Genomic DNA, 57,671 nt, shown 5'->3' with positions numbered 1-57,671 from the left:
AAGGTGCCATATCTACTGAAAGAGGCAAATCTGTTTCAGTATTGATCTGAATCATTACATTTTCTCCTTCTTTCAATAAATCTGGAGCGTCTAATACATTTCGGTTTAAAGTAATTTGTTCGAAAGATTCAGCATTCATAAAGTGAAACTCATTTCCTTCTGGATATAAAAACTGAAAAGTATGCGTTTCTACACGTACTACATCAATTTTGTGTCCTGCAGAAAAGGTATTATCTAATACTTTTCCGTTGGTTACTGACTTTAATTTTGTTCTTACAAAAGCTGGACCTTTCCCGGGTTTTACGTGAAGAAATTCGATAATTTTATAAATATCGTGGTTGTGCTTAATACAAAGTCCGTTTTTAATATCTGAAGTTGATGCCATTATTTTTTCTGTTTTAATTTAAATATTTTTCACTTAACTGTTTGTTTCTGGTTTTGTAAAAATGAAATAGAAAACAAACCGTTTTTTTTACCTTTTAATAATTTCCTGAATATCCTTTCATAATTCCTCTTGAAGAATTACGAATAAAATCAATAATTTCATCACGCTCAGGTGTAGCTTCCATTTCGGCTTCAATAATGCCTAATGCCTGAGTAGTATTGTAATTTTTTTGATATAAAATTCTATAAATATCTTGAATTTCTTTGATTTTTTCGGTAGAAAATCCTCTTCTTCTCAATCCCACGGAATTGATTCCAACATACGAAAGAGGTTCTTTTGCTGCTTTTGTAAAAGGAGGCACATCCTTTCTGACCAATGATCCACCTGAAACCATGGCATGATCACCAATATGAATGAATTGATGTATTGCTGCTAAACCGCCTATTACGGCATAATTACCAACTACAACATGCCCTGCTAATGCTACTCCATTCACTATAATAGCATTGTCGCCAATATGACAATCGTGAGCGATGTGAGCCGTAGCCATTACTAGACAATTTTTACCTAAAATTGTTTGTCCTGACGCCACCGTTCCTCGGTTGATTGTTACGCATTCTCTGATAGTACAATTGTCACCAATGATTGCTAATGAATCTTCACCACCAAATTTTAAATCTTGTGGAACGGCAGATATTACAGCTCCTGGAAAAATATTACAATTTTTACCAATTCGAGCGCCTTCCATAATAGTTACGTTTGAACCAATCCAGGTTCCATCACCAATTACTACATTATTATGAATGGTTGTAAAAGGTTCAATTACTACATTTTTGGCGATTTTGGCACCTGGATGTACATATGCTAAAGGTTGATTCATTGTTTTTGTTTAATCGTTTACTTACGGCAGTAATTAATCATATTTATGATGGAATTATGCCACAAAAAAATTATTGTTTTCTTGCAATTTGAGCCATCAACTCTGCTTCGGCCACTAGCCTTCCGTTAGCGTAGGCATTGGCTTGCATGTGACAAATTCCTCTACGAATAGGAGTAATCAAATCACATTTAAAAATTAATGTATCGCCAGGTAACACTTTATGTTTGAATTTTACTTTATCTATTTTCATGAAAAAAGTCAAGTAATTTTCTGGATCTGGTACAGTACTTAAAACTAAAATCCCTCCTGTTTGTGCCATGGCTTCTACAATTAAAACTCCTGGCATCACTGGAGCATCTGGAAAATGCCCCACGAAGAAATTTTCATTCATGGTTACATTCTTCATTCCTACCACATGAACGTCTGACATTTCAATGATACGGTCTACCAATAAAAATGGTGGTCTGTGTGGCAATACTGACATGATTTTATGAATATCCATCAACGGTTCTTGATTCAAATCATAAACAGGAACATAATTACGCTGTTCGATTTTGATCAATTTAGCCATTTTCTTAGCAAATTGTGTATTCACAAAATGCCCTGGTTTATTAGCAATTACTTTCCCTTGAATTTTGGTGCCAATTAAAGCTAAATCACCTACCACATCCAAAAGCTTATGTCTAGCAGCCTCGTTAGGATAATGCAACGTTAAATTATCTAAGATTCCGTTTGGTGTTACCGCGATAGAATCTTTTCCGAAAGCAACTTTTAAATTTTCCATAGTACTAGCTGATATTTCTTTATCCACATAGACTATTGCATTATTTAAGTCGCCCCCTTTTATTAGTCCGTTGTCCAACAACGATTCTAATTCGTGTAAGAAACTAAAAGTTCTTGAAGAGCTAATTTCGCTTTTAAATTCAGAAATGCCTTTCATAGTAGCATTTTGAGTACCTAAAATTTTAGTTCCAAAATCAACCATTGCTGTCACACAATATTGATCACTTGGCATTACTAATATTTCACTGCCAGTGGTTTCATCTGTAAAAGAAATGATTTCTTTAACCACGTAAACATTACGTTTGGCATTCTGTTCTTCAATACCAGCTTGCTCAATAGCTTCAACAAAAAACTTAGAAGAACCATCCATTATTGGTAGTTCAGAGGCGCTTAATTCGATAATAACATTATCGAGATCACAACCTTCCAAAGCAGCCAAAACATGCTCAGGTGTTTGAATTTTAACACCTAGTTTTTCTAAATTTGTTCCCCTTTGGGTGTTTACAACATAATTAGCATCTGCTTCAATAATTGGATGACCTTCAAGATCAATTCTAACAAATGTAAATCCATTGTTTACTGGGGCAGGTTTAAAAGTCATGGTAACTTCTCTTCCTGTATGCAATCCAACACCGGTTAATGAAACTTCCGTTTTGATGGTTTTCTGTTTAACCATTATTTCCATTTTTTTGATTTATTATTTTTTTTAGTTCTTCAATTTCAGCTACCAATTGTGGTAATTTTTTAAAATAAATATACGATTTATTAAAATCATTATAAGCAAAAGCGGGGGTTCCCTGAATTACCTCTTCATTTTTTATACTTCTAGTCACACCGGATTGCGCTTGAATTTTTACATTATCCCCTATAGATAAATGCCCTACAATTCCAACTTGTCCACCTAACATTCCGTTTTTACCCACTTTAGACGATCCTGCTATACCAGTTTGCGCAGCTATAACAGTGTTCTCACCTATTTCTACATTGTGTGCAATTTGAATCTGATTGTCTAGTTTTACTCCTCTACGAATAATGGTAGATCCTAAAGTTGCACGATCGATAGTGGTGTTTGCTCCTATTTCAACTTGGTCTTCTAAAACAACGTTGCCTATTTGTGGGATTTTATCAAAAGTGCCGTCTGGTTTGGGTGCAAATCCAAAGCCATCTGAACCTAAAACAACACCCGAATGCAGGACACAATCATTTCCAATTACGGTTTCGGAATAAATATTAACACCGGCAAAAATAGTGACATTATTTCCAATGACAACATTGTCACCAATAAAACTATTGGGATAAATTTTTACATTATCCCCAATACTAACGTTTTGGCCTAGGTAACTAAAACTACCTAAATATAAATTCTTGCCATAGGTTACATTCTCCGAAATAACGGAAGGTTGTTCTATTCCTGATTTATTATTTTTGACCTCATTGTAAAACTCTAATAGTTTAGTAAAAGCTGCATAGGCGTCTTTTACTTTGATCAATGTGGTTGTAATTTCTGATTCAGGCTCAAAAGTTTCATTAACTATCGTAATGGAAGCCTTTGTAGTGTAGATATAATTTAAATATTTTGGATTGGATAAAAAAGTTAATGATCCCTCGGTTCCTTCTTCAATTTTCGATAATTGATAGACCCATGCATTAGGATTACCTACCACTTCACCTTCTAAAATAGCTGCTATTTGTTCTGCTGTAAATTTCATCTTATTGAATTGTATTTTTCATAGGAATAAGATGGAACTCTCTATAAAATGTTCTGCTTACACTTAAAAATAAATTATGATCTCGTTTCATCCCGACAAAAGTATAAAAAATAGGTTTTATTTGTTCAAAATTATAAAAGTTGTTTTGGAAAGCAGATATAATACTTGGTTACAAACTTAGATACTGATTTAAAATTAAGTTGATCCGAAGCATCGACAATATCTTCTATCGTTTTGTCTTTCATTAAAATTCTGATGGGTTCCGCATCTTTACTGTAGGCTTGATTTTTAATTTTTCCCCTAAAAATGAAGTAATTAGTTTCTTGTAATGAAATGCCATGTTCTTGTGCAAAACGTTCTTTGAGCGGTTGTAAACTCTCGGTCGTTATTTTATCACCGCTCAGTTTTATCTTCAATAAATCTCGGTTGATAATCATTTTACTTAAGGAAGATAAAATAAAATCTGGGTGATCTTGCCACGATTTTAGGGCGCTTATGATGTCAAAATCGTCTAATTTTGAAAACAAAGCCAAGGTTTCTGAATCAAAAGTAGCGAGCGTAACCTTGTTTTTTATGAAAAAAGTCAACGGACTACTAGCCGGTAACTCCTCGCCTTTTAAGCTCAATTCTTTGGCGCGCTTTAATATTTTGGTCAAAACGGACTCCGCTACCAAACTCGTTTTGTGCAAATAGACTTGCCAATACATTAATCGTCTTGACATTAAGAATTTTTCAACAGAATAAATGCCTTTTTCTTCGATCACCAAAACATCGTCTACAACGTTCATCATTTGTATAATACGCTCTGAATTGACATTTCCCTCCGATACTCCCGAATAAAAACTATCTCTTTTGAGGTAATCCATTCGGTCCATGTCCAATTGACTTGAGATCAGTTGCAACATAAAAGTTCTTGGGTATTCTCCTTTAAATACTTGAATCGCTAAACTCAAAGCACCGTTAAATTCCTCGTTCAAAGCTTCCATAAACAACAACGAAATCTCTTCATGATGCACATCCTCCACGATACTACTTTCCATGGCGTGTGAAAAAGGACCATGCCCAATATCATGCAATAAAATAGCGATATAGAGAGCGTTTTCTTCCTCAACTGAAATAGTTGTGCCTTTAAATCGAATGGATTCTACAGCCTTTTGCATAATGTGCATACAGCCCAGCGCATGATGAAATCGGGTGTGGTTGGCACCAGGATAGACTAAGTAAGAAAGACCCATCTGTGAAATTCGACGCAAACGCTGAAAATAAGGATGCTGAATTAAATCGTAAATCAGAGCGTTGGGAATGGTAATAAACCCATAAATGGGATCATTGAATATTTTAAGTTTATTGATTTGACTCACTTCTATTCGTTTAAAAAAGAGAGCAAATATAAGGATTTTAGATGGTATTGTCTTACGCTTGTTTTTTAGTCGTTTAAAATCATTTGAAAGGGAATTTTTCGTTTACCGAAGTAGTATTTTTCATAAAATAAATACTAAAAAAAAAGCAATTCCGTTTCTAACCTAATTTAATTAATTAAATTGGCTCAAATATTGCAACAGTAGAGCCAAACCAAACTTATGGATAAAATACAAATATTATGGGTAGATGACGAGATCGATTTACTCAAACCGCATATCCTTTTTTTAGAAAAGAAAAATTATAGTGTTACCACTTGTAACAACGGATTAGACGCTATTGCTATTTTTGAAGAGCAAAATTTTGATGTCGTATTTCTTGATGAAAATATGCCAGGTATGAGCGGATTGGAAACCCTTTCGGAGATGAAAGAGAAAAAATCGCATATTCCCATGATTATGATTACCAAAAGCGAAGAAGAATTCATCATGGAAGAAGCCATTGGTTCAAAAATCGCCGATTATTTAATCAAACCTGTTAATCCCAATCAAATTTTACTCAGTTTAAAGAAAAACTTAGACCATTCGCGCTTAATTTCTCAAAAAACGACTTTAGATTATCAAAAGGAGTTTAGGAAAATTACCCTCGAAATGAGTATGGTGCATTCTTTCGAAGATTGGATCGAATTGTACAAAAAGTTACTGTTCTGGGAATTGGAATTGGAAAATATCGATGATCAAAGCATGATCGAAATTTTGGAATCTCAAAAAGTAGAAGCCAATTCACAATTTGGAAAATTCATAGAACGTAATTACGAAGATTGGTTTCTGCCGCAAAAAGGAAAATTAGGAAAAGGGCAAATTGATGAAAGTCGTCCCACGCAATCGCATACTTTATTCAAACAATTGGTGGTACCCGAAATTCTTAAAAAAGATAAACCAGTACTGTTTATTGTAATTGATAATTTGCGATATGATCAATGGAAAGCATTTGAAAATGTGGTCGCTAACTATTATAAATTAGAAAAAGAAGTACCGTATTATTCCATCTTACCTACTGCAACGCAATACGCGCGTAATGCCATATTTTCGGGATTAACGCCACTTGAAATGGAACAAAAATTCCCCCAATACTGGAAAAATGATCCAGAAGAAGGTGGAAAAAATTTGTATGAAGCCGAATTTTTAACCGCTCAACTCAAACGTTTAGGGCTTAACATTAAAGAAGATTATTTTAAAATCACCAATCTCGCAGGGGGAAAAAAACTAGTAGATAACTTCAAGTCCTTAAAAAATAATGATTTAGTAACCATTGTTTATAATTTTGTCGACATGTTGTCACACGCTAAAACAGAAATGGATGTGGTCAAAGAATTAGCCGCCGATGACAAAGCCTATCGCTCTCTCACGCTAAGCTGGTTTAAGAATTCTCCCTTACTTGAAATCATTCAACAAGCACAGAAATTAGGCTTTAAATTAATTCTAACCACCGATCACGGCACTATTAATGTAAAAAATCCCTCAAAAGTTGTTGGTGACAAAAACACCAGTTTGAATTTACGCTATAAAACAGGCCGAAGCTTGACCTACGAACACAAAGATGTTTATGCTGTCAAAGATCCTAAAGTGATTGGTTTACCAGCTATTAACATGACCAGTTCTTATATTTTTGCCAAAAATGATTTGTTTTTAGCCTATGTAAACAATTACAACCATTATGTGAGTTATTACAAAAACACCTATCAACACGGAGGAATTTCGCTCGAAGAAATGATAATTCCCTTCTTAGTATTCAATCCTAAATAGGCTTTTAGTTACCTCTCGAAAACACTGCAAGTTTTTAGAGCTACTATTATTTCATAACACAAGAGAATCGACTTCTTATTTTTCTAGTAAGAGTCGGTTGAGTTGTGTGCCTTCGGTGGCATTTAATTCGGGTAATAGTTGCTCGAAATGCGCTCTGTAATCGGGCATTTTTAAAATTTTTCGGATAGTTTCTCTACCAAATTTTGAAAATTGCCACATGTGATGCGTCGTAGCGTTGACTAAATTTTTCAACACTTCAGGCGTAAGCATTCTAAATTCAAAGAGGGTTTCTAAGGCATTTTGTCGGGTTGTGGCTTCAAAATCAGGCGATGAAAAGCGAATCAATTCTTGTAGCAAATCTTGTGGATTAGGACTGTAATTCGGCGTATTTAAAGCCAATGCCAACCATAAAATGCGCAAGTTATAATCATTAAATCCAATCCAATGTTGGGTTTGATCCAAATACTTATAACGATCGTTCTCAAAAGAATTCCATAACGTAAACAAGGTAATTTCTCGCGTTTGATAGGAAGCATCCTCCAACAAAGTCTCGTAGTTCGTTTTAAAATCATCTGGAATTTGCGAAAAATGACTCGCTATTTTTTGACGAATCGATAGGTTCTGTGTGGAGAAAGCCACGGCAATTAATTCCTTAATGTCTTCGTATTTTTCTTTTCGTAATTGTGCGATGCTATTTTCTTTGACTGTAAAATACACATCAGATTGTAGCAATTCCAGAAAGAAAGCTTTTTTCTCAGATAACGATTTTGCTTTATATTGATCTAGTTGCAATTGTATTTTCATACTTTTATTTATACTCAATAACTCATTGGCTTCAAGAGTATTGAATTTGTAGCCTTCAAGCCATACTTTAGAAAACTGTTGCGTGTCAAAATCAGCTACTTTTCGAATTTCAGCTAAGAAATTTTCCGTATTTACCGTTTGGTATGCATAGCGGTTAAGGTAGTTTTTGATTGCTTTTTTAAAAGCCTTATCCCCTATTTTTTGGTGCAAATAAAACAAAGCCCAAGCTCCTTTTTCGTAAAACGTCAACGAACTGGCTTTGGCATGCAACACCGGAATAGTATCGGTACGGGAAGCAAACTTCAATTGCTGTGCTTTTTCATACAAATAACTATAAAAATAATCTTCACCATAGCTATCTTTTTCTGCAAGCAAGGCAAAATAAGTTGCAAATCCCTCCTGCAACCAATGGTGTTGGCTGCTCTCGGCTGTAATCAAATTACCAAACCATTGATGTGCCAATTCGTGTGCATTAACATTCGTATATTTTCGATCAAAAAAACCAATAGAATCTACCACATAACGGGTCATAAAGGTAGTAGCTGTGGTGTTTTCCATGCCTGCATACAAGAAATCTCGCACAGGCACCTGCTTGTAATTTCCCCAAGGATATGGAATGCCGATTTCTTTTTCTAAAAAATCAAACATCTTTTTGGAATAGCGATAGGTAGGTTCAAAACGAGCTACATCTTTAGCTTCAATATAAAATTCCAATGGGACACCTGAGGCTGATTTTTGGGTCTTTTTTTCGTAATTTCCAATCGCTAGCATTAATAAATACGAACTCATGGGGTGTTGCATGCGGTAGCGCCAAGTGGTTAGGGAATCTTGAGTGTTTTTTTCCTTTAAAGTGCCATTAGAAATCACTTGATACTTTTGATCCGCTACAATGTCTAAATGGAACACCATCTTTTCGTTCACATCGTCAAAACTTGGAAACCAATGACTGGTGTACTTTCCTTGTCCTTGGGTCCATATTTGTCCCGTTTGGGTGTTGGGATTACCCACAAAGTACAAGGCTTGCTTGGGTTGGGCTTCATAGGAAAAGCTAACGCTGTGTTTTCCTTTTGTAAAGGGAAAAATAAGTATCAATTGCTTGCCATTGGTAGTGAAGGGAATTTCTTTTCCATTACGCTTGACCTGAGTAAACTGCATATTTTGGGCATCCATTTTTACCGTATCAACAGCTGTTAGTACTTTAAAATCATAGCGAACGTTTCCTCTAATGGTTTTGGATTGGGCATCAATGGATAACGAACCGTAAGCGGTTTTAAAATCAACTTTTTGCGTTTGTTGGGCAAAAAGAAACGAACTTAACAAAAGAAAAAAATACTTCATGTGGTGTGATTAACTTGAGCATTGGAGATTCAAAGTTACAAACCTAGCGGGAATCAATGAGAGAAAATGTGTAAGTTTACCACCAAATTACCAAAATTGAAAACAAAAGCCCTATTCAACTGGAGCAGCGGTAAAGATTCTGCTCTTGCCTTATACAAAATACTTCAAAATCCAGCCTTCGAAATTGACTGTTTGTTGACCAGTGTCAATCAGAAACACCAGCGCGTGTCCATGCACGGTCTACGTGTTGAACTACTGGAACAACAAGCTCAAAGTATTGGTTTACCCCTACACATAGTACCTATTCCTGAAATGCCTACCATGCAAGCCTATGAAGAAGCCATGCAAAATGCTTTGCAACCGCTGCGCGCCAAAGGCATCACTCATGCGGTATTTGGTGATATTTTTTTAGAAGATTTGCGTTTGTATCGCGAAGAAAAATTGGCTTTGGCGGATTTAAAAGGGATTTTTCCGCTTTGGAAAATACCAACGAAAGATTTACTACAAGAATTCCTGCAACTTGGTTTTAAAACGATCGTGGTTTGTGTAAGCGAGCGCTATTTGGATCAAAGTTTTGTAGGACGTGTCATTGATCAAAAATTCATAGACGATTTACCTGAAAACGTAGATATTTGTGGCGAAAATGGCGAGTTTCACACTTTTACCTTTGACGGACCTTTGTTCACTAAGCCCATTTCGTTTGATATTGGAGAAGTCGTTTACCGTAAATACGAAAAACCCGCCACAAACGACACTTCAGGTACAGCTTGCGACACCAACACCGATGATCCTTATGACTTTGGCTTTTGGTACTGCGACTTACTCCCAAACTAAACCACTATAGTCTAAAAGTCCATAGATTTGGTTTGGCAGACTGAAAGTCTACAAAGTTGGAATATAATTTAACCGCAAATTCGCAAATTATTATAATTATTACTCTTTTAAAATCTGCGAATCTGCGGTATAAAAATTTTTGAAACTAAAGCGTGATGTACTGAAAGTGCATAGTTTTAAAACACGACATCAAATTTTAAGCAGTACTTAATTGGTCAGTTGCTCTCAAATACAATACCATTTTATCCATTGGAAATTTAGCAACAAAAAACAAAAACGTTAATTAAAAGTTAACAAAATTGTGATTTTATTTTTTATTTTAAGATAATATTAGTAATTTCACGGCAATTACCTCATTTCCAATACAATATAAAGCTATAAGTATAAATTTTCTATTTCAGTACAGCAATCATTACTATAAATTATTGCAAACAAAACACTTATGAATTACAAAAAAATAATCCTAACAGCAATTCTGACAGTACTTGTTATTTATGTAGTGTCCTCAGTTGTACTCTTGCTTTCCAGCGGAGGCCCTAGCGATTATTGGCAAGCTTTTAACCCCATCTACCAACACGAAACTTGGATGTTTGTTTTTAGTTGGTCCCTTGGCGATTGGGGCTTTTTGGTGATGACTATTTTATGGTTCCTACTCTACTCTTCTATATTTCTTATTGTAGATAAACCGTTTTTTGAGAAGTATCTTTAAAGGAAGCAATTAGTAGCTTATGCTTGTAAAGTTTCTATCAAAAAGAGTTTGATGATTTTGTAGCATTTACCGCTAAAACAAACCTAATTAACATATTGAAATAACGCTATCGATTATTCTTTTTTGGGAGCAGCCCGCCTAAGGATCGAAAGAACGTTCCCTCCCGTGATTCGTTCTATCTTTGTAGCCGAACCCCGGCCACAAAGGATGCCACTACTCCCGGGGCTAGCCAGAACGAATAAGGTTTCGAATAACATTAAATAAATAACGCTTCTCTGGGAATGGAGAAGCGTTTTTGTTTAAAACCAAACTCTGTATTATACTTTGTGACGATACGGTATTATACAATATAATTAGAAGCTCACTGTATATTTTATTTCATAGTAGTTTATAGCTAATTTACTATTCGTTTAACTCAAATTATTTCGTATTTTTGAGGTATGGGCAATAAAATTCAATTAGTGCAAGATTTCATAATTGACAAATTAACAGATTCAATTTTGAATACAATCTCTGGAGACAGTTTTCAAACTGAAGTTAGCAGATTGACCACAACTGATTTAAAAAATGTAACCAAAAAGAATGGATGGAATTTTGATTGGAAATTAGAATTCAAAGATTTACAAAAAGAAGTTTACAAACTAACTATTGTAAATAACGCATCAATTTTACAAGGTCTTCTAAGTATAACTATTGAAGAAGACCATATTTATATGAATTTACTTGAAAGTTCTCCTTTTAATATTGGTAAAGATAAACTGTACGAGGGTGTTGCAGGAAATCTAGTAGCTTATGCTTGTAAAGTTTCTTTCCAAAAAGGATTTGATGGTTTTGTAGCATTTACCGCCAAAACAAACCTAATTAAACATTACGAAGAAAATTTAGGTGCTTATCATTTTAAAAATCAAAGAATGATTATTGAAACCGAAGCAGCAAAAAAATTAGTAAAAAAATATTTTAAATCGTAAAAACATGAATATCATAAAAGAACCCAAAGGTGTGGATTTTATCATTCAAAGCCCACCTTTAACCGATCTTGAGAGAAAAGAAATTAGTGATTTTATTGCTAGTAGAAAAGCTAAAAAAGTAGTTACTAAAAAAAATGTAAAAGAAAAAACTACAGTTAAAAAATAGATACTGAGAACATCCGCTTTGACTATTGTGAAGTTATAGTTCACAAAAAAACAAAACAAACAACGCTTCTCTGGGAATGGAGAAGCGTTATTTGTTTATTTTAAATTATAACTTATTCTATTCAGAATAATGAATAGCAAAATAATTTTTCATGGCCTTTTCCATAATGATACTATCCAATTCGAGTAACTCCTTTTTAATGTCCCAAACTTCAATCAAAGCTTCATCGTTTGCATCAATAACTTCACCCTCCAATTTTCTCATAAGAATATCACTCAATAAAATAGCCTCACAAGAATAATAATTTGGGTAATAGGCTTCGATGAAAGGCCAGTTAATGTTTGAAAGATAGTTCATGACGATATTTATTTAATTAATAATATATTAAGTAATGACTTATAAAATTAAATCAATAATTTATCACTTTTCAAAATTTGAATCAAAAAGATTATCTAATTTTAAAAAAAATACATGATGATAAATGTAACTTGTGCAATCATAAAGATAAACAACAAAATACTAGTCACTCAAAGAAGTGGAAAAATGAAATTGCCTTTAAAATGGGAGTTCCCAGGTGGAAAATTAGAAGAAGGTGAAAATGAAATTGAGTGCGTAAAAAGAGAAATCAAAGAAGAAATCAATATTGAAATTGAAGTTGTAAGACAATTATCAAATAGTATTTATAATTATGGAACTTTCACCATTAATTTGATACCATTTTTATCAAAATATGTGTCGGGAGAGATTATCTTAACTGAACATAAAGATTATAAACTACTTGATAAATCAGAACTTTTGCATTTAGATTGGGCTGAAGCTGATTTACCGATTGTTGAAGAATTTCTAAAACTGGAACTATGAACCAAGGATTGTATGAAGAATTAGTTACTAAACTGATTAACTATAAATTAAACGAATTAAATAAAGACACTTTTCAGGTAAAGAAAACTTCAATTGACAAAGCAGAAGCTGCTCAATTATTATCACAACATATCGGCAAAACCATAAAGCAAGCTTTTAATTTAATCAAAGGTGATGACATACTTGAAACTCAAATTGAGATCGCCAATAAAATCATTTTATTTTTAAAAGATGAATTAAAGAAGGAAGAGTTTGAGGATGATTTGATAGAAACGGAAGGAAAAATATTGAAAGCTGTATTTACCAAAGTGGATAGCCACTTTACTGATTTAGATTTACATCTAAAAGAAATTACACCTTACACAAGATTAATTCATAGTGAACTATTTACAGGTGGCAATTCAGGCACAACTTTAGAAAGTGAATTAAGAAAAGAAATTTTATCATCGGATGAAATTGATTTACTAGTTTCATTCATAAAATGGAAAGGCATTAGAATTCTTGAAAGAGAACTAAAAGAATTTACTGAAAGAGGTGGCAAATTGAGAGTAATCACAACTACTTACATTGGAGCAACGGACGCAAAAGCAGTGGAGTTTTTGTCATCATTAAAAAATACAGAAGTCAAAGTATCCTATAACACTGGTAATGAAAGATTACATGCGAAAGCGTATTTGTTTCAAAGAAAAACGGGTTTCCATACAGGCTACATTGGATCATCCAACTTTTCTCGTTCGGCATTAACTGATGGATTAGAATGGAATTTAAAAGTGACTACCAAAGAAGTTGGTCATATCATTGACAAGTTCAAGAAAACATTCGAAGCCTATTGGCAAAATGCTGAATTTGAATTATATGATAAAAATATTCATTCCGTAAAATTAGTTGAAGCTTTAAAACAAGGGAAATTTTCAAAAGAATATACTTTTACAACTTCTTATTTTGATATTAAACCTTTCCCCTATCAAAGTGAAATACTTGAAAAATTAGAAGTGGAAAGGTCAGTACACAATAGATACAGAAATCTTTTAGTGGCTGCAACAGGGACAGGAAAAACAGTTATTTCTGCTTTCGATTATAAAAATTTCAGAAATAATAATGAATCTTCAAAATTACTTTTTGTCGCACATAGAAAAGAAATTTTGCAGCAAGCAAAAGCTACTTTTCAAGGCGTTTTAAAAGATAACAATTTCGGTGATTTATGGGTTGACGGATTAGAACCCTATTCAAATGAATATGTTTTTGCTTCGGTTCAAACGTTGAATAATAGACTTAAAGACATCAAACTTTCACCTGATTATTATGATTTTATCATAGTTGATGAAGTACATCATATTTCAGCCGCAACCTATCGCCCTATAATTAATTACTTCAAGCCGAAAGTGCTGCTGGGACTAACAGCTACTCCTGAAAGAATGGACGGTGAAGATATTTTGGAAGATTTTTGCAATCGTATTGCTGCTGAAACTAGGCTACCAGAAGCACTAAACAAAAAATTATTATGTCCATTTCAATATTTTGGAATAACAGATAGTATTGACTTAACAAACGTGAAATGGGAAAAAGGAAAGTATGTTGCCAGTGAGTTGACAAGCTTATACACAAAAAACGATGTGAGAGTTGGACAAATAATTTCAAATCTTGAAAAATACACAAACGACCTAAATGATGTCAGAGCTATTGGATTTTGTGTTACTCAAGAGCATGCTCTTTTTATGACAGAAAAGTTCAATTTAGCGGGAATAAAAGCTGAATGTTTAACGAGTAAAAATTCAAATGAAAGAGAAAGAATTAGAGCACAATTCAAGAAAAAAGAATTCAATTACTTATTTGTAGTTGATATTTTCAATGAAGGTGTTGATATTCCAGAAATTGATACTGTTTTGTTTTTAAGGCCAACAGAAAGTTTAACTGTTTTTCTTCAACAATTAGGACGTGGTTTGCGTTTAGCAGAAGGAAAAGATTGTTTGACTGTTTTAGATTTCGTAGGTAACTCAAGACCTGAATATGATTTTGAAAGTAAATTTAGAGCTCTAATCGGCAAAACAACGACATCTGTTCAGAAGGAAATAGAAGATGATTTCCCTCATTTACCTTTAGGATGTTCAGTTATTTTAGAAAAGAAAGCAAAAGAAACTATTTTAGAAAATATCAAAAGAGCAACATCTTTAAATGTAAATCAGTTGATAGCAAAGATTAGAAATTTCAAACATCAAACCACCTTGCCATTAACATTAGAAAATTTCATTAGTTTAAATCATTTGTCAATCGAAACAATTTACAAAAAAGACAGTTGGTCAAGATTATGTCAAAAAGCAGGAGTGATTGATGATTTTGAACCAATTAATGAAAAGCAAATTTATTCAGCCATTGGTAAAAAGTGGTTATCTACAAATTCCACAAGTTATTTCAATTTCATTTTACAAATAGCAAAACAAGGTTTTAATATTAGAATAAATGATTTTAACGAGAATGAAAAAACAATGTTATTGATGTTACATTATGACGTTTGGCAAAGTGCCGCAGGATTTGATTCTTTAGAAAAAAGTATAATTCAAATTGGAAAAAATAAAATACTTGTAAATGAAATTGTTGAAGTTTTAGAAATACTAATTGATAAAATTGGTTTTAAAGAAATTGATATTAAACTTCCTTATGAACAGCCGTTAAAGTTGCACGCTCGTTATACCAGAGATCAAATTTTGGTAGCATTCAGAATGTCAACTTTTGAAAAAAGATCTTCAAACGCAATTGGTGTTGGTGTTGCTGAAAACAAAGAGATAAATACAGAAATTCTTTTTATAGATCTAATTAAATCTGAAGAAGATTACTCCCCAACAACACTTTACGACGATTATGCTATTAGTGAAAGTTTATTTCATTGGCAATCTCAAAATCAAACAAGAAATGATAGCGGAAAAGGATTAACTTATATTAATCACGAAAAATTGGGGAAAATGATACTCTTATTTGTTCGAGAGAAATCTACAAACGAGTTTAAAAACACAAATGGATATGTTTTTGTTGGTAAAGGAATTTTTAAAGAATACGAAGGTTCAAAACCAATGAGTATCAAATGGGAATTAAATGAACCCATGCCAAATTATTTATGGAAAGAATCAGCTAAAATGTCTGTAGGCTAGACTTTTTTAAACTTTTCATCATTGAAGAATGTTCCTAAATCGGTTCCAAGCGCCAGCACTATTTTTTCTAAAATCTCTACAGAAACATTTCGTTTCCCTTTTTCGATGTCTGAAATATAATTTCTATCCACATCCGAAATGTTGGCTAAATACTCAATAGTCAAGTGTCTTTCTTCTCTGATAATCTTGACTTTATCTCCTATTTTTTGTTTTAAATCCATGTCGCTAAAAATACTTTTATGCCTACAATTGTACTGCATACTATTGTAGGCTTATTTTTCTAGTTGTTAACAAATAAAAAATTGCTAATTTGGAATACTGTATGCCTTTCCAAATCGTCAACTTGCAATTTCCCACTAAAAAAAGTACTTTTATGATAAAATAAGTCCATTTGAAACCCTATTTACAAAAAAGCATCGCCATTATACGCCGAATTCTTCCTGGAATTATGGGCGTATTCTTGCTTTTGCTTCTATTGATTCATTTACCTTTTGTGCAACGATTCGCCAAAAATCAGGCCGTTGCCTATTTGCAAAATAAAATCAAAACGACTGTCCAAATCGATACCCTTTCGTTTGGATTGTTCCAACCCATTCGTGTGAAAGGCCTCTTTTTGGCCGACCAAAAAAAAGATACTTTAATTGCAGGTCGTGAACTCAACGTGGACATCAATTGGCTGGATTTGGCTAGTAATCAACTAACGTTCAGTAGTATTGCATTAGATGGCGTCACGATTAAAGTGGACCAAAATAACCGCGGAAAATTCAATTTCGACTATATCCTTAAGGCTTTTGAAAGTACCGATCCACCTAAGGAAACTTCCTCCAATGCTATGGCGATCGTCTTGCAAAAAATCAAGTTGAATCAAGTGCGTTTGGTCTATCAACAGGCCAAAGATCCTTTGCAAACCAATATAAAAATCAAGCATTTTGATACGCAATTCCAAACCTTCGATTTGGAAAATCAAATAGTGGCTATTCCAAAAATCAATCTTGTGGGTCTGACGGCTACTATTAGCCAAACGCTAACTACTTCACTACAAAAAATTGCGCCAAACGCGATTGTTTTACCTCCAAATCGTCCGTGGAAAGTATCGGTAGGTGAAATTGATTTGAAAAAAGTGCATGTAGACTATGCCGAGAGCAGCCAAAAAATGAAAGGACAGGTTTCCTTTAGACGTTGGTACACCAAACTAGAACTGTTGGATTTGGCTAATGAATTAGTGGTGATCAACAAAACCCAATTCGAGAATTTGCGAGGCGCAGTATCTTTAGGAAAAACTACTTCAATAGCTGCTCCCTCTACAGAAACTCCACAAACAAAACCCAATGCGTGGGAGGTAAAAATCAAACAAACGGAAGTGGCACAACTGTTTTTTCAGTGGGACAATCACAATGTCAATCCTATTACAAAAGGTTTAGATTTTAATCATTTGCAATTAAAAAACAGCCATTTCAAAGCCAAGAATTTCCATTACACTTCACAATCTATTGCCGCCAACATTGTAGCTTTTGCAGGAAAAGAACAAAGTGGTTTGCAAATCGACTCCTTGCATACCGATTTTTTCTACGGTCCTAGAAACAGCTATTTGAAAAAATTATATCTCAAAACTCCTCAAACGGTAGTGCGCAATGAGGTGCTTATTGGGTATCCTTCTATTGCTCAAGTGGCTAAAAATCCAAAAGAAATAAGTATTAAAGCCAACATTAGCAATAGCAAATTAGGTTTTAAAGATGTATTGCTACTGGCGCCACAATTGGCAAAAACCAACCCATTTGATAGTAATCCAAATGACATTTTGATCCTAAACAGTGTCGTTTCGGGCAAATTAAATTGCCTCGAAATTCCAAATCTCGAACTCAGCGGCATCGGAAAAACAAAACTAAAAGCTAGTGGACGCATCCTTGGACTGCCCGATATGGACAAAGCACAATTTGATATTGCTTTGCAAAATTTTGAATCCACTGCCAAAGATATTGCGGTTTTCGCTCCAAAAGGAAGTCTTCCAAAAAACGTGACTTTACCTTCAAAGCTCAGTGCCAAAGGAAGTTTTAAAGGAACGATGCATTCGTTTTTAACCGATTTGGCCCTACAAAGTAGTTTTGGATCCGCCAAAGTAAAGGCTTCCTTCGATCAAAGTATAAAAAATCAACCCAAATATAACGCACAAGTCGAATGGATTCGTTTTGACTTAGGGCGACTGCTACAGCAAAAAGAGCTAGGTAAAATTTCAGCTAAAACCAAGATCATAGGAACGGGATTCGATCCAAAAACAGCGAAAATTAAGGCCTCTGGAACTATTTCTAATGTGATGTATAACCAATACAGCTATCAAAATTTTGGTTTTTCCGCTACCGCCAACAACGGATTTTATACTACACATGCCACAATCAATGATGCCAACTTGAGCGCCAAAATTGACGCCAATGGAGATTGGAAAGATAAATTTCCAAAAGGAACCGTAAAACTCAATTTGGATATTGCCGATTTAGAAAAACTACACCTCCATGCCGGCCCCTTAAAGTTAAAAGGAGAAATGGATGCCTCCATACTTGCCGCCGATTTGAATTTTTTAACAGGTACAGTCACTGCACATCATTTGGTGGTGACCAACGAAAAAGGCAGTTTTCCGATAGATTCTATTGCTATACAAACCGCAGCCAATGCCGAAAAAACGACTTTAACGCTTGACACTGGTTTCCTTCAAGCCTCAATCGAGGGCGGTTTTCAATGGACTGCTATTGGTGGAGCACTTGAGCGTTCCCTCCGCTCCTACTTTAGCACCCAACCTATCAAAACCATCAAACCTGGGCCTGCTCAGCAATTTTCTTTCCACCTCGCCACCAAGGAAAGTCCGATTTTTGGACAATTGGTACCAAATCTAAAAGAAATGGCGCCTGTTACAATTAGTGGAAATTACCAATCGGTTTCTGATTCCTTAGCCTTACAAATACAGGTTCCAAAATTAGCACTCGGCGATCAAGTAATTACCAATGCTACTTTCGACTTAAATACTGCCAATAAAGCGTTGCACTATCAACTACAAATTGCTGCAATCACCAATCCTCAAATGCAATTGCCCATGACGGTGTTCGCTGGAAAAGTGGCTAATAATCAAATCGATTATGCATTGCAAGTAAAAGATATAAATAACAAAGAGCGCTATAGCCTTGCTGGAGCTATGAATAGCGAAAAGGACGAACTTTTACTGCATTTTGTACCTAACAGCGTGCTTTTGAACTATGAAAACTGGGCGCTACCAGAAAACAATCTCATTCGATTATCGCCCAAAGGTCTTACGGTTTCTGATTTTGGATTGGAAAATAAAGACAGCAACATCCGCATCGCGTCACAATCCGAAGTTCCGAATGCACCACTCGAAATTGCTTTTGAAAACTTTAATATCAGCACGCTCACCAGCATGGTCGAGAAAGACGACTGGCAAATGAGCGGAAACGTAAATGGAGCAGTACTTCTTAAAAAAGGCATCACCCAACCTCTTTTTACTTCGGATATCAAAATTGAAGATTTTAGTTTTAAGAAAGATACCGTTGGAACTATTTCTATTCAAGTAAAAAATGAAAACGAAAACCTTTATCTAGCCGAAGTAACATTAACCGGACAAGACAATAAGGCAACGTTATTGGGAAATTATGAAAGTAAATCCGGTGATTACGGAGTTACACTAGCTTTAGACCAATTGAATATGAAAAGTATTCAAGGGTTTGCCATGGGACAGTTAACACAAAGCACTGGCTTTTTGTCGGGTAGTTTCGAAGCTTCCAAAAACAAGGACGCCAGTGTGATGAATGGAAAACTACAATTCAATCAGGTAGGTTTTAAGGTAAAACCACTCAATGCTACTTTTCATTCTCTTAATGATGCCATTACTTATGATGGACAAAACTTGATGCTAGATCATCTGACCATTAAAGATGAAAAAGGTAATAATTTGATAGTTGATGGTGCCATAAAAACCGAAGTTGGAAAAAATATGGCTTTTGATATTAGCATTGAAGCCGATAATTTCAAAGCCATCAATTCTAAAGCCACTGACAACGACTTGTTTTACGGTGAATTGTTTTTAAACAATCACATCACCATTCAAGGCGATACGAAAAACCCAAAAATAGCGGGAGTAATTCAGGTGAATAAAGAAACTAAATTCACCATAGTCGTACCACAATCAGATCCATCCATTTCCGATCGCGAAGGAATAGTCGAATTTATAGACCAAGATCATCCTACAGAAGCTAGTGCCTTAGCTAACGCAAAAGACTTGAATCAAAGTGAGATTATGGGATTCAATGCTTCCATGGATATTGTGATCGATAAAGAGGCAGAATTGACCTTGATTATGGATAAAACAACGGGCGATTATGTCAAAGCTAAAGGAAAAGCCAACTTAAGTGGTGGTATAGACGAATCGGGTAAAACAACCTTAACAGGTAAATATGAATTGGATGAAGGGGTATACGAATTGTCTTTTAGTGGTATCAAACGAAAATTTGACATCAAAAAAGGAAGCTATATTTTATGGAAAGGTGATCCAATGGATGCCGATGTGAATGTAACAGCCGTTTATAAAGTAAATACCGCTCCGATTGATTTGGTATTGAATGAAATTAGTAATTTCTCTGAAACCGAAAAAACGACTTTTAAAGAAAAAATTCCGTTTGAAACCGAATTGAAAATTACAGGCGAGATCCTTAAACCTGAGGTCGATTTTGACATCACGCTGCCTGATAACAATTCCGTTTCATCCAAAGTAATGAGTACGACCAAAGCCAAACTGGAACAATTGCGTCAAGAACCCAACGACATGAACAAACAGGTATTTGCCTTGTTGGTGTTGGGTAATTTTATCGGTGACAATCCGTTGTCGAGCGAGTCAGGTTTTTCGGCAGCATCGATGGCAAGAGGTAGCGCAAGTAAAATTTTGTCGAACCAATTGAACAATCTTGCTGGCGATTTGATCAAAGGAGTCGAATTGAATTTTGATGTTCAATCCACCGAAGATTATTCGTCAGGCAGTAAAGATGAAAGAACCGATTTGAACATAGGCATCTCCAAAAAATTATTCAAAGATCGGGTGAAAATAACTGTCGGTAGCAGTTTTGGATTGGAGGGCAATCAACAAGCCAATGAAAAAGCGACCAATATTGCTGGTGATGTTTCTATTGATTATCAAATTACCAAAGATGGTCGTTATAAAATAAGAGGCTATCGTATCAACAAATATCAGGTGGCACTTCAAGGGGAAGTACTAGAAACTGGGGTTTCTTTTATTATCACCATGGATTACAACAAGTTTAAAGAATTGTTTCAGAAAAGTAAATAATTTTTTAACCCTTAAATGAAATAGAAGATGAACAAAATAATAGTATTCATTCTAGTGGCTCTTTTAGCATTACAAAGCTGCTCTCCTACTAAAAATTTGGCAGAAGGCGAATTGCTGTACACTGGGGCTAAAGTGATTATTGAAGGAGAAAGTTCATCAAAAAACAAGAAAGCATTGACAGCGGAATTGAACGCACTCACCCGTCCGATTCCTAACCAATCTTTATGGGGTTGGTATCCAAAATTAGCGATTTACAATCTCGCAGGAACACCAAAAAAAGAAAAAGGATTACGCCATTGGCTGAGAACCAAAGCTGGAGAAGCACCTGTTTTAAATGCCAAATTTGATCCAGAATACAATCGGTTGGTGCTTCAAAATCACCTTGAAAACAAAGGTTATTTTAACACCAAAACCAAAGTTGATACTCTCGTAAAAGGTAAAACCATTCGAGCCGTATATACCGTAAACCCGTCGAAGCCCTTTACAATTAAACAAATCATTTTTCCACAAGATTCTTCGGCCCTATCCAAAGCCATACGAGCTACAGCCAAAAGAAGTTTGTTGAAAGTAGGAGCCATTTACAACCTAGAGACTATTAAGGAAGAACGAATTCGAATTGATGAGAGAATTAAAGAACAAGGATTTTACTATTTTAGTCCTGACTACCTCAAAATTCAAGTAGATTCTACCGTAGGTCGAGCCGAAATTGATGTGTTGATCAAAGTGAAAGACGAAACACCGATCAAAGCAACATCCATTTACAAGATTAACAATATTGTGATCTATCCGAATTATACTTTAGGACAAGATACCCTGAGCAATACTACTCAAGCGGTAACACAATACCGTGATTTTACCATTATTGATCCCGATTCCTTATTCAAGCCCATTATTTTTGATCGTTCGCTTTTCTTCAATAAAGACGATGTTTATAACAGAACCAATCATAATTTATCACTGAATCGTTTGGTGAATTTGGGTACCTTCAAAATGGTGAAAAATGAGTTTAAGCCTTCTTTGAAAACAGGAAATTATTTGGATACCTATTACTTTTTATCGCCTTTGGAAAAAAAGTCCTTGCGTTTTGAACTCTTAGCCAAAAGCAATTCTGCCAACTATCAAGGAACCGAATTGAATGCCAATTGGAGTCACCGCAATACATTTAAAGCGGCCGAACTGCTTTCCGTTTCTATTTTTGGCGGTTTTGAGGTTCAAATTTCTGGACAAAATCAAGGTTTTAACGTGTATCGTATTGGTACCGAAGCCAATTTAATTTGGCCGAGAATGATTTCACCTATCCGTTTCAAAATGACAGACCGATTCACCCCAAAAACCAAAGCTACTTTGGGGTATGAATTTCAAGAGCGCCAACAATTGTACACCTTACAAACTTTTAAAGCACTGTTTGGATACAGTTGGAAAGAGAATGCCCGACGTGAGCATACTTTTAATTTAGGTGAAGTTATTTTTGCCCGACCACAAAACGTAACCGAATTGTATCTTAATGAAGTAGATATAAATCCCTCACTAGGTAAAGTAATTGAGCGCCAACTTATTTTTGGCCCTACTTACTCTTACACCTACTCTAACACGGCACAGAAAAGAAAGAAAAACACCATCTATTACAAAGGTACAGTAGACTTATCGGCAGCAGTTACGGGTTTGATTGCTGGTGCTAATATTGATAAAAAAGATGCTTTAAAAGTCTTTGGCGTGCCTTTCAGCCAATATGTGAAATTCGAAAATGAATTCCGCCATTTTTTAAAACTAGGAAAAGAAACCCAATTGGCGAGTCGGATTATAGTTGGTACCGCTTTACCGTTTGGAAATTCGAAAGAAATGCCTTTTATCAAGCAGTTTTTTATTGGAGGAACCAACAGTATTCGTGCCTTTAGAGCGCGTTCTATTGGGCCGGGAAGTTTTCTTGATAAAGCGGCAAATACGGATGGTTTTTTGGCGGATCAATCAGGAGATATTAAAATAGAACTCAATACCGAATACCGCACTACGCTGTTTAGCTTTGTGAAAGGTGCCGCTTTTATCGACGCAGGAAATATTTGGTTGCTCAATGAAAACAAAGACAAGCCAGGAGCAAAATTTTCTAAAAACTTCATGAAAGAAATGGCAGTCGGCGCTGGACTTGGATTGCGCTTTGACTTTAATTTTTTGGTTCTCCGAACGGATTTTGCTTTCCCGCTTCGCAAACCTTACCTGCCTGAAGGCAATCGCTGGGTTATTGACCAAATCAACTTGGGGAATGGAGCGTGGAGAAAAGAAAATTTGATTTTTAATTTGGCGATTGGGTATCCGTTTTAGTGTTTTTAAAAGCTGAAAAAACTTAACCACAAAGGGCACAAAAATTTAACCGCAAAGTTCACAAAGGGTTACGCAAGGGACGCCAAGAATAAACGATTAAACAGTTAACCAATTTTTTAAAACATATAAGGCATATAAGGGCATTTAAGTTGTAATGTGTTATAGCTTAGTAAAATGGAAGTACAAATAAGTCTTAAAATATTCGTGGTAAAAACTTAACCGCAAAGTTCGCAAAGGGTTACGCAAGGAACGCAAAGCGCAGTAGTAATCTTTGTGTTGCTTCGTGACTTCTTCGTGTTTCTTTGTGGTAAAAAAATTAACCGCAAAGACTTTTTATTTTTACTTTTTGAATGAAAATCTGTGCAATCTGTGTCAAAAAAAATAGCCATAAAAAAAGCGCGATCCTAAAAATCGCGCTTTGTTGTTTAAGATAAATAAAGGCTAGTTCACCAAGAACAAAGCATTGCTAAAGAGTAAATTTCCGTTTTCCCAAAATGCTCTAAACAATGGGTTATCCACCATATAAATTACTTTTCCAGAACCTTTGTAGTCTATGGCGAAATTTACCGTTTCTGGTAATTCTTTACCAATTTCGTGACCTACAAAACCATAGCTTTTGTAACCTTTAGGAACATACGCAATATTTGAAGCATTTTTCAATAAAGCATAATGACGGCTATCGGTTTTTAAACTGAAATATTTTTTACCTAAACCAAAGGCCATCGGATGAGTAACATCCAATACATTTTCGATAATTGCGCCAGGAATAGCATCCGACATCGCACGACGCTCTTCGTTAGCCGAATCTAAGAAACGTTTTTTCAATTCTTTTTCTTTGGCGGTTTTTTCTGCTTTTTGCTTGTCATCATCGGTCGCGTGCGCATTCAATGCAAAACCATCTTTTCCATCAAAAATATCCAAAGCTCCGTTCATAGCAATGATTTTTCCACCGCTACTCACCCATTCGTTGATACGTTTTTGTTCCCCATCAGAGAAATCATAATTGCCATCCGCCAAAATCAAAGTATTGAATTCTTGCAATTTCACTCTTCGGAAACGGTCCAAATCTACAATGCTTACTGGATAGCCAATGGTTTCTTCTAAATAAAACCAAACCGAACCAAAATCAGTAGAATTTACTCCTCTTCCTGATAAAAACAAGATTTTTGGTGCCGTCAACAGCGGGAAGTTTTCTCCACCTAAATCTCTAGCATTTTTTGAAAACCCAGAAGACAGTATAGAGAAATCTGATTTCTTCTTCACGATTTCACCCACTACTTTTTCAAAATCAACCACCTTTGGATTATCGCCTTTGCTCACAATTAATCCACCTGGTGCTACAGTAGTGCTTCCAAAAGCCGATTGCTTCATCGCTGAACGTACTTTGATGCCTTTTTGGTGCAATAATGCTACCACTTGAGCTGAAGTACGGTTGTTCCAAGGAATATGAAACGCATACACTGAACTTGGAATAGAAGATGAAGTCGTTTCAATCGTTGGTTTAGTTTTGATATTGATGGCATTTTTCAAAGCATAGCCTTCAACTCCATACGCTAATGGCAACGCCCAAGCCGTAATGTCATAAGACAAACTATCATTCAATTTATGATTAGGTTCAAACAAAATTTGAGCAAAAACGGCTTTTTGTTGGTCCACTTTTACAATCATATCATTAGGTTCGATGGTAAAGCTGTTCTCTTTCTTGGTTTGGTAATTAAAACCACTTGCTGATTGTTTGGCATCGGCATACGAAAATTCAATTTTGTTTTTTTGTAACAAATCGGCCAATTGCTCCAATTTAGGATTGCTTTTCATCACATAAGTTGCATACTTCCCTTTAATTGTTTTTCTAGAAGTATTCATAAATCCTCTAAACCCTTTCAACAAAGGCTCCACTTGAGAAGCAGCCGATTCCACTATCGTTAAAACAGTGGTAGCGTGATGTGTCAAACGGTCTTTGATGGTCACACTTACACCGTTTTCCATAGTTACTTCTCTTCCTGCTCCAATTCCACCTTGCTCTACGGTCATCCCTACAGCTCCGTTATAGGTTGGATAGGTATCTCCATAACTTGGATAAAACAAATCGAAACGCTCGCTAGTGTTGTACAACCAGTTTTGAGCATCGAATTTAGCTGAAATATTTTTCCCTAACAAAGCGTGAAAATCTCTTTGATACAGTTCTATAAACTCATGCAAAGGCTCTGCAGATGGCGGGAAAAAGTAAGGCGAATTATAGCCTTGCTCGTGAACGTCTGTATGCACTTGAGGCATCCATTGGTTGTACAAAGCAATACGTTGTTGGCTTTCTTTTTGTGTTTGCCAAGCCCAATCTCTATTCAAATCAAAAATATAGTGATTGTAGCGTCCACCTGGCCATTCTTCCATATGTTCTCTATCGGTAAGACCTGGATGCGTGTTTTTTCCAGCGATTTCGTGCAACCAATTTCCGTATCTTGAATACCCATCAGGATTCACACAAGGGTCAAGAATTACCACGGTATTTTTCAACCATTCTTTGGTTGTTTTATTTTCTGGATTTGTCAATTCGTAGGCAACAGTCAAAGCGCTTTCTGTTCCTGCCCATTCGTTTCCGTGCACATTGAAGCTCAACCAAACAATCAATTTATCGCCTACAGTTTTGGATTGATTGGGTGCCATACCAATGGCAGCTAAATTGTTCAAACGAATTTGCTCCAAATTGGCTAAATTCTCAGGAGTAGAAATATAATACACATTCAAGTTGCGGTGCTCGGCAGTTTGTCCGTATCTGTAAGGTTTAATGTAGGACGTTTGTGCAACCAAATGTTCAAAATAATCTTCAACTTGGTGGTAAAAAGTAATGTGTTTGCCATAATCAGGAATGAACTGAGAAGGACTTTTTACTTGAGCCGAAACCCAAGCAGTGGTGGCTAAAAAAAAAGATAGTAATAATTTCTTCATGCTGTTTTGGTTTATTAGAATCCAAAAATAGGGAAACCTTAGGTATTGACCTAAATAAATTACAAACTTACCCATAAGCCGATTTTGAACGACTTTTTAGCTAGAAAAACAAAAAAACATTGGTATACAAGGCTTTAAAAAATCATAATTAAAAACAATCGGTAGCATTTTATTTTCATACAATAAATTAAAAAAGTAAATTTGAGTAAACCTATTGAAAAACAACCATTTAAAAACGCGTCTTAAAACCAAATATTCATGAGTAAAGAAGAAAAACCAAAGAAAAAAAAGCTTCTTTTTGAAAAGTTAAGTTCGAAAGAAAGAATTGAACGAGCCAAACAATTTTCAGCTCAATTCAAAGTCAAAGAAGAAGATAACTTTCAATTATCAGATTACAAAACCGATATTGATATAGAGCTAAGCAATAAGAAATTGGATAAGATTCTAGCGCTTGGCGTGGAGGCTTTGACCGATATGCAAGAAATTCTATATGCTCAGGACAAATGGTCATTATTACTCATTTTTCAAGCGATGGATGCTGCTGGAAAAGATGGCGCCATCAAACACGTGCTTTCTGGTGTGAATCCACAAGGGTGTCAAGTTTCTTCTTTCAAAGCACCGAGTTCGGAAGAATTGGACCATGATTTTCTTTGGCGTTGCCAAAAACATTTACCCGAACGAGGTCGTATCGGTATCTTCAATCGTTCGTATTATGAAGAAGTATTGGTCGTTCGAGTGCACGAACAAATTCTGAAAGCCCAAAAACTTCCTCAAGAATTGGTTACCGAATCTATTTGGGAAGAACGTTTTGAAGACATTCGCAATTTTGAAAAATACCTGAATCGCAATGGAACTATCGTGATTAAATTTTTCTTGAATGTATCCAAAGAAGAGCAAAAGAAACGTTTTATAGAGCGCATCGACGACCAAGATAAAAACTGGAAATTCAGTACATCCGATGCCAAAGAAAGAGGTTTTTGGGACGATTATATGAATGCTTACCAAGATTTAATTAAAAAAACAACCACAACCCACTCACCTTGGTACGTCGTTCCCGCAGATAATAAATCGTATGCTCGTATTGTCATTGCTTCGGCCATTATCAATGCCTTAGACGAAATGGGATTAGAATACCCAAGAGTAAGTCCAGAAAAAGTAGCCGAATTACTAGAAATAAAAAAAGCCTTGTTGGAAGAATAATATTTTTATTCCAACAAGGACTTTTAAATCATATGATACACCCGTTGAGTAAAATTCAAATAAAAAACAACGGATTGCTATAGATCCACTAGGATTGATTTTCTGACGCTAACCATGCTAAAAATAATTTGTAGCCAATAGTTAAAATTACAGCTCCTAAAAACAAACCCAAGAAACCACTCACAATAAAACCACCAATAGCACCCAAAAAGACAACCATCATAGGTACTGGAGCATTTTTACCCAATAAAATAGGTTTCAAAATATTATCAGAAATCAAAATAATAAAAAACCAAATCGACAACAACACTGCCGAAGTGGTGTCCGAAACTGAAAACATATAAATAGCAACAGGAATCAAAACAGGTCCTACCCCAATTTGAATAATTGCTAAAACCAAACAGACAATCGTCCATAAACCCGCAAATGGCACATCGGCAATAAAAAATCCAAGGCCAGACATCGCCGCTTGTATGATCGCTACTCCAAGAAATCCTTTGACAACATTTTGAATCGTCTTAACCGTAATGGATGAAAAATGATCGCCATGGTCTCCCGCTAATTTTTGAAACACTTTCTTTGACACTAACTTCAAATCTTCTGAATACGCCAAAATAAAACCCGCTATGATGATCGAAATATTAAATTGAATAATACCTTTTCCGATACCTGTTAAGGCTGTTAATAGCCACGATCCAGCTACCGTAACTTGATCTGAGTATTCTACAACCGTTTCCTGTAAATTATCAGAAGCATGTTTCCAAAAATCAATTATGGGTGAAGCAAACTTAGGCCAATTGGCAGTAGTTTCGCCAGGAGGCGGAATTAAAGGTTTCCCTTCTTGATAGGTTTGAGTTAAATACGAAACACCTTCGTAAAGCGATTCCGTAACTAACATACTAGGAATAATAATTACACTCAGCAAGAGTAATGTCAAGAAAAATACAGGGATTTTTTTTCTTCCTTTCATCAATTTCACAAACGATTTGTAAACAGGATACATTGCAATGGCAATGACTACGGCCCAAATCAACATTAAAATAAAGGGTTGTAAAATAGAAAAACACCAGAATAAAATAATGGCTAGCACACCAAGTCGAATAATAATATCTGTGATTTTCTCAAAGTTATGATCTTTTGCTTCCGATGGAGAATCTTGTTTCATATTTTATTTTTTTATAGTAAATATAGCATTTTACTACTATTTTTTGTTAAATCAAGTGCGAAAATAACCGAAAGCTTCGCAAGAAAACACCAAAAAAAGCCTAAAATTACGTTAACAATTGAGGACTATTTTTACAAGCCTTCGTTCCAAATAAAATTATGATATATTTAAATTGCTTCATATTTAAAACGAATTCGATAAGAGGATTTATATTTTGAAATAATATTTTGCAGATTTGACATTGATTCCTATATCTTTGTTTTACAAATTTCACTCTAGAATTATGGAAGAATGCATTTCTGTTTTTGATATGTTAAAAATTGGCGTAGGGCCATCTAGTTCTCATACCTTAGGTCCGTGGCGTGCTGCCGAACGTTTCCTTGAAGAATTACGTCAGGATTTTTATTTGAATAGTATCACTAGAGTAAAAGTAGATTTGTACGGTTCGCTGTCATTAACTGGAAAAGGACACGCTACTGATTTGGCCGTGATGTTAGGTTTGAGTGGTCAAGACCCTGAGTATATTCCGGTGCAAGATATTGACGGCATCATCAAAGCCATAAAAAACAATCATTTGATTCAATTAGGCAACGAAAAAGCCTTACCTTTTTATATTTTACAAGACATTGTTTTTCATAAAGAGTTTCTTCCTTTTCACGCCAATGGATTAACCTTTACCGCTTATTTTGAAAATGAAACCGAATATGCTTCCACTTTTTATTCGATTGGAGGTGGATTTGTGGTAAAAGAAGAACGCAGCAATGCCAAAAAGAAGATTGCTATAAAATGTGCTTTTCCCTTCCCTATCAACAATGCAGCAGAATTACTAGACTATACCCAAAAAGAAAACAAAAGCATCTCCGAAATTGTCTATGCCAATGAGATTTCGATGCGACCTGAAGCCGAAGTGCATAGTGAACTATTACGCATTTGGCACACGATGCTAGAATGTATGTACATTGGCTGTCATTCAGAAGGTATATTGCCTGGTGGACTCAATGTTCGCAGAAGAGCTTTTGATATGCATCAAAATTTGATTGGCTTATCAAATTATGATTCACCACAATCTTGGCTAGAAGAAATTCGTAAAACCGAAGTAAAGTTTCGTCAAATTCTAAAATGGGTGAGCTGTTTTGCCTTGGCCGTAAATGAAGTAAACGCAGCTTTAGGACGCGTAGTAACAGCGCCAACCAACGGAAGTGCTGGGGTTATTCCAGCCGTATTGATGTATTATATGGTGATTGAAAACCACCAAGCCGACGAAAAACAAATCAAACAATTCTTGATGGTAGCGGGCGAAATTGGAAGTATTTTCAAAAAAGGAGCCACTATCTCTGCCGCTATGGGTGGTTGTCAAGCCGAAATTGGTGTGTCATCGGCAATGGCTGCGGGAGCATTATGCGAAGTAATGGGCGGAACCCCTGCACAAGTATTGATGGCTGCCGAAATTGCTATGGAGCACCACTTGGGCTTAACTTGTGACCCAATTGGTGGTTTGGTTCAAATTCCGTGTATTGAGCGCAATACGATGGGCGCTATAAAAGCTATTAACGCAGCGGAATTAGCACTCGAAACCGATTCTAAAAACGCCAAAGTTCCTTTGGATAAAGTAATTGATACGATGTGGCAAACTGCCAAAGATATGAACTCTAAGTACAAAGAAACCTCAGAAGGTGGATTGGCTATAGCGGTTAATATGGCGGATTGTTAATACAAATGAGACCTCGTTTCGTATACTTTATTCTTGCCCTTCTTACGATTGTATTTGGAATTACTTCCCGTAAAATAGTGGGTATTCCCTTGTTTGTGGGCGATATCTTGTATGCCATATTGGTTTATTTTGGTTTTCGGTGGCTGTTTTTGAAAAGCAAAATGTTGTGGCAAATTGGACTTCCTTTACTGTTTTGCTTTGCGATAGAAATACAACAACTTAGTACAGCCGAAAAACTAGTTGCGATTCGGGAGACTACTTTAGGACATTATGTCTTGGGACAAGGTTTTTTGTGGAGTGATTTGTTGTGCTACTCGATGGGTATTGGATTAGCCTATGTTGTAGACCAATTTTGGCTCAAACAAAAGGTTTCTTAATCTCGAAAATTTCTCGAAGCAGCGACTGCCCTAGCCCTGATGGGAACGGCATCCTGTGGCGCTGGGGTTCAGCGACACAGATACAGTGGACAGCAGGATTAGCTCCTAAACACTCCCTAATTTGAAATAAAAAGTACAACCCAATCCGAGTTCGCTTTTTACGCCAATGGTTCCGTTTTGCGCCTCGATAAATTCTTTTGAAATGGCCAATCCAAGTCCTGTTCCTGTTTTATGGCTTCCGGGAATTTGGAAATATTTATCGAAAACTTTGTTTTTGTATCGAACATCTATTCCTTTTCCTTTATCGATTACCGCAAACACAACTTGATGTTTTTCGCTTGTTAACTGTATCGTAATCGTGCTTTTTTCGGAGGAATATCGTATGGCATTGGTCAAAAAATTAATCAAAACCCAAACGGTTTTTTCGCTATCTGCTTTGATGCTTGGCAGGTTTTCATCGGCTACGATTACTAGTTCAATTTGCTTTTGTTCCGCTTGTACTTTTACGGCTTCTGTGGCATACTGTGCAATATCATACGGATTGCTTTTTTCGATATTCAACTGAATGTTTCCTGTTTCTACTTGTGAAAGTTCCAACAATTCTCCTGTAATTTTCAACAAACGTTCGCTGTCCTCTTTGATGCTGTCCACCAAATGTTTTTGTTCTTCGTTAATGGCACCTGTTCTTTCATTTTCAAGCAATTGCAAACTCATTTTTATCGAAGCAATAGGCGTTTTCAATTCGTGGGAAACGGTGGCAATAAAATTGGTTTTGGCAAAATCTAATTCTTTGAAAAAAGTAATATTTCTCAAAATAATTACATTTCCGATGGCTATCGCTTGGTCTTCTCCTGTTGGTTTTATGGTGATTTTTACTATTTCTTTTTCAAAATAACTTTCTTTATCATCGGCGAAAATTTTCATTATTTGCGCTTTTTCATTTTCTGATTTCTCCACAAGCAAAGACTGCATCAAATCATTCGTCAAGCCCAATTTTTCAGCCGACTTTCCGACAACCTCCTCTTGTTTCAAGCCCATAATTTTGATGGCTTCATCATTGATAAACAAAATCACGCCCTCATTATCTAAACCTATAATTGGGTCGTGCATATTGTTGATTAAAGTCTCTAAACGCTTTTTCTCAAAAGACAATTTGTACAAATTACTATTGTGGTATTCTTGCAATTTTTCGGCCATTGTATTAAAGGAATTGGCTAAGTCTCCAAATTCGTTATGGTGTCTAAAATGAACCCTTTCTGAATAATTCTTATTAGCAATTTGCTTGATACTTTCGGTCAATTCTTTGATGGGATTTGCAATATTGTTAGGCATATTGACCAATAAATTAAAAGCAATCAAAAAGCATAAAGTCCCAACTACAGCAATCCATAAATTGGCGGTTTCAGCCGTGTGTTTTGCAATATCACTTTTGATTTTTATGGCGTTCATGTTGAGCTTCATTATCTCAAAAATGTTTTGTCGAATTTGCGCTTTTAACTTTTCGTTATTGCTGTCTCCCTTTAATAAATTGAAATTAGATTTTAAATCATTAGTAGCAACATCTTCGTTCTTCTCAGTAATATTGGATACTTGTTTATTGAGGTTAATTTCAAAAACCGCTATAGCTTTATTTTTGTTAACCATCATTTCATCGAGTGAAAGCAACATATTACGCGAATATTCCAAAGTATTATAATTTGCATTTAGAATATTTCCAGTGTCTTTTTTAATTGAAAAAACAGAATACGCACTTGCCAATGAAAGGATAATAATTAAGCAAAATAATAATCCAACGCCTAGATTTAATTTGGTTTTGATTCTCATTTTAGGATAGTATTATAAATTATGATAATATGACTAGATCAACTTTTGATAGCGAAAGCGTATTCAGTAAACGTCTAAAAAGCGAGGTTGATAAAATAGCTTTTATAAAACTATACTGTGGTTTTCCAATACAGACTGTTGTAATTTGTTTTTGTTCGACTATGGCCAAAATGGCATCGGTGATTTTTTTGTTTTCAACTTTAATTACTTCTGCTCCTAATTCTGTGGCTAACTTAAAATTATTAATCAAGCGTCTTTGTTTGTCCAAAGCAATTTTGTCGCTACTTTCCTTTGGTGTTTCAACATACAAAACATACCAATCACTATTGTAATAGGTAGCCAAACGAGCCGTTTTTCGAATCACTATTTTGGCAGTTACATCATTAGAACTGATGCAAGCCAATAATTTTTCGTGACGTAATGCGATTTTTTTAGGGATTTCATTTTCTACTTTTCGAACAACTTGGCTCGCCACTTCTTTCAATGCTAATTCACGCAATTGCAAAATTTGGTCCGACTTAAAAAAATTATTCAAAGCCGTCTGAATTTTATCCGCAGTGTAGATTTTACCTTCCTTTAATCTGGCAATCAAATCCTCCGAAGTCAAATCGATATTCACCACCTCATCGGCCATTCGGAGCACATTATCTGGAACTCTTTCTTTGACATCTATATTGGTAATCTGCTTTACATTTTCATTCAAACTCTCAATATGCTGGATATTTACCGCCGAAATCACATTGATTCCTGCTTCGAGAATTTCCAAAACATCTTGCCAGCGTTTTTCGTTTTTACTTCCTTCAATATTGGTGTGTGCCAGTTCATCTACAATCACCACTTCGGGACGCAAATTGATAATGGCTTGCACATCTAGTTCTTCGAGCTGCTTGCCTTTATAAAAAATACTTCTACGCGGTATAATTGGCAAACCTTCAAGTAATTCGTGGGTTTCCTTGCGATTATGCGTTTCGATATAGCCAATCTTAACGTCAATTCCTTTCTTTAGCAAGGTGTGCGCTTCTTGCAACATTCGGTATGTTTTGCCTACACCCGCACTCATTCCAATGTAAACCTTGAACTTACCTCTGCGCGATTTTTGGATTAAATCTAGAAAGTGCTTTACGTTATTTTCTTTTTCATTGTCCATGGTAATGCTGTGAGATGTGAGATGTGAGATGCGAAAAGTGAAATGTGAGATGTAAAATGTGAGATGTAAAATGTGAAATGTGAGATGCGAAAAGTGAAATGATCCTTAAATACCTTTTCACTTTTCACTTTTCACTTTTTACTTTTCACTTTTTACTTTTCACTTCTATCTTATTTCATTTTGTTGTTTTTAAATAGAAATAGCCAAAGATGCAGTAACAAATACATTACTATTGGTTGGAGTATTGCTCTTTAAAAAGATATCGTCTTTGCTATTTAATGTTCGTGCTTCCAATCGAAACATAATGTTATTGGCTACCAAATAATCAAAATTTGCAGAGAAACCATAAGTCTTAAAACCATTTGGTGTTCCCGTTGCAATGATTACACCATTTTTATCCTGATAGTATTCGCCTCTAGCGGCCAACTGAATTTTGTCTGTTGGTTTGTATTGAACGATTACTGATGGATTGTACCAAACATCGTAATCGCTACTTCCTTTTGCGGATTGCTGCGCTCCAATATCAAAACCAGCAACTAGACTTGTTTTTTCGGTAATTTTAAATGTCCCGAAAAAATCGTTAAAATAACGCCATTTTTTATCGACATCAGGTTGTTCATTTCCAATGTAAGTACTCCAATTTAATGATATGTTTGCCGATGGTTTAAAAGTCACTTGAGTTCCAAAAGCAGGCGTTTGATTCCCATCAATTTTTTGGATACGTTGCCAACCATTCAAATACATTGCTGCCAAATACCATTTCTCCGATTTCGAAGTGTACGCTATTTTTACACCCGCTTCATAATAAGGTGTATTATCAGCCCCCAAACTTCGGGTCAAAGTCATACAATCTTTCCCAATCGCACTTTCAAATCCAATATGCGAAGGCATAACTCCCGCATCAATCCAAAGATTGTGTTCTTTAGAAATTTTCACGCCTACATTCGCTTCAAAAACATTTTTCAATAAGTCCTGCTCGGCCGCCATATTGTATTGAGCATAAGTGCCCGCCATTAGGGCAAAATTCGCGCGAACATTCTCTTTCGAATAATTCACTTTGGCGATTCCTAAATTCAAATTCACCTCATTTGACCTATTATAATTGTAAATAAATCCCGATTTGGTATGATTCTCAGGTTTCCCAAAATCATAACTATAATACCCTTCTATATAACCTGAAAAAGTAATGGGACTTTTTGATGCTTCTTGAGCATAAATTGTTGTAAAACCAAAAGCCAAAAAGGCTGCAACTAGTATTTTTTTCACTTTATTTAACTATTTATTATTAGGAGCTAATCCAGCTATTCACTGCAATCTTTAGTGCCAAACCCTGGCACTAAAGGATTTCCGTTGCTATCTGGGCTAGGGCATTTCGTATTTCAAGACGTTTTATTTTAATTTATCTAAGGCTACATTCAACTCTAAAACATTTACCGTTGAAGTTCCCATAACCGATGGTTTATTGATGTTAGATTCCACCAAAGCTTTCACTTTATCCTCAGGTAATTTTCTAACTTGGGCAACTCTTTTCACCTGAATCAAAGCACCTTCTGGTGAAATATTGGGGTCCAAACCACTTCCCGAAGCCGTTACCAAATCCGATGGAATCTCCGCTTTTTTCAAATACGGATGCACGATTAAAAACGTGTCAATTCTTTTTTGAACCAAAGCCAAATATTCTGCATTGCTTGGTCCTTTGTTGCTTCCAGCACTTCCAGCAGCATTATAATCAACTGCCGATGGACGCCCCCAAAAATAGTTAGCTTTATCAAATTTTTGACCTATTTTTTGATACCCTATTACTTTTCCATCAACAGTAATGGTTTCTCCCTTTCCGTTATTGGGAGCCAATTGTGCAATTCCATAAATAGCCAATGGATAAATTACAGCGAATAAAATTACCATTAATACGGTGAATTTTAGTATTGAAAATATGTTTTTCATTTTTGTTTTTGTTTTTTTAAACCTGACAAGTTTCAAAAACCTGTCAGGTTTGATTTTACATAAATAATGCTACCACCAAATCGATGGCTTTAATTCCGATAAAAGGCACAATTATCCCTCCCAAACCGTAAATTAACAGGTTTCTTCTTAAGATAGCTGCTGCACCAATTGGTTTGTAATCCACTCCTCTTAAAGCTAGCGGAATCAAAATCGGTATGATTATGGCATTGAAAATTACTGCAGATAAAATAGCACTTTCTGGGCTATGTAATTGCATAATATTCAACCCTTGCAAGGCTGGAATTGCTGTGATGAACAGTGCAGGAACAATCGCAAAATATTTGGCCACATCATTCGCAATAGAGAAAGTAGTAAGCGTTCCTCTGGTCATCAATAGTTGTTTTCCAATTTCAATGATTTCGATTAACTTGGTTGGGTCATTGTCTAAATCCACCATATTACCTGCTTCTTTAGCCGCTTGAGTTCCACTGTTCATCGCTACACCAACATTGGCTTGAGCCAAAGCAGGCGCATCATTGGTACCATCACCCATCATTGCTACTAGCTTGCCTTGTTCTTGTTCGTTTTTGATGTAATTCATTTTGTCCTCAGGCTTGGCTTCGGCAATAAAATCATCCACACCCGCAGCTTCGGCAATAAATTTGGCAGTTAATGGATTGTCTCCTGTCACCATCACGGTTTTTACACCCATTTTTCTCAAACGCTCAAAACGTTCTTTCATTCCCGTTTTGATAATATCTTGCAACTCAATCACCCCTTGAACAGCGTTATTTTTAATAACTACCAAGGGCGTTCCTCCATTAGAAGAAATCGAAATAACCGTTTGGGCAATATCTTCTGGAAAAACATTTCCTGCTTGCTGAACGATATTTTTGGCCGCATCTTGAGCCCCTTTTCTAATATTGGTTCCGTCTTTTAAAACTACACCACTGGTTCTTGTCTCGGCAGTAAATTTGATTAAAGTAGCCCCTTCAATAGATAATTTTTGTGCAACTTCATTTCCAGCCAATTCCACAATACTTTTTCCTTCTGGAGTATCATCTGCCAAAGAACTCAAAACAGCCGATTGAATAAATTCTTCTTGCGATACTCCTTTTGCAGGATAAAAATTCGTTGCTTTTCTGTTTCCAATAGTAATGGTTCCGGTTTTATCCAAAAGCAATACATCAATATCTCCGGCAGTTTCTACCGCTTTACCAGATTTGGTAATCACATTGGCACGCAACGCTCTATCCATACCCGCAATTCCAATGGCAGAAAGTAATCCACCAATAGTCGTTGGAATCAAACAAACGAAAAGCGAAATGAAAGCTGCAATGGTAATTGGTGCATTAGCATAATCTGCGAAAGGTTTCAAAGTCACACAAACAATCACGAAGATTAAGGTAAATGCTGCCAAAAGAATGGTCAAAGCAATTTCGTTTGGTGTTTTCTGACGGCTCGCTCCCTCTACCAAAGCAATCATTTTGTCCAAGAAACTTTCTCCTGGCTCTGAAGTTACAATTACTTTAATTTTATCAGACAATACTTTTGTTCCTCCAGTTACCGATGATTTGTCACCACCTGCTTCACGAATCACGGGAGCGCTTTCTCCGGTAATGGCACTTTCATCAATAGTTGCCAATCCTTCGATAATTTCACCATCCGTAGCGATGACATCACCTGCTTCGCAGACAAATACATCTCCTTTTTTCAAAGCGGATGAACTCACATTTCTGATTGCTCCATTTTCTAAAAGTTGACGAGCAGGAGTTTCTTCACGTGTTTTTCTCAAACTATCGGCTTGAGCTTTTCCTCTGGCTTCGGCAATTGCTTCTGCAAAATTGGCGAACAAAAGTGTTGCAAATAAAATCAAGAATACTATGAGATTGTAAGCAAAACTACCTTGATTGGATGCGCCAAATAAAATGGCAATACACACAACAAACATAATAGCGGTACCAATTTCAACGGTAAACATTACCGGATTTCTGAACATTGTTTTTGGATTAAGCTTTACAAAAGACTGCACTAGTGCTTCTTTTACTTGCTTACTTTCAAACAATGATTTGGAATTATTTTTAGTCATTTTTTATAAAATTATTTTAAAGTAAAATATTCTGCCAATGGTCCTAAAGCCAATGCTGGGAAGAAAGATAAGGCTGCAATAATCGCGATTACGGCAAAAATCATTACACCAAAAATGGTAGTATCTGTTTTTAAAGTTCCCGCGCTTTCTGGAATGTATTTTTTATTAGCCAATAATCCTGCAATAGCCAAAGGTCCAATTAAAGGAAGGAAACGACTTAACAACAACACTATTCCTGTAGAAATATTCCAAAACGGATTGTTATCTCCTAACCCTTCAAAACCAGAACCATTATTAGCTGCACTCGAAGTATATTCGTACAACATTTCGGAGAATCCGTGATGACCGGGATTATTCAACCAGCCTGTGGCATTTCCACTAAACCAATAGCCCATTGCGGTATCATTGGCTGTAAAATAAGTAGCCAAAGCCGTGCCTGCTAAGATTAATAAAGGATGAAGTATCGCAATAAAAGCAGCGATTTTTACCTCTCTTGCTTCGATTTTCTTTCCTAAGAATTCAGGAGTTCGACCTACCATTAATCCAGAAATGAATACAGCCAAAATTATAAAGATGTAAAAATTCAACCAGCCTACTCCACAACCGCCATAAAAGGCATTGATCATCATAGCCAACAATTGCATCGTTCCTGAAACTGACATCGAACTATCGTGCATACTGTTCACAGAACCAGTGGAAATTACGGTCGTAGCAATACTCCAAAAACTGGTGATGGCAGTCCCAAAACGCACTTCCTTGCCTTCCATAGCGCCTGTAGCTTGGGCAATTCCCATCTTTTCGATAGCTGGATTTCCATTAATCTCGCTTATCATTGTTGGAATAACTAGTAGTAAGAAACCTACTGTCATCACTCCAAAAACGATATATGAGAATTTTCTTTTATTTAGGAAAAAACCTAAAGCAAAAATCATTGAAAACGGGATAATTAACTGAGCCCATAATTCAACCGCATTGGTTAAATACGTAGGGTTTTCTAAGGGATGAGCCGAATTCGCTCCAAAAAAACCCCCTCCATTTGTACCAATATGCTTGATACCAATAAATGCAGCGGCTGGACCACGAGAAACTTCAACAGTATCTCCTTGTAAAGTCATTATTTTATCTTTTCCTTCAAATGTCATTGGTGTTCCGCTAAAAGCAAGAACAATAGCTACAATAGCAGCTAGAGGCAATAAAACTCGAGTACAACTTTTGATGAAAAAATTGTAAAAATTCCCTAGTTTATCTGTGCTTTTCTCTCTCATAGCCACAAAAATCATAGCTGCAGCAGCCATTCCTGTACCTGCAGAAACAAATTGTAAGAACATTAAAAATAATTGCCCCAAATAAGAAAGCCCTGTCTCACCAGAATAGTGTTGCAGATTACAATTCACAACAAATGAAATGGCGGTATTAAAGGCCAAATCGGGCGACATAGATGGGTTTCCGTCTGGATTTAATGGTAAACTACCTTGGAAAAGTAGCACAAAAAAACAAAGGAAAAACCAAACCATATTCAAGCTCAAAAGCGTTTTTAAATGTTGCTTCCAGTTCATTTCCTCTGTAGCATTGATGCCACTGATTTTGAAAATAAAGTTTTCAATGGGATTAAAAATGGCATCAAGTAGGGTTTTATCTCCCAAATACACTTTGGCTATATACCTTCCAACAGGAATAGCCAAAACGATAGAGAGGATAAAAATACTGATGACGCCAAAAAATTCTGTGTTCATATTATGTGATTTGTTAATTGTGAGACGTGAAATGTGAGATGTGAAATGTGAGATGTGAAATGTGAGATGTAAACGGAAATTTAGGTTGTGGTACCAAGGTATTTTTTTAACTTTTCACTTCTCACTAATTACATTTCACCTATTAAAATTTTTCAGGTTTAATTAGTACATAAACCAAATAACCGAATACGGCAAGTGCGACAATAAATAGTGCTGACATAATTTTAGATTTTTTCAAAAAATTCGACGGATTTAAAACAAATCGCAAAGAGCAAAGCGCCTAAAGCGAGTAAAAGAATAGTGGTTATCATTTTATTAAAATTTAGATTAGATTTAAACTCCTGAAGTATTGATTTGTTTAACGTATTCCGCTTTTAACAATGGTGGGAAAAAGTTTGATATACTGCAATGACGCAGTTCCATAAACTGAGAAATAGAAAATACATAGACATTTGTAATGGCATTTTGGGTTTCTTTCGTTCCTGAAACAAAAAGAGATTCTGCCACCGAAAGGCATTTTTTAGCCCTAGTAATATTTCCTAAAATGATAGCCGTTTTGGTAATCGCTGCGAAACGTTCGGCTTGTTTGTATACATTGGTAATCTGATTTTTCATAACAATGATTTTTAATGTTGTGCTGTGCTTATGCCAAAAGTTGTTCCGAAAAAACACCAAACACTCTAAAACATTGTTAACAAAAAGATTGCAAAAAATCCCTTGGAATAGGGCATAAAAAAAGCCTATCAAAATGATAAGCTTTTATTGAAATGATAGGATTGTATGCTAGTTACCGAACTAGATAAGGGCAGTTTTACAGCTTGTATTCTTCAATTTTTCGGTACAAAGTAGCAATTCCAATTTCGAGTAATCTTGCTGCCTCTGCTTTGTTGCCTTTGGTGTAAGCTAATACTTTTTGAATATGCCCTTTTTCGATAGTTTGCATCGCCAAGGCCGAAGTACTTTTATTAGCATGTTCTTGCTGGTGCTGAATATCATAGGGTAAAACGTCTTGCGTCAAGGTATCTCCATTGACCAAAATTACCGAACGCTCAATAACATTTTTCAATTCGCGTATATTTCCAGGCCATTGGTATTCCTCTAATTTTTGGATAAAATCGGCACCAATATGTAGCTTTTTCTTGTTGGTTTTTTCAGCAAACTGTGCCACAAAAAAGGAGGTTAAAACGGCAATATCTTTTACTCTCTCTCGCAAAGGCGGAAGTTGAATTTCAAAAATATTCAATCGAAAATACAAATCGGAGCGAAAATGATGCGCTTCACTTTCTTGTTTCAAATCGCGATTAGTCGCCGCAATCAGCCTGAAATTCGATTTTCTTGGAGTAGTGTCTCCCAAAGGAATGTATTCATTGGTTTCTAAAACCCGTAATAATTTGGCTTGCAACTCAAGTGGCATTTCACCAATTTCGTCTAAAAATAGCGTTCCACCATTGGCTTCTTCAATAAATCCTTTTTTGTCTTTTAGTGCACCAGTAAAAGCACCTTGTTTGTGGCCGAACAACTCACTTTCTAAAATTTCTTTACCAAAAGTACTGCAATTCAACGCTACAAAGGATTTACCTACGCGCTTGCTATTTTCGTGAATGGCTTGCGCAAAAACTTCTTTTCCTGTTCCCGTTTCACCAGTTAACAAAACAGTAGAATCGGTTTGAGCTACTTTCTTGGCCAAATCAATAACTTGTTCCAAAGCTTTGGATTTTCCAATAATCGATTCAAAAGAAAATTGTGCACCAATACGCTGTTCCAATTGTTGCACTTTTTTCTGTAGTTCTACTTTTTCCAGCGCTTTGTACAATAGCGGAATAATTTTGTCATTATCATCGCCTTTGACAATATAATCAAAAGCACCGTTTTTCATCGCTTGTACGCCATCGGCAATATTGCCATAAGCGGTTAGCAAAATAACTTCAACTAACGGATCTGCTTTTTTTAATTGAGGCACAAAATCGACTCCGCTCCCATCGGGTAATTTGACATCGCACAACACCACATCGATTGCATTTTGCTCTACTTTTTTCAAGCCAGATTTTAAATCTCCAGCTTCTAGAACGTCAAAATTTTCAGCTTTTATGATGCGAGCGAGTAAACCACGTAGTTTTTCTTCGTCGTCTATAATTAGAATTTTTTTCAAAATAGGTAGTGAATTAAAAAAGCAAAATTACTGTATTTACTTTCGTCTTGTATCGATAATGGATACAATTTTCCATTGTCCATTGTCTTTATATAACGTAAAAACATTGACACCCGAATGGCTTTTTTTCCCATTGACATAAAATTCATAAGGTGTCCAATCGATAGCCATAGGGCCATCAATATGAATCGTATGCCCTAACAAGCGCTCTTCAAACTGCATTGTCGCAGGGATTGAAGCAATGGATTTATAAAATTTTGATGCCGTGTCTGTAGAAAATTGGCTGCCTTTCGCATTCTCTGTAATAGATTGCAAGCCCATTGTATCGGAACACACTTTTTGAATCGCAATAGAATCTCTAGAATGAAATCCCTTGAAAAAAGTCTCAATCGTTTGTTGCACTTCCAAATTTTGAGCTTGGGTAGTCATTCCGAACAACACCAACATTCCTAGAATAATTTTTTGCATAATTAAGTCATTAATAAGGTTTGAAAAACAAAAGAATCTCCCATATTCTCTTGGGCAATAGGCAAAAATGAATACCAAAGTAAAAAATCGAATAGATAATCTATGCTCCCATTAGAATGAATGACGACTTTGCATTGGTGATTTTCAACCTTTAGACCATAAGCCAAGAGTTCGTTCTGATTTTCATCAAAAATAACATATTCTGCTAAAGGATTGTTTCTTATTTTCAAACGAAATTTTTGTCCTTTGTATTCCAAAATAGAAGAATTGGCATACCACTTTTCCGTGTACGAACGCAAAACTACCGCCTCGTTTTCATCTTTTACAGTAATCGACGAGCTCCAAAAACCGTTATATTCCAAAGTATATTTTTTGTCTTCGATTTCGAAAAAAGCTTTTCTATCAAAATTAGCATAGCTAATAGTAAGATTTCCAATGACTTTACCGGCAACTTCAAAAGAGTACTTAAGTTCCTCATTTTTTATCCATTTTTTATCTTGTCCCATAACAGTAAAATTTTAAATGCAATTACTTTTTAATCAATTAGTTAGTAATCAAAAAATACAGAACGTTACAAGAAAAAATATAAAAACAATATAGTACTGCTAAACCTTTACAATTTAGTACTTTTGCAACCTTAAATTAAACAAAAACGGTATGTCAGTAGCCAAAAAAGATTACAAAAAAATTACTACAAAATCTCTAATTGAGATGAAAGCCAATGGAGAAAAAATTTCCATGCTAACCGCTTATGATTTTACAATGGCCAAAATTGTAGACACAGCTGGAATTGATGTTATTCTTGTAGGTGATTCTGCTTCGAACGTCATGGCAGGTCACGAAACTACTTTACCTATTACTTTAGATCAAATGATTTACCACGCTTCATCAGTAGTGAGAGCGGTAGACAGAGCATTAATTGTGGTTGATTTGCCATTTGGAAGCTATCAATCTGATCCCAAAGAAGCCTTACGTTCCTCTATTAGGATCATGAAAGAAAGTGGTGGCCACGCTGTAAAATTAGAAGGGGGAAAGGAAATCAAAGAATCCATAAAAAAGATATTGAATGCAGGTATTCCAGTAATGGGTCATTTAGGACTTACACCACAATCCATCTATAAATTTGGAACCTATACGGTAAGAGCTAAGGAAGATGCTGAAGCCGAAAAATTATTAGAAGATGCTCAAATGCTTGAAAAATTAGGTTGTTTTGCTTTGGTACTCGAAAAAATACCAGCGCACTTAGCCGAAAAAGTAGCCAAAAGTATTTCGATTCCTGTCATCGGAATTGGTGCTGGTGGTGGCGTTGACGGACAAGTATTAGTGATTCATGATATGTTAGGAATGAACAATGAATTCAGCCCGCGTTTTTTACGTCGTTATTTGAATTTGTATGAGCAAATGACTGCGGCAATTGGCAATTATGTAGCCGATGTGAAGTCACAGGATTTCCCGAATGCCAATGAGCAATATTAAGCACAATCATTCAAAGGTAACGCATTGATAATGAAAATAGTTTCAAACAAATCCAACCTCGAGGTGCTTCACGAAGACAATCATTTGATTGTAGTCAATAAACGAGTGGGCGATTTAGTTCAAGGCGACAAAACAGGCGACAAACCGCTTGCTGAAGTAGTCAAAGAATACCTCAAAGATAAATACAACAAGCCCGGAGAAGTCTTTCTGGGCATTGTTCATCGGCTCGATCGACCCACTACGGGTATTGTAGTTTTTGCCAAAACCAGCAAAGCCTTAACCCGAATGAATGAATTGTTTAGTAATCGGGAAACACGTAAAACCTATTGGGCAGTAGTCAAAAACCAACCTGAAAACACTCAGGGTCAACTAGTGCATTATATCAAAAGGAACGAAAAAAACAACACTTCGAAAGCTCATAAAAAAGAAGTTCCAGATAGTAAATTAGCCAGTTTGGATTATACCGTAATCAAAGAACTCCAAAATTATTTTGCCTTAGAAATCAATCTACACACTGGAAGACATCATCAAATTCGAGCCCAATTAGCGGCTATAGGTTGTCCGATTAAAGGTGATTTAAAATACGGTTTTGATAGAAGCAATCCGGACGGTGGCATTCATTTGCATGCCAGAAAACTGAGTTTTACTCACCCCGTTTCCAAAGAATCTATTATTATTACGGCTCCAGTGCCTAATGAGGTCATTTGGAAAGCTGTAGTATCCTAAAAAATAATTCTTTTTTACAGTATTAAAAATTAACTTGCACTATCTAACCCGATCGCTCTAACAATGGATTACAAAACCAGTTTATCATTTAGAAAGGAAACTTTAGTCAAATTATTGAATACTATTGTATTACTTGAGGACGAAATTATACAAGCATTATATGATGATTTCAAAAAACCAGCCTTCGAAGCTATTATTACTGAAACAAGCTATGTTATTTCCGAATTAAAACACACAATAAAAAACATATCTAAGTGGGCCAAACCAGAATACGTATGGCCCTCTCTACTTAACTTCCCTTCTACAGATTATATTTTAAGGGAACCCTATGGCAAAGTGTTGATTATTGCTCCATGGAACTATCCCTTTCAATTGGCGCTGTGCCCTTTGATTTCGGCAGTGGCTGCTGGTAATCAGGTGGTCATCAAACCCTCTGAATTAACCCCAAACACAGCCAAAATTATTGAAAAAATTATTGAAAGAGTTTTTCATGTGGCTCATGTAAAAGTCGAAAATGGCGGTATTGATATGGCTCAAAAACTTTTGTCTGAACGTTGGGATTATATTTTTTTTACTGGAAGTGTGGCTGTTGGAAAAATTATAGCCAAAGCTGCAGCAATACATTTAACTCCTGTAACTTTAGAATTGGGCGGAAAAAATCCTTGTATTATTGACGAAACCGCTAACTTAAAATTGGCTGCAAAAAGGATTGTTTGGGGAAAATTCATCAATGCTGGACAAACTTGTATTGCCCCTGATTATATTTTGATTCAAAAAGACATGAAAAGTCATTTTGTTGAATATCTGAAAGTTGAACTCCAAAAAGCTTTCGGAGATCATCCCAAAACTTCGCCCGATTTGGCACGTATTGTTAATGAAAAAAATTGGCTCCGATTGGTCAACATGATCGATCCGAAGAAAGTGCTCCTTGGTGGCGAAACAGACATTGAAGATTGCTACATTGCTCCTACTCTTATTGAAGAAACTTCATTAGAAAGTTTAGTGATGCAAGACGAGATTTTTGGGCCTTTACTTCCCATGTTAACCTATGACGATCCCAATGAAATCGAAGCCATAATTGCACGATATGAAAAACCTTTGGCGCTCTATGTATTTACAGAAGATCATAGATTTGGAAAAGAAATCATGAAAAAGTATTCTTTTGGAGGTGGCTGCATCAACGACACTGTGATTCACTTTTCTAACCAAAGACTACCGTTTGGTGGTGTAGGACATAGTGGCATTGGCGCTTACCATGGCAAATTGAGTTTTGATACTTTTTCACACAAAAAAGGAGTTGTAAAAAAAGCCAATTGGCTTGACCTTCCCTTTCGCTATGCTCCGTACAAAGGAAAATTAAATACGATAAAAAAACTACTGCAATGGATTTAGAAAAAACAGTTAGTGAAGCCATACATTACAGAAGATCCGTTCGCGTTTTTAAAAAAGAACCTATCAGCGAAGAAAAAGTCAAACAATGTATCGCCTTAGCTTCCTTAGCACCAACCAGTAGCAACATGCAACTTTGGGAATTTTATCACATAATAGATCCTAAGGTAATAGCACAAATTGCTACTGCCAGTTTTGATCAAAATGCTGCTAAAACAGCACAGCAATTGGTGGTTGTAGTAGCTCGAAAAGATTTATGGAAGGAACGACAAAGAGCGAACCTTTTGTTTTTAAAATCTCAGTATGGTGATAAAAAAGAGTCAGAATATAGTAGTAGAGAGCAATTCGCTTTGAATTATTATAAAAAAATTATTCCCTCCATCTACACAGATTTTTTTGGTATTTTGGGTGCTTTAAAATTTGTGATTTTCCAAGTAATTGGTATTTTCAAACCCATTTACCGTCAAGCAAGATTAAGCGATATGCGAATTGTAGCCCATAAAAGTGCTGCGCTAGCCGCTGAAAATTTCATGATTAGCATGGCTTCCATAAATTATGATACTTGTCCTATGGAAGGATTTGATTCCTTAAGAGTAAAACAAATTATTGGCTTACCCAACAGCAGTGAAATCAATATGATTATAGGCTGCGGCATTCGTGATGAAAACGGAATATACGGCGAGCGCTTTAGGGTGCCTTTTACTGAAGTATATTTTAAAATTTAAATTTTTTAGTAAATTCTACCTCAATAAATTAGATCAAATAAAGTATAAAAAAAGAACCAATAATATTGCTATGAATTTTGAAACAAGACCTAAAGAGAACAAACAATACACTACTGAAATTCATTTTGAAACTGTACTCAATCAAGCTTTTGCCAATTATAAAAAAATTGCACTATATGCAGGTTTAGCTTTGTTTGTGTTTTTTTTCATACTGGTAATTGTTGTGTCTGGAATTTCCGCTAACCTAATTGGACAAGAAAACATCAATGAGAAATCCATGATGCAGCTTCAAAAATTAATGACTATTGAACCATATGTATGGTATTATATTGGATTTTCAATTGTTTTAGGAAGTTTACTCAGTCCATTTATGGCCAGTTTTTATAAAATGGCCGATGCTGCTGAAAAAGATCTTCCCTTTGGTGTTTCCGACCTATTTTCATATTACAAGCCAAAATATTTTTTCACCATTTTTACAACCACAATTATCATTGGATTAGCAACAAATGGAGCTACCTTAATTGCAGACGAATTGGGTCTTTCTTTTGTAGGCATACTTATAGTTTTGATGATCAACTTCATTACGCTTTTTACCATACCTCTTCTAATATTTGAGGACGCTACGGTTTTTAATGCTGTAAAAACAAGTATTGCCATTGTACTAAAACAACCAATGGTTATTTTTTTATTGGTGTTTTTATCCCTTATTGGTGTTTTGTTAGGTTTTTTTGCTTTTTGCATTGGAATAATATTCACCTATCCCTTTTTTATATCCATGGTATATGCGATATTTAAGCAAGTTACCAATGATGTTACTTCATGATTTTTAACACAAAAATATTTGTATTGCGTTTTTTTTAAGTATTTTAGTAAGTGTAATTTAGTGTTTTAAAACTATTCTATAGATTAAACAAGTCTTGTAAAACCAAAAACAAAAGGATCGCATTGAATACAATAACGTTATATTCATTAATGCAAAATCTCATACTTCCACATGGAAGCTTTTTTTTATGGTCAATTGAATTCAAAAATATTCTTGCATCCGAAAATCAACAGTTGATTCAATTGACTGTATTTTTTATTTTAATCGCATTAAGTTTTCCTATTTACTCTACTTTTAAAAAATTAAAAACTGACGCTATTCATCAAGGCGAAGTTACCAGCCAAAAAGAATTTCACTTTTATATCTTACTCTTTGGTGCATTAATAATTTTATTAGAATTACTTTTTGATATTTTCAAAATCAGACCCAAAAGTTTATTGGTTCAAAATACTTTAGTTGCATTTGTAATGTTATTAACCTACTTTTTTTGTACAAAATTAAGTTTCGTTAAAAACAATATGAAAAAAGTCTTTTCATTCACATTTATTTTCTATTTCGGAGTTGTTTTAATAAATGTATTCTCTCATGACAATGATTTTATTCCGAAGGTTGCCTTTTCCATTCTTCTATTTTTATCCTTTGATGTTTTAAAAAACACTAAATTATATTGGTATTTCATTGGTTCAGTACTTTTGCTGGTAAGTTTATTTACACTTTTTCATTTTACTCCTAGTCCTTTAGGAGCTTACTTATTCAGCTGTACTTTCATCATTACTATCATAAATTATTTTCGAAAAAAAATAGATAAGTCACAAACAAAAGAAAATAATTTCATCAAAGAAATAGTCAATAATGGGAATTCACTAACTGTGGCGTGCAATTACCACGGTGAAATCATTTATTGTAGTGACACCATCGCTTCAATTTTGGGCTATTCACCTAAGGAGGTTATGGGTTTTGAGTTTTGGAAACTCACCGAAGATCCAGAATTTGTTGGACTTACATATCATAATGAATTTCTAGATGGTCAAATTTATACCAGAAAGCTAAAGTGCAAAGATGGTAGCTATAAATACATTCAGTGGACCGATAAAAAAATTAATAACAACATAATCATTGGTATAGGTCAAGATATAACTGAACAAAAACGCTTACATGACCAATACAAAAATATTATCCTTAATGCTAACGATTTAATTTTTGAAGTCAATATTCATGGAATATTTACTTTTATTAATGATTTTTCGATAAAAACTCTTCAATATGAAGAAAATATACTTTTAGGAAAAAATTATATTTCAATCATCAGAGAGGATTATCATGAGGAAATAATGAATCTCTTTGTTAAGAAGAAAAAAATTTCAGTGATTGAATTTCCAATTAAAACAAAATTCAACGATAGTATCTGGATTTCGTTAAAAATCATCATACAAAAAGATGATAATGGAAAAATTATCGGCTATTCTGGGATAGGAAGAGATATTACAAACATCAAGTTAAATGAACTAAAAAATACCGAACGACAACAAAAAATAGCACTTTACAATGAAACCATTAAAAATTTATTTACTGTTAACTTTAGAGATTTCGATAAAATAGAAAATGCTATACAACATATTCTAGCCACAGCCGCAACTATTTCTCAATGTGATAGAGTAAGTTATTGGAAATATCGTGAAAAAACAATCGTTTGTGAGTCTATTTTCTTTTTGAATACTAAAACTTTTGGGAAAAAAATTATTTTAAAAAAAGAGAACTATCCTATTCATACTAAAAAAATAAAACAAGGACTCCAACTTTATAAAAATGACACGAACCAAAAAACCGATAACTTAGAATTTTATGATTCTTATTATAGCACCAATGCTATAAAATCAATAATAGATACTCCTATTTTCTTGAATGGTGAATTGTTAGGTGTACTCTCTTTCGAAACTACAGCAGAAAAACGTAATTGGGATCAAGAAGATTTGACATTTTCAAGAACAATAGCCGATATCCTTTCTATAGCAATAGCTACTCATAAACAATTTGAAGCCGAAAAAAAACTGCAAAAGAAGAGTGATTTACTCGCAGAAATGTCACTTTGTACTGAAAAATTCTTGTTAAGCAAAAGTTTGGATGAAATGTTTACCGATACTTTTGAAATTATGGGTAATGCAACCCAAGTTGATCATTTATTTTATTATGAAAAAGAAATGGATACACAGTTGTTTTCTCAAAAATTTAAATGGGCTAGAAAAGGAATTCCATTACAAATAACGAAAACTAAACAACTGACTGAGGAAAATTTGATAGAAATAATAGTTAAAGCCAAAAAGAAAAAAACATTTAAAAGCACTATTAGTAAATTAAAAGATTCCTTTTTTAAAAAGCTTTTAATTGCAAATGAAATTAAATCTATTTTAATTGTTCCGCTTTTATTCAAGGATAATTTTATTGGCTTCATCGGCATGGATGACTGCAGTATGGAAAGAAATTGGACCAAAGAAGAAATTTTTATATTAAAAACTTTGGCTAGTAATATTTCATACGCATTGGAAAGAGACAGAAACGAAAAATTGATTTTAAAAAGTGAAGAAAAATTCAAACTTATTGCTAACAATATCCCTGGTGCCGTTTACTTATCCAAGTATGATGAATTAGCTACAAAAGTTTACATGAATGATACTATAGAAAAAATAACTGGCTATTCTAAATCTGATTTTTTAGAACAAAAAATTTCATTAATTACCTTGTTACATCCTGAAGATAAGCAGCTAATACTTGAACATAAAAACAAAAACTTTAACAATGGGAAGCCTTATCATGACCGATACAGAATCCAAACAAAAAAAGGCAATTATGTATGGATTGAAGAATTTAGTGATGCTATAAGAAAAGATAACAAAATCGAATATATCGGAGGAATATTATTTGACATTAGTGAAAAAATAGAAAATGAAGTAATAATAAAGGAAAAACAATTAGCCGAAGCAGCCAATAAAGCAAAATCAGATTTCTTAGCCAACATGAGCCACGAAATACGAACCCCTTTGAATGGTATCATTGGGTTTTCCGATTTGTTGATTAAAACCCATTTGAATCGTACGCAAGAAAAATACATGACTACGATCAATCAATCAGCACTTTCACTGTTGGATATTATCAACGATATTTTGGACTTTTCAAAGATTGAAGCTGGCAAATTGGAACTCTTTATTGAAAAACAAGAATTAACCGAAATACTAAACCAAACAATTGACCTAATATTCTTTGAATCCAACCAAAAAAAACTGGAATTATATTTAAAAATTGCTCCTGAAGTTCCAAAATTTGTTTGGATCGATTCTGTTCGTTTAAAACAAATTTTAATTAATCTATTGGGTAATGCAGTAAAATTCACAGAAAAAGGAAGTATTACACTTAGCGTATCAGTCCAAAAAGAGATAAATACAACAAATCATACGCTCCGTTTTTCAATAATAGACACAGGAATTGGGATATTGGAAAAAAATAAAAAGAAAATATTTAGTGCTTTTTCACAAGAAGACAATTCTACATCGAAAAAATTTGGAGGTACAGGACTTGGCTTAACGATTTCAAACCAATTACTAGGACTTATGAATAGTAAGCTTAATGTAGAAAGTAAAATAAATGTGGGTAGCACCTTTTATTTTGATATCGACCTTGAAACCTCGAATGAAATCGAAATTGCAGAACCTAAAACAGACTCAAAAATTAGTAACTTTTCTGGCGCAATCAGTAAAAAACATGCTATACCAAATCTTAAAATAATGATAGTTGAAGACAACAAAATCAACATGTTGTTACTAAAAACTATACTCAAAAATCTATTTGTAGAAGTAGAAATTATAGAATGTTTACATGGCAAACAAGCTATTGAACAATTGGAGAACAAACAGCCAAATCTTATATTCATGGATATTCAAATGCCTATAATGAATGGATACGACACCACAAAAGCTATACGAAAAATTTTGAACGGAAAATACCTTCCAATAATCGCCATTACTGCCGGTACCGAAAAAGAAGAACGAAGAAAATGTTTAAAAGTGGGTATGGATGACTATATTCCAAAACCAATAATTAAAGGTGTCATTGAAGAGGTTGTTTTAAAATGGCTCAATAAAAACAACTAGTTTTATTTAAATAACTAATAATTTTACTAATTATGAAATGGCAAGGACGAAGACAAAGTGATAACATGGAAGACCGAAGAGGGATGTCTTCGGGAGGAAAAACAATTGTTGGTGGTGGAATTATAGGGATAATTATTCTACTCTTGAATATTTTTGGTGGCGAAAATGCACAAATGATAACGCCTGTTTTAGAACAATTCAACAACCAATCACAAACCGCACCCACAGAACAAAGAGATTTAACGCCAAGCGAAGTTGAAGAAGGCAGATTTGTAAATGCTATATTGGTAGACAATGAAGATACATGGCAAAAAATTTTTCAAGAAAACAATCTCCAATTCGAACCTGCAAAATTAGTACTTTTCTCTGGCCAAGTATCCACAGCATGTGGAGGAGCCAGTTCAGCCTCTGGTCCCTTTTACTGTCCAGGAGATAAAGTAATCTATATGGATATGTCCTTTTTTGAAGAATTGCGAACTAAATTCGGTGCACAAGGAGGCGATTTTGCAGTGGCCTATGTGATTGCCCATGAATACGGACATCACATTCAAACTTTGTTAGGAACCTCTTCAAAAATGCGACAACTGCAACAAGGAAAAAGTGAAAAAGAGGCAAACAAACTTTCGGTAGCATTGGAGCTTCAAGCTGATTTTTATGCAGGACTATGGACGCACTATAACGAAAAGCAAAGGAAATTCTTAGAACCGGGTGACATAGAAGAAGCACTCAGCGCCGCACAAGCCGTTGGTGATGACGCTATTCAGAGGAAAATGCAAGGACAAGTAATACCTGATTCTTTTACGCATGGCACCTCCGAACAGCGTATGTATTGGTTTCAAAAAGGATTACAATCAGGTGACATCAAACAAGGTAATACGTTCAATACCGCATTATAAAGAAAGTGATCTACTCACTTTCTTTATAATAGGTTTTATGACTGAAGCAAAGTAATAAATGCCATTTCGGAAAGAATAGTAATACCTAATTTTGTGGCTTTTTCTAGTTTTGCAGGTCCCATATTGTCTCCTGCCACAACATAATCTGTTTTAGATGAAATGGAGCTTCCTACTTTACCGCCATTATCTTCGATTGCTTTTTTGAGATCATCTCTAGAAAATTGTTCAAAAACGCCAGAAACAACAAAGGTTTTTCCTGAAAATTTTGTGGTAGCATTAGGATTCACCTTTTCAACAATCTCCAATTGGACACCTTTAGTTCGTAATCGTTCAATAATCGCAATGTTTTCATCATTACCAAAAAAATCAATAACACTTTTGGCAATACGTTCTCCAATTTCATCCACCAAAATTAAATCCTCAAGACTCGCTTGCTCTAAAGCAGTTATTGTTTTGTAATGTTTGGCTAATTTTTTAGCTACAGTTTCACCAACAAAGCGAATACCTAATGCGAACAAAACGCTTTCAAAAGGGATTTCTTTCGATTTAGCCACGCCATTAACTAAGTTTTCAGCCGACTTTTGTGCCATTCTTTCTAAAGGCAAAATTTGTTCAATCGTTAAATCATACAAGTCTGCATAATTGTGGACTAATCCATTTTTAAACAACAAAGCTACCGTTTCACCACCAAGTCCTTCGATATCCATAGCTTTTCTTGAAATAAAATGCTGTATTCTTCCTATAATTTGAGGTGGACAGCCATAGAAATTAGGGCAATAATGATTGGCTTCACCTTCTGAACGCACCAAGGACGTTTGACACTCTGGACAAGCTGTTATATAGCAGGTAACTTCAGACTTTTCAGGACGCTTCTCTAAATCTACGGCAATGATTTTAGGGATAATTTCACCTCCTTTTTCTACAAAAACCGTATCACCAACACGAATATCTAATTTTTCAATTTGATCGGCATTGTGTAGCGAAGCTCTTTTAACAACAGTTCCCGCTAATTGTACCGCCACTAGATTGGCTACTGGCGTTATCGCTCCCGTTCGACCCACCTGATACGATATAGATTCTAATATAGTTGATACCTGTTCGGATTTAAATTTATAGGCAATTGCCCAACGAGGTGATTTAGCAGTGTATCCCAATTCTTCTTGGTACTGCAAGTTGTTAACTTTTATAACCACTCCATCCGTTTCATAAGGAAGTTGATGGCGATGCACATCCCAATACGAGATAAACTCAAAAACTTCTGCTAAATTTTTGGCTAATTTCGCCTCTTTTGGTGCTTTGAAGCCCCAGTCTCTAGCTGTTTGGAGACCTTCAAATTGTGATTGAAAAGGAAAATTATTGCCAACTAACGAGTACAACAAACAATCTAATGGTCTTTTGGCAACCTCTGCACTATCCTGTAATTTCAAGCTACCTGAAGCTGTGTTTCTGGGATTTGCGAACGGAGTTTCTCCTATTTCAATCAATTCTTGGTTCATTTTTTCAAAACCAGCGAAAGGCAAGATGATTTCACCGCGAATAGCAAAATATTCTGGATAATTCCCTTTTAATTGCAATGGAATTGACTTAATCGTTTTAATATTATTGGTAACATCGTCTCCCTGAAAACCATCTCCACGAGTAACAGCTTTAGATAACTTCCCATTTTCATAAGTGATACTGATGGAAGCGCCATCATATTTTAATTCACAGCTATAGTCAATAGGCACATTGCCTAAAACTTTCTGAATTCGAGTTTCCCAATCCAGTAAATCTTCTTTAGAATAAGAATTATCTAAAGAATACATACGATAATCGTGAACCACCGTTTGGAAGTTTTTAGTAATAGCACCTCCTACTCTTTGTGTTGGAGAATTGGTATCAAAAAATTCTGGATGTGCTAGTTCTAACTCATGAAGTGCTTTTAACTTTTGGTCAAATTCGAAATCCGAAATTTGAGGTTGATCCAACACGTAATAGTTATAATTGTGTTGGTCTAATTCGGAGCGTAACTGCTGAATCGTATCTTGAATATGCATGAAATAAAAATGGCTATTTTAGTTGTTCAAATAAGGTACTAAAATAGCCAATTTATACTTTATAAAATAGTTTTACGATTCTATAATTGTATTAATTTGATTAAACAATTGACCATCACTAAGAAAAGCCCCTTGTTGAATCAATTGAAACAAGGAATAATTTCGTTCCTCGGTAAATACTTTTTTGCCCACTTTCATTTCGATGGTTTCAGTGAACATGTTATCAGAAAGCCATTGTAACCCTTCTTTGGTCAAAAAGTCAACTTCAGGCACTAGAGCTTTCAAAACAATCGATTTTACTTCCGTATCAAAGCATTGAAATAGAAAAATATGATTTTTTGAAAAATGTTCCAAAAATTCCGCTTTAGTTAGTACACCTTCCCAAATTAAATCAGAGAAAACGTCTAATTCTTGTTCAGCAACTTCTGGTTTTTCTTTTTTAATGGTATCCCATTCCGCTTTATCAATAGATTGAGTTGCCAAAAAAGTGGTAAATTCTTGATGCAATTCTTCCAATTGTTCCTTTGTAAGTCTTGTATATTTCATTTTATAAAATTTAAACAAAAAAGTCTGTAGTTTTTGGATAAAAAAAATCCCGATTTCGTTGCTTCAACGTATCGGGATTTAAAGTATTTTGGAGATTAAAATTATGCTTTCTCAGCAACAATTTCGTATGCTACTTCAACAATTACGTCTCTGTGTAAACGAACAGTAGCAAAATATTTACCAGTACGTTTTACAATACCACTAGTAATAAATTTACGATCAATCTCTTGACCTGCAGCAGCTAAAGCAGCAGCAATATCAATGTTTGTAATAGATCCGAATAATTTTTCACCACCAGCTTTTGCAGCAATTTTAATTTCTAATGCTTTTAATGCTTCAGCAGTTGCTTTTGCATCAGCCACAATTTTAGCTTCTTTGTGCGCTCTTTGTTTTAGGTTTTCAGCTAATACTTTTTTCGCAGAAGAAGTTGCCAAATGAGCAAATCCTTGAGGAATTAGGTAATTACGACCGTATCCATTTTTCACGTTTACGATATCGTCTTTAAATCCTAAATTTTGAACGTCTTGTCTTAAAATAAGTTCCATGTTGTTGTCCTTAAATTGCAGAAGTTAGGTTTCATTTGAACGAAAACCAACAACTAATTATTTATATTATTTTAGTAAATCGGCCACGTATGGCATTAAAGCTAAGTGACGTGCTCTTTTTACAGCCACAGAAACTTTTCTTTGGTATTTCAATGAAGTACCAGTTAAACGACGAGGTAAAATTTTACCTTGCTCGTTTACAAATTTCAATAAGAAATCAGCATCTTTATAGTCAATATATTTGATACCTGATTTTTTGAAACGACAATACTTTTTAGTTTTGTTGATTTCGATGTTTAAAGGTGTAAGATATCTGATATCTCCGTCTTTTTTTCCTGAAGCAGATTGTTGTAATGTTGCCATAATGATTAAGCTTTAGTAGATTTAAGTTTTGCTCTTCTTCTTTCAGCCCAAGAGATAGCGTGTTTGTCTAAAGTTACAGTTAAAAAACGCATTACACGTTCGTCACGTCTAAACTCAGTTTCAAATGGCAAAAGAACTTCACCAGCTACTTTGTACTCGAACAAATGGTAAAAACCACTTTTTTTGTTTTGAATTTCGTAGGCCATTTTTTTAAGACCCCAATCTTCTTTCGATACCATTTCAGCTCCTCTACTAGTAAGAAATTCTTCAAATTTGCTTACTGTTTCCTTTACCTGAACCTCAGATAAAACGGGATTTAAAATGAAAACAGTTTCATAATGATTCATAAATAATATATTTATATGTTAAATTGGGCGCAAAAGTAATCTTTTTATTTTAACCTACAAGCCTAAAATTGAAATAATCGATAAAAAGCAAAATACACGCTTTAAAATTTGTTTTTGATAGTTAAAAAAAATATATTTACCTAACCAAATCATAAACTTTTACAATATGAAACTAAATTGTGTCGTAGTAGATGATAGTTCCATACAAAGAATGATCATTTCCAAACTTGTGAATAACCACCAACACCTACATCTAATTGGTGATTTCTCAAATGCGATTGAAGCCAAAAATTGCATGTCCATTCATTCAGTAGATTTAATTTTTTTGGATATTGAAATGCCTGTGATTTCAGGTTTTGATTTTTTAGACGGATTAAAAACAAAACCTCAAATTATATTCATCACTTCAAAGGCTGAATATGCCATGAAAGCTTTTGATTATGATGCTACCGACTATTTACAGAAACCTATAGCTCTAGAACGTTTTAATGCTTCGGTAAAAAGAGCTATTGACTTTCACATGTTAAAAACAGAAAATAAGGAAGAAGAAGGTGAACATATTTTTATAAAAAGCAACCTTAAAAAATTAAAGATTTTTGTTTCTAAAATTAAATGGATTGAAGCCTACGGAGATTATGTCAAAGTTGTAACTGAGGAAGAAAGCAACTTGGTACTTTCAACCATGAAATCGTTTGAAAATGATTTAAGTAAAAATAAATTTGTTCGCGTACACAAGTCTTTTATTGTAAATATTGATAAAATTGATCGATTCAATAGCAAATTTGCTGAGATCGGTGTAACTAAAATTCCATTGAGCAGAAATAAAAAAGAAGATTTAATTAAAGCTCTATCTATGAGCTAAAAGTACTCTTTAATAAAAATCAACATTGACCACAACACGAATAGCTCTATATTGAGCTACTGCTTCGAAGCTATTTAAAATTTTTGAGAGTGTCTTTTTTGTAGTACCAATGGACTTATTCAATGGTATTTTAATCATTATTGTTCGGATATACTCATTTCTTATCCTGTTAATAGCTGGCTCTTCTGGTCCTAAAACTGGAATATCCAACGTCTGACTCGTCACTTGATACAACCACATTGCACCTTCTTTAAGTTTATCAAAATCACGATGTTTTAAAGTAATCTTTATCAATCTATAATAAGGAGGGTATTTATAGATTTGCCTATCATACAATTGCTCTTTATACATAGCTTCAAAATCATTTTGAGTCACTTGCTGAATCGTGTTATGCAAAGGATTATAAGTTTGTATGATTACTTTTCCTTGCTTATCCGAACGCCCTGAACGTCCTGCAACTTGTGTCATCATTTGAAAACTTCTCTCAAAGGCTCTAAAATCAGGATGATACAACATGGTATCAGCGTTCATAATACCAACCAAACTCACTTTTTCAAAATCAAGACCTTTGGCCAACATTTGAGTACCCACTAATATTTCTATTTCATGATTTTTGAAACTATCAATTATTTTTTCAAATCCAT

46 protein-coding genes (2 of these 46 cut by a window edge) are annotated in these 57,671 nt (G+C 34.9%); 19 read left to right on the top strand and 27 right to left on the bottom strand.

All coding sequences use genetic code 11. The features are described from left to right. The 5 genes from efp to BXU11_RS12955 form a co-directional block, all read right to left on the bottom strand. Positions 1 to 385, bottom strand: the 5' portion of a protein-coding gene (efp, locus tag BXU11_RS12975) for an elongation factor P (RefSeq protein WP_024979770.1). 182 nt of this gene lie to the left of the window's left edge; the window shows 385 of its 567 coding nt (coding positions 1-385); its start codon is at positions 383 to 385; the stop codon falls past the left edge of the window. A 94-nt stretch (positions 386 to 479) separates the two neighbouring features. After that, positions 480 to 1,265 (bottom strand): acyl-ACP--UDP-N-acetylglucosamine O-acyltransferase, encoded by a 786-nt coding sequence (gene lpxA, locus BXU11_RS12970; protein WP_024979771.1) that lies wholly within the window; start codon positions 1,263 to 1,265, stop codon positions 480 to 482. Between the two features lie 70 nt (positions 1,266 to 1,335). Further along, complete coding sequence (locus BXU11_RS12965; RefSeq protein WP_024979772.1) at positions 1,336 to 2,724, bottom strand: bifunctional UDP-3-O-[3-hydroxymyristoyl] N-acetylglucosamine deacetylase/3-hydroxyacyl-ACP dehydratase; 1,389 nt, start codon at positions 2,722 to 2,724, stop codon at positions 1,336 to 1,338. Continuing rightward, on the bottom strand, positions 2,717 to 3,757 hold the full coding sequence (gene lpxD, locus BXU11_RS12960) for a UDP-3-O-(3-hydroxymyristoyl)glucosamine N-acyltransferase (RefSeq protein WP_024979773.1): 1,041 nt from the start codon (positions 3,755 to 3,757) through the stop codon (positions 2,717 to 2,719). Before lpxD ends, BXU11_RS12965 begins: the two co-directional genes overlap by 8 nt. Positions 3,758 to 3,888: 131 nt before the next feature. After that, complete coding sequence (locus tag BXU11_RS12955; protein WP_078212825.1) at positions 3,889 to 5,118, bottom strand: HD domain-containing protein; 1,230 nt, start codon at positions 5,116 to 5,118, stop codon at positions 3,889 to 3,891. A 219-nt stretch (positions 5,119 to 5,337) separates the two neighbouring features. Between BXU11_RS12955 and BXU11_RS12950 the strand changes: the two genes are divergently transcribed. Next, the gene (locus tag BXU11_RS12950) at positions 5,338 to 6,921 is read left to right on the top strand and encodes a bifunctional response regulator/alkaline phosphatase family protein (protein ID WP_078212824.1); all 1,584 of its coding nucleotides are present in this window, start codon (positions 5,338 to 5,340) and stop codon (positions 6,919 to 6,921) included. Between the two features lie 75 nt (positions 6,922 to 6,996). Here the strand turns inward: BXU11_RS12950 and BXU11_RS12945 are convergent, their stop codons facing one another. Next, on the bottom strand, positions 6,997 to 9,063 hold the full coding sequence (locus BXU11_RS12945) for a M1 family metallopeptidase (protein ID WP_078212823.1): 2,067 nt from the start codon (positions 9,061 to 9,063) through the stop codon (positions 6,997 to 6,999). Positions 9,064 to 9,159: 96 nt separating this feature from the next. Between BXU11_RS12945 and BXU11_RS12940 the strand changes: the two genes are divergently transcribed. From BXU11_RS12940 to BXU11_RS17870, 3 genes are all read left to right on the top strand, one after another. Further along, complete coding sequence (locus BXU11_RS12940; RefSeq protein ID WP_078212954.1) at positions 9,160 to 9,897, top strand: diphthine--ammonia ligase; 738 nt, start codon at positions 9,160 to 9,162, stop codon at positions 9,895 to 9,897. Between the two features lie 1,170 nt (positions 9,898 to 11,067). After that, entirely contained in the window at positions 11,068 to 11,574 is a 507-nt protein-coding gene (locus BXU11_RS12930; RefSeq protein WP_369803212.1) for a hypothetical protein, read from the top strand. Positions 11,575 to 11,578: 4 nt separating this feature from the next. Next, positions 11,579 to 11,740, top strand: a complete 162-nt coding sequence (locus BXU11_RS17870) for a hypothetical protein (RefSeq protein WP_189318534.1) — start codon at positions 11,579 to 11,581, stop codon at positions 11,738 to 11,740. Between the two features lie 117 nt (positions 11,741 to 11,857). Here BXU11_RS17870 and BXU11_RS12925 read toward each other — a convergent pair whose 3' ends face one another. Then, the gene (locus tag BXU11_RS12925) at positions 11,858 to 12,097 is read right to left on the bottom strand and encodes a hypothetical protein (protein WP_078212820.1); all 240 of its coding nucleotides are present in this window, start codon (positions 12,095 to 12,097) and stop codon (positions 11,858 to 11,860) included. A gap of 114 nt (positions 12,098 to 12,211) precedes the next feature. Here BXU11_RS12925 and BXU11_RS12920 point away from each other — a divergent pair, with 114 nt between their 5' ends. Then, the gene (locus BXU11_RS12920) at positions 12,212 to 12,601 is read left to right on the top strand and encodes a (deoxy)nucleoside triphosphate pyrophosphohydrolase (RefSeq protein WP_223253734.1); all 390 of its coding nucleotides are present in this window, start codon (positions 12,212 to 12,214) and stop codon (positions 12,599 to 12,601) included. Then, entirely contained in the window at positions 12,598 to 15,744 is a 3,147-nt protein-coding gene (locus BXU11_RS12915) for a DEAD/DEAH box helicase (RefSeq protein ID WP_078212819.1), read from the top strand. The genes BXU11_RS12920 and BXU11_RS12915 overlap by 4 nt, the downstream gene beginning before the upstream one ends. On the opposite strand, the gene BXU11_RS12910 is transcribed toward BXU11_RS12915, so the two are convergent. After that, on the bottom strand, positions 15,741 to 15,965 hold the full coding sequence (locus tag BXU11_RS12910) for a helix-turn-helix domain-containing protein (protein WP_078212952.1): 225 nt from the start codon (positions 15,963 to 15,965) through the stop codon (positions 15,741 to 15,743). The two genes, BXU11_RS12915 and BXU11_RS12910, sit on opposite strands and share 4 nt — an antisense overlap. Before the next feature lie 170 nt (positions 15,966 to 16,135). On the opposite strand from BXU11_RS12910, the gene BXU11_RS12905 reads away from it, so the two are divergent. Beyond that, positions 16,136 to 21,085 carry a translocation/assembly module TamB domain-containing protein gene (locus tag BXU11_RS12905; RefSeq protein ID WP_078212818.1) on the top strand — a complete coding sequence of 1,650 codons (4,950 nt, stop codon included), beginning with the start codon at positions 16,136 to 16,138 and terminating at the stop codon, positions 21,083 to 21,085. 27 nt (positions 21,086 to 21,112) lie between these two features. Beyond that, positions 21,113 to 23,401, top strand: coding sequence for a BamA/TamA family outer membrane protein (locus BXU11_RS12900; protein ID WP_189318533.1), 2,289 nt, complete (start codon positions 21,113 to 21,115; stop codon positions 23,399 to 23,401). 441 nt (positions 23,402 to 23,842) lie between these two features. Here the strand turns inward: BXU11_RS12900 and BXU11_RS12895 are convergent, their stop codons facing one another. Next, a complete protein-coding gene (locus BXU11_RS12895; RefSeq protein ID WP_078212817.1) occupies positions 23,843 to 26,344 on the bottom strand; it encodes a M14 family zinc carboxypeptidase in 2,502 nt (833 codons plus the stop codon). A 258-nt stretch (positions 26,345 to 26,602) separates the two neighbouring features. Here BXU11_RS12895 and BXU11_RS12890 point away from each other — a divergent pair, with 258 nt between their 5' ends. Beyond that, complete coding sequence (locus BXU11_RS12890) at positions 26,603 to 27,544, top strand: polyphosphate kinase 2 family protein (RefSeq protein WP_078212816.1); 942 nt, start codon at positions 26,603 to 26,605, stop codon at positions 27,542 to 27,544. An 88-nt stretch (positions 27,545 to 27,632) separates the two neighbouring features. On the opposite strand, the gene BXU11_RS12885 is transcribed toward BXU11_RS12890, so the two are convergent. After that, positions 27,633 to 28,709, bottom strand: coding sequence for an AI-2E family transporter (locus tag BXU11_RS12885; RefSeq protein WP_078212815.1), 1,077 nt, complete (start codon positions 28,707 to 28,709; stop codon positions 27,633 to 27,635). 283 nt (positions 28,710 to 28,992) lie between these two features. Here BXU11_RS12885 and BXU11_RS12880 point away from each other — a divergent pair, with 283 nt between their 5' ends. Both BXU11_RS12880 and BXU11_RS12875 read left to right on the top strand, forming a co-directional pair. Beyond that, the gene (locus BXU11_RS12880; protein WP_078212814.1) at positions 28,993 to 30,420 is read left to right on the top strand and encodes an L-serine ammonia-lyase; all 1,428 of its coding nucleotides are present in this window, start codon (positions 28,993 to 28,995) and stop codon (positions 30,418 to 30,420) included. Positions 30,421 to 30,425: 5 nt separating this feature from the next. Further along, positions 30,426 to 30,797, top strand: coding sequence for a DUF2809 domain-containing protein (locus tag BXU11_RS12875; protein ID WP_078212813.1), 372 nt, complete (start codon positions 30,426 to 30,428; stop codon positions 30,795 to 30,797). A 105-nt stretch (positions 30,798 to 30,902) separates the two neighbouring features. On the opposite strand, the gene BXU11_RS12870 is transcribed toward BXU11_RS12875, so the two are convergent. The 11 genes from BXU11_RS12870 to BXU11_RS12820 all read right to left on the bottom strand — a co-directional run bounded on the left by BXU11_RS12870 (position 30,903) and on the right by BXU11_RS12820 (position 42,657). Further along, positions 30,903 to 32,621 (bottom strand): ATP-binding protein, encoded by a 1,719-nt coding sequence (locus BXU11_RS12870; RefSeq protein WP_078212812.1) that lies wholly within the window; start codon positions 32,619 to 32,621, stop codon positions 30,903 to 30,905. A gap of 19 nt (positions 32,622 to 32,640) precedes the next feature. Next, positions 32,641 to 33,768 (bottom strand): histidine kinase, encoded by a 1,128-nt coding sequence (locus BXU11_RS12865; protein ID WP_078212811.1) that lies wholly within the window; start codon positions 33,766 to 33,768, stop codon positions 32,641 to 32,643. A gap of 189 nt (positions 33,769 to 33,957) precedes the next feature. Beyond that, complete coding sequence (locus BXU11_RS12860; protein ID WP_078212810.1) at positions 33,958 to 35,034, bottom strand: porin; 1,077 nt, start codon at positions 35,032 to 35,034, stop codon at positions 33,958 to 33,960. A gap of 123 nt (positions 35,035 to 35,157) precedes the next feature. Continuing rightward, entirely contained in the window at positions 35,158 to 35,712 is a 555-nt protein-coding gene (locus BXU11_RS12855) for a K(+)-transporting ATPase subunit C (protein WP_078212809.1), read from the bottom strand. A 55-nt stretch (positions 35,713 to 35,767) separates the two neighbouring features. Continuing rightward, a complete protein-coding gene (kdpB, locus tag BXU11_RS12850; RefSeq protein WP_078212808.1) occupies positions 35,768 to 37,801 on the bottom strand; it encodes a potassium-transporting ATPase subunit KdpB in 2,034 nt (677 codons plus the stop codon). Between the two features lie 11 nt (positions 37,802 to 37,812). Beyond that, positions 37,813 to 39,534 carry a potassium-transporting ATPase subunit KdpA gene (gene kdpA / locus BXU11_RS12845; protein ID WP_078212807.1) on the bottom strand — a complete coding sequence of 574 codons (1,722 nt, stop codon included), beginning with the start codon at positions 39,532 to 39,534 and terminating at the stop codon, positions 37,813 to 37,815. Between the two features lie 142 nt (positions 39,535 to 39,676). Further along, positions 39,677 to 39,754, bottom strand: a complete 78-nt coding sequence (gene kdpF / locus BXU11_RS12840) for a K(+)-transporting ATPase subunit F (protein WP_139225580.1) — start codon at positions 39,752 to 39,754, stop codon at positions 39,677 to 39,679. Between the two features lie 113 nt (positions 39,755 to 39,867). After that, on the bottom strand, positions 39,868 to 40,149 hold the full coding sequence (locus BXU11_RS12835) for a hypothetical protein (RefSeq protein ID WP_024982082.1): 282 nt from the start codon (positions 40,147 to 40,149) through the stop codon (positions 39,868 to 39,870). Positions 40,150 to 40,345: 196 nt separating this feature from the next. Then, complete coding sequence (locus BXU11_RS12830) at positions 40,346 to 41,686, bottom strand: sigma-54 dependent transcriptional regulator (protein WP_189318535.1); 1,341 nt, start codon at positions 41,684 to 41,686, stop codon at positions 40,346 to 40,348. A gap of 33 nt (positions 41,687 to 41,719) precedes the next feature. Beyond that, positions 41,720 to 42,151, bottom strand: a complete 432-nt coding sequence (locus BXU11_RS12825; RefSeq protein ID WP_078212805.1) for a nuclear transport factor 2 family protein — start codon at positions 42,149 to 42,151, stop codon at positions 41,720 to 41,722. A 2-nt stretch (positions 42,152 to 42,153) separates the two neighbouring features. Then, complete coding sequence (locus tag BXU11_RS12820) at positions 42,154 to 42,657, bottom strand: hypothetical protein (RefSeq protein WP_078212804.1); 504 nt, start codon at positions 42,655 to 42,657, stop codon at positions 42,154 to 42,156. A 151-nt stretch (positions 42,658 to 42,808) separates the two neighbouring features. On the opposite strand from BXU11_RS12820, the gene panB reads away from it, so the two are divergent. The 7 genes from panB to BXU11_RS12785 all read left to right on the top strand — a co-directional run bounded on the left by panB (position 42,809) and on the right by BXU11_RS12785 (position 52,328). Further along, positions 42,809 to 43,627: a 3-methyl-2-oxobutanoate hydroxymethyltransferase gene (panB, locus tag BXU11_RS12815; RefSeq protein ID WP_078212803.1), complete on the top strand. Its 819-nt coding sequence runs from the start codon at positions 42,809 to 42,811 to the stop codon at positions 43,625 to 43,627. A gap of 30 nt (positions 43,628 to 43,657) precedes the next feature. Then, positions 43,658 to 44,353 carry an RluA family pseudouridine synthase gene (locus BXU11_RS12810; RefSeq protein WP_078212802.1) on the top strand — a complete coding sequence of 232 codons (696 nt, stop codon included), beginning with the start codon at positions 43,658 to 43,660 and terminating at the stop codon, positions 44,351 to 44,353. Between the two features lie 63 nt (positions 44,354 to 44,416). Further along, entirely contained in the window at positions 44,417 to 45,745 is a 1,329-nt protein-coding gene (locus BXU11_RS12805) for an aldehyde dehydrogenase (protein ID WP_078212801.1), read from the top strand. Next, positions 45,736 to 46,467 carry a nitroreductase family protein gene (locus BXU11_RS12800; RefSeq protein ID WP_078212800.1) on the top strand — a complete coding sequence of 244 codons (732 nt, stop codon included), beginning with the start codon at positions 45,736 to 45,738 and terminating at the stop codon, positions 46,465 to 46,467. Before BXU11_RS12805 ends, BXU11_RS12800 begins: the two co-directional genes overlap by 10 nt. Positions 46,468 to 46,537: 70 nt before the next feature. Next, positions 46,538 to 47,290: a hypothetical protein gene (locus tag BXU11_RS12795; protein ID WP_139363504.1), complete on the top strand. Its 753-nt coding sequence runs from the start codon at positions 46,538 to 46,540 to the stop codon at positions 47,288 to 47,290. Between the two features lie 242 nt (positions 47,291 to 47,532). Beyond that, positions 47,533 to 51,432 carry a PAS domain S-box protein gene (locus BXU11_RS12790; protein ID WP_189318532.1) on the top strand — a complete coding sequence of 1,300 codons (3,900 nt, stop codon included), beginning with the start codon at positions 47,533 to 47,535 and terminating at the stop codon, positions 51,430 to 51,432. Between the two features lie 32 nt (positions 51,433 to 51,464). Continuing rightward, positions 51,465 to 52,328: a neutral zinc metallopeptidase gene (locus BXU11_RS12785; protein ID WP_024982093.1), complete on the top strand. Its 864-nt coding sequence runs from the start codon at positions 51,465 to 51,467 to the stop codon at positions 52,326 to 52,328. A 35-nt stretch (positions 52,329 to 52,363) separates the two neighbouring features. Here BXU11_RS12785 and ligA read toward each other — a convergent pair whose 3' ends face one another. The 5 genes from ligA to rpsF all read right to left on the bottom strand — a co-directional run bounded on the left by ligA (position 52,364) and on the right by rpsF (position 56,165). Further along, positions 52,364 to 54,364: an NAD-dependent DNA ligase LigA gene (gene ligA, locus BXU11_RS12780; protein WP_078212797.1), complete on the bottom strand. Its 2,001-nt coding sequence runs from the start codon at positions 54,362 to 54,364 to the stop codon at positions 52,364 to 52,366. Positions 54,365 to 54,436: 72 nt separating this feature from the next. Further along, complete coding sequence (locus tag BXU11_RS12775; RefSeq protein WP_078212796.1) at positions 54,437 to 54,910, bottom strand: DUF6495 family protein; 474 nt, start codon at positions 54,908 to 54,910, stop codon at positions 54,437 to 54,439. A 101-nt stretch (positions 54,911 to 55,011) separates the two neighbouring features. After that, positions 55,012 to 55,455 carry a 50S ribosomal protein L9 gene (gene rplI / locus BXU11_RS12770; RefSeq protein WP_024982096.1) on the bottom strand — a complete coding sequence of 148 codons (444 nt, stop codon included), beginning with the start codon at positions 55,453 to 55,455 and terminating at the stop codon, positions 55,012 to 55,014. Positions 55,456 to 55,521: 66 nt separating this feature from the next. Next, complete coding sequence (rpsR, locus tag BXU11_RS12765; RefSeq protein ID WP_024982097.1) at positions 55,522 to 55,818, bottom strand: 30S ribosomal protein S18; 297 nt, start codon at positions 55,816 to 55,818, stop codon at positions 55,522 to 55,524. Between the two features lie 5 nt (positions 55,819 to 55,823). After that, positions 55,824 to 56,165, bottom strand: coding sequence for a 30S ribosomal protein S6 (rpsF, locus tag BXU11_RS12760; RefSeq protein ID WP_024982098.1), 342 nt, complete (start codon positions 56,163 to 56,165; stop codon positions 55,824 to 55,826). A 166-nt stretch (positions 56,166 to 56,331) separates the two neighbouring features. On the opposite strand from rpsF, the gene BXU11_RS12755 reads away from it, so the two are divergent. Beyond that, the gene (locus tag BXU11_RS12755; protein WP_078212795.1) at positions 56,332 to 57,027 is read left to right on the top strand and encodes a LytTR family DNA-binding domain-containing protein; all 696 of its coding nucleotides are present in this window, start codon (positions 56,332 to 56,334) and stop codon (positions 57,025 to 57,027) included. Between the two features lie 9 nt (positions 57,028 to 57,036). On the opposite strand, the gene priA is transcribed toward BXU11_RS12755, so the two are convergent. After that, a protein-coding gene (priA, locus tag BXU11_RS12750) for a primosomal protein N' (protein WP_078212951.1) crosses the window boundary here: on the bottom strand, positions 57,037 to 57,671 show its 3' end. It continues 1,816 nt past the right edge of the window; only the last 635 of its 2,451 coding nucleotides appear in the window; its start codon lies beyond the right edge, outside the window; its stop codon occupies positions 57,037 to 57,039.

The sequence above is a fragment of the Flavobacterium sp. LM5 genome, assembly GCF_002017945.1.
GTDB classification, from domain to species: domain Bacteria; phylum Bacteroidota; class Bacteroidia; order Flavobacteriales; family Flavobacteriaceae; genus Flavobacterium; species Flavobacterium succinicans.
This window is presented reverse-complemented; position numbering and strand designations above follow the sequence as displayed.

Excerpts from the sequence above, each read along its gene's own strand:
- kdpF (WP_139225580.1), bottom strand. The coding sequence starts at position 39,754 with ATGTCAGCACTATTTATTGTCGCACTTGCCGTATTCGGTTATTTGGTT.
- BXU11_RS12885 (WP_078212815.1), bottom strand. The coding sequence starts at position 28,709 with ATGAAACAAGATTCTCCATCGGAAGCAAAAGATCATAACTTTGAGAAA.
- BXU11_RS12855 (WP_078212809.1), bottom strand. The coding sequence starts at position 35,712 with ATGAAAAACATATTTTCAATACTAAAATTCACCGTATTAATGGTAATT.
- BXU11_RS12775 (WP_078212796.1), bottom strand. The coding sequence starts at position 54,910 with ATGAAATATACAAGACTTACAAAGGAACAATTGGAAGAATTGCATCAA.
- BXU11_RS12925 (WP_078212820.1), bottom strand. The coding sequence starts at position 12,097 with ATGAACTATCTTTCAAACATTAACTGGCCTTTCATCGAAGCCTATTAC.
- kdpA (WP_078212807.1), bottom strand. The coding sequence starts at position 39,534 with ATGAACACAGAATTTTTTGGCGTCATCAGTATTTTTATCCTCTCTATC.
- BXU11_RS12915 (WP_078212819.1), top strand. The coding sequence starts at position 12,598 with ATGAACCAAGGATTGTATGAAGAATTAGTTACTAAACTGATTAACTAT.
- BXU11_RS12900 (WP_189318533.1), top strand. The coding sequence starts at position 21,113 with ATGAACAAAATAATAGTATTCATTCTAGTGGCTCTTTTAGCATTACAA.
- BXU11_RS12800 (WP_078212800.1), top strand. The coding sequence starts at position 45,736 with ATGGATTTAGAAAAAACAGTTAGTGAAGCCATACATTACAGAAGATCC.
- BXU11_RS12835 (WP_024982082.1), bottom strand. The coding sequence starts at position 40,149 with ATGAAAAATCAGATTACCAATGTATACAAACAAGCCGAACGTTTCGCA.
- BXU11_RS12950 (WP_078212824.1), top strand. The coding sequence starts at position 5,338 with ATGGATAAAATACAAATATTATGGGTAGATGACGAGATCGATTTACTC.
- BXU11_RS12865 (WP_078212811.1), bottom strand. The coding sequence starts at position 33,768 with ATGGACAATGAAAAAGAAAATAACGTAAAGCACTTTCTAGATTTAATC.
- BXU11_RS12880 (WP_078212814.1), top strand. The coding sequence starts at position 28,993 with ATGGAAGAATGCATTTCTGTTTTTGATATGTTAAAAATTGGCGTAGGG.
- ligA (WP_078212797.1), bottom strand. The coding sequence starts at position 54,364 with ATGCATATTCAAGATACGATTCAGCAGTTACGCTCCGAATTAGACCAA.
- BXU11_RS12920 (WP_223253734.1), top strand. The coding sequence starts at position 12,212 with ATGATGATAAATGTAACTTGTGCAATCATAAAGATAAACAACAAAATA.
- panB (WP_078212803.1), top strand. The coding sequence starts at position 42,809 with ATGTCAGTAGCCAAAAAAGATTACAAAAAAATTACTACAAAATCTCTA.
- BXU11_RS12910 (WP_078212952.1), bottom strand. The coding sequence starts at position 15,965 with ATGGATTTAAAACAAAAAATAGGAGATAAAGTCAAGATTATCAGAGAA.
- kdpB (WP_078212808.1), bottom strand. The coding sequence starts at position 37,801 with ATGACTAAAAATAATTCCAAATCATTGTTTGAAAGTAAGCAAGTAAAA.
- rplI (WP_024982096.1), bottom strand. The coding sequence starts at position 55,455 with ATGGAACTTATTTTAAGACAAGACGTTCAAAATTTAGGATTTAAAGAC.
- BXU11_RS12795 (WP_139363504.1), top strand. The coding sequence starts at position 46,538 with ATGAATTTTGAAACAAGACCTAAAGAGAACAAACAATACACTACTGAA.
- BXU11_RS12805 (WP_078212801.1), top strand. The coding sequence starts at position 44,417 with ATGGATTACAAAACCAGTTTATCATTTAGAAAGGAAACTTTAGTCAAA.
- BXU11_RS12895 (WP_078212817.1), bottom strand. The coding sequence starts at position 26,344 with ATGAAGAAATTATTACTATCTTTTTTTTTAGCCACCACTGCTTGGGTT.
- lpxA (WP_024979771.1), bottom strand. The coding sequence starts at position 1,265 with ATGAATCAACCTTTAGCATATGTACATCCAGGTGCCAAAATCGCCAAA.
- lpxD (WP_024979773.1), bottom strand. The coding sequence starts at position 3,757 with ATGAAATTTACAGCAGAACAAATAGCAGCTATTTTAGAAGGTGAAGTG.
- BXU11_RS17870 (WP_189318534.1), top strand. The coding sequence starts at position 11,579 with ATGAATATCATAAAAGAACCCAAAGGTGTGGATTTTATCATTCAAAGC.
- BXU11_RS12945 (WP_078212823.1), bottom strand. The coding sequence starts at position 9,063 with ATGAAGTATTTTTTTCTTTTGTTAAGTTCGTTTCTTTTTGCCCAACAA.
- BXU11_RS12810 (WP_078212802.1), top strand. The coding sequence starts at position 43,658 with ATGAAAATAGTTTCAAACAAATCCAACCTCGAGGTGCTTCACGAAGAC.
- BXU11_RS12965 (WP_024979772.1), bottom strand. The coding sequence starts at position 2,724 with ATGGTTAAACAGAAAACCATCAAAACGGAAGTTTCATTAACCGGTGTT.
- BXU11_RS12820 (WP_078212804.1), bottom strand. The coding sequence starts at position 42,657 with ATGGGACAAGATAAAAAATGGATAAAAAATGAGGAACTTAAGTACTCT.
- BXU11_RS12825 (WP_078212805.1), bottom strand. The coding sequence starts at position 42,151 with ATGCAAAAAATTATTCTAGGAATGTTGGTGTTGTTCGGAATGACTACC.
- rpsF (WP_024982098.1), bottom strand. The coding sequence starts at position 56,165 with ATGAATCATTATGAAACTGTTTTCATTTTAAATCCCGTTTTATCTGAG.
- BXU11_RS12875 (WP_078212813.1), top strand. The coding sequence starts at position 30,426 with ATGAGACCTCGTTTCGTATACTTTATTCTTGCCCTTCTTACGATTGTA.
- BXU11_RS12870 (WP_078212812.1), bottom strand. The coding sequence starts at position 32,621 with ATGAGAATCAAAACCAAATTAAATCTAGGCGTTGGATTATTATTTTGC.
- BXU11_RS12785 (WP_024982093.1), top strand. The coding sequence starts at position 51,465 with ATGAAATGGCAAGGACGAAGACAAAGTGATAACATGGAAGACCGAAGA.
- BXU11_RS12755 (WP_078212795.1), top strand. The coding sequence starts at position 56,332 with ATGAAACTAAATTGTGTCGTAGTAGATGATAGTTCCATACAAAGAATG.
- rpsR (WP_024982097.1), bottom strand. The coding sequence starts at position 55,818 with ATGGCAACATTACAACAATCTGCTTCAGGAAAAAAAGACGGAGATATC.
- BXU11_RS12890 (WP_078212816.1), top strand. The coding sequence starts at position 26,603 with ATGAGTAAAGAAGAAAAACCAAAGAAAAAAAAGCTTCTTTTTGAAAAG.